The organism is Bacillus sp. YBsi01, from assembly GCF_038406745.1.
GTDB lineage: Bacteria > Bacillota > Bacilli > Bacillales > Bacillaceae > Bacillus > Bacillus siamensis.
Window position 1 is genome coordinate 5001 of the sequence record NZ_CP151679.1, and the last position, 56822, is coordinate 61822.

The 56822-nt window shown below is 47.2% G+C and carries 57 protein-coding genes, 17 tRNA genes, 1 rRNA gene, 1 pseudogene and 1 riboswitch (1 of these 77 only partly in view); of the genes and pseudogenes, 66 read left to right on the forward strand and 10 right to left on the reverse strand.

Annotated elements, in window-relative coordinates; genetic code table 11:
• The first annotated feature begins 45 nt into the window (after nucleotides 1-45).
• The 20 genes and pseudogenes from rrf to thiC all read left to right on the forward strand — a co-directional run bounded on the left by rrf (nucleotide 46) and on the right by thiC (nucleotide 4991).
• Nucleotides 46-161 (forward strand): 5S ribosomal RNA (gene rrf, locus AADZ70_RS00015).
• Between the two features lie 9 nt (nucleotides 162-170).
• Nucleotides 171-245: transfer RNA gene (locus AADZ70_RS00020), tRNA-Asn, on the forward strand.
• A gap of 5 nt (nucleotides 246-250) precedes the next feature.
• Nucleotides 251-341 (forward strand) — tRNA-Ser (locus AADZ70_RS00025).
• A gap of 36 nt (nucleotides 342-377) precedes the next feature.
• Nucleotides 378-449: transfer RNA gene (locus tag AADZ70_RS00030), tRNA-Glu, on the forward strand.
• A gap of 10 nt (nucleotides 450-459) precedes the next feature.
• A tRNA-Val gene (locus tag AADZ70_RS00035) sits at nucleotides 460-535 on the forward strand.
• A 7-nt stretch (nucleotides 536-542) separates the two neighbouring features.
• Nucleotides 543-619 (forward strand) — tRNA-Met (locus AADZ70_RS00040).
• 8 nt (nucleotides 620-627) lie between these two features.
• Nucleotides 628-704: transfer RNA gene (locus AADZ70_RS00045), tRNA-Asp, on the forward strand.
• A gap of 12 nt (nucleotides 705-716) precedes the next feature.
• A tRNA-Phe gene (locus AADZ70_RS00050) sits at nucleotides 717-792 on the forward strand.
• A gap of 3 nt (nucleotides 793-795) precedes the next feature.
• A tRNA-Thr gene (locus AADZ70_RS00055) sits at nucleotides 796-868 on the forward strand.
• Nucleotides 869-879: 11 nt separating this feature from the next.
• Nucleotides 880-964: transfer RNA gene (locus AADZ70_RS00060), tRNA-Tyr, on the forward strand.
• A gap of 10 nt (nucleotides 965-974) precedes the next feature.
• Nucleotides 975-1048, forward strand: a tRNA-Trp gene (locus tag AADZ70_RS00065).
• A gap of 29 nt (nucleotides 1049-1077) precedes the next feature.
• A tRNA-His gene (locus tag AADZ70_RS00070) sits at nucleotides 1078-1153 on the forward strand.
• A gap of 9 nt (nucleotides 1154-1162) precedes the next feature.
• Nucleotides 1163-1234: transfer RNA gene (locus tag AADZ70_RS00075), tRNA-Gln, on the forward strand.
• Nucleotides 1235-1285: 51 nt separating this feature from the next.
• Nucleotides 1286-1360: transfer RNA gene (locus AADZ70_RS00080), tRNA-Gly, on the forward strand.
• 6 nt (nucleotides 1361-1366) lie between these two features.
• Nucleotides 1367-1437: transfer RNA gene (locus tag AADZ70_RS00085), tRNA-Cys, on the forward strand.
• A 7-nt stretch (nucleotides 1438-1444) separates the two neighbouring features.
• Nucleotides 1445-1533, forward strand: a tRNA-Leu gene (locus tag AADZ70_RS00090).
• A 245-nt stretch (nucleotides 1534-1778) separates the two neighbouring features.
• Nucleotides 1779-1860, forward strand: a tRNA-Leu gene (locus AADZ70_RS00095).
• A 90-nt stretch (nucleotides 1861-1950) separates the two neighbouring features.
• A pseudogene (locus AADZ70_RS00100) lies at nucleotides 1951-2147 on the forward strand (sodium:proton antiporter); the annotation flags it as partial.
• Nucleotides 2148-2237: 90 nt separating this feature from the next.
• Complete coding sequence (locus tag AADZ70_RS00105) at nucleotides 2238-2936, forward strand: peptidase E (RefSeq protein WP_342007501.1); 699 nt, start codon at nucleotides 2238-2240, stop codon at nucleotides 2934-2936.
• A 49-nt stretch (nucleotides 2937-2985) separates the two neighbouring features.
• A riboswitch (TPP riboswitch) is annotated at nucleotides 2986-3096 on the forward strand.
• A gap of 122 nt (nucleotides 3097-3218) precedes the next feature.
• Complete coding sequence (gene thiC, locus AADZ70_RS00110; RefSeq protein WP_342007502.1) at nucleotides 3219-4991, forward strand: phosphomethylpyrimidine synthase ThiC; 1773 nt, start codon at nucleotides 3219-3221, stop codon at nucleotides 4989-4991.
• 42 nt (nucleotides 4992-5033) lie between these two features.
• On the opposite strand, the gene AADZ70_RS00115 is transcribed toward thiC, so the two are convergent.
• Nucleotides 5034-6389, reverse strand: a complete 1356-nt coding sequence (locus tag AADZ70_RS00115) for an FAD-binding oxidoreductase (RefSeq protein WP_049628147.1) — start codon at nucleotides 6387-6389, stop codon at nucleotides 5034-5036.
• Between the two features lie 253 nt (nucleotides 6390-6642).
• On the opposite strand from AADZ70_RS00115, the gene AADZ70_RS00120 reads away from it, so the two are divergent.
• The 6 genes from AADZ70_RS00120 (at nucleotide 6643) to AADZ70_RS00145 (ending at nucleotide 12434) form a co-directional block, all read left to right on the forward strand.
• On the forward strand, nucleotides 6643-6828 hold the full coding sequence (locus AADZ70_RS00120; protein WP_016938456.1) for an FbpB family small basic protein: 186 nt from the start codon (nucleotides 6643-6645) through the stop codon (nucleotides 6826-6828).
• Entirely contained in the window at nucleotides 6825-8552 is a 1728-nt protein-coding gene (locus AADZ70_RS00125) for an ABC transporter substrate-binding protein (RefSeq protein ID WP_327813755.1), read from the forward strand. Before AADZ70_RS00120 ends, AADZ70_RS00125 begins: the two co-directional genes overlap by 4 nt.
• Before the next feature lie 99 nt (nucleotides 8553-8651).
• Nucleotides 8652-9575, forward strand: coding sequence for an ABC transporter permease (locus AADZ70_RS00130; RefSeq protein ID WP_342008033.1), 924 nt, complete (start codon nucleotides 8652-8654; stop codon nucleotides 9573-9575).
• 12 nt (nucleotides 9576-9587) lie between these two features.
• Nucleotides 9588-10493, forward strand: coding sequence for an oligopeptide ABC transporter permease (gene opp4C / locus AADZ70_RS00135; protein WP_016938453.1), 906 nt, complete (start codon nucleotides 9588-9590; stop codon nucleotides 10491-10493).
• Entirely contained in the window at nucleotides 10490-11476 is a 987-nt protein-coding gene (locus AADZ70_RS00140) for an ABC transporter ATP-binding protein (RefSeq protein ID WP_342007503.1), read from the forward strand. Before opp4C ends, AADZ70_RS00140 begins: the two co-directional genes overlap by 4 nt.
• Nucleotides 11469-12434 carry an ABC transporter ATP-binding protein gene (locus AADZ70_RS00145; protein ID WP_342007504.1) on the forward strand — a complete coding sequence of 322 codons (966 nt, stop codon included), beginning with the start codon at nucleotides 11469-11471 and terminating at the stop codon, nucleotides 12432-12434. Before AADZ70_RS00140 ends, AADZ70_RS00145 begins: the two co-directional genes overlap by 8 nt.
• A gap of 71 nt (nucleotides 12435-12505) precedes the next feature.
• On the opposite strand, the gene katA is transcribed toward AADZ70_RS00145, so the two are convergent.
• On the reverse strand, nucleotides 12506-13951 hold the full coding sequence (katA, locus tag AADZ70_RS00150; RefSeq protein WP_342007505.1) for a catalase KatA: 1446 nt from the start codon (nucleotides 13949-13951) through the stop codon (nucleotides 12506-12508).
• Between the two features lie 255 nt (nucleotides 13952-14206).
• On the opposite strand from katA, the gene AADZ70_RS00155 reads away from it, so the two are divergent.
• From AADZ70_RS00155 to rpsN, 7 genes are all read left to right on the forward strand, one after another.
• Entirely contained in the window at nucleotides 14207-15136 is a 930-nt protein-coding gene (locus AADZ70_RS00155) for an amidohydrolase family protein (RefSeq protein ID WP_342007506.1), read from the forward strand.
• Nucleotides 15137-15360: 224 nt separating this feature from the next.
• Nucleotides 15361-16128 carry an ABC transporter ATP-binding protein gene (locus AADZ70_RS00160; RefSeq protein ID WP_049628154.1) on the forward strand — a complete coding sequence of 256 codons (768 nt, stop codon included), beginning with the start codon at nucleotides 15361-15363 and terminating at the stop codon, nucleotides 16126-16128.
• A gap of 15 nt (nucleotides 16129-16143) precedes the next feature.
• The gene (locus AADZ70_RS00165) at nucleotides 16144-17133 is read left to right on the forward strand and encodes an aliphatic sulfonate ABC transporter substrate-binding protein (RefSeq protein WP_045925642.1); all 990 of its coding nucleotides are present in this window, start codon (nucleotides 16144-16146) and stop codon (nucleotides 17131-17133) included.
• A complete protein-coding gene (locus AADZ70_RS00170; RefSeq protein ID WP_342008034.1) occupies nucleotides 17130-17966 on the forward strand; it encodes an ABC transporter permease in 837 nt (278 codons plus the stop codon). Before AADZ70_RS00165 ends, AADZ70_RS00170 begins: the two co-directional genes overlap by 4 nt.
• Nucleotides 17967-17991: 25 nt before the next feature.
• On the forward strand, nucleotides 17992-19128 hold the full coding sequence (gene ssuD, locus AADZ70_RS00175) for an FMNH2-dependent alkanesulfonate monooxygenase (protein WP_064778289.1): 1137 nt from the start codon (nucleotides 17992-17994) through the stop codon (nucleotides 19126-19128).
• 49 nt (nucleotides 19129-19177) lie between these two features.
• Complete coding sequence (locus AADZ70_RS00180) at nucleotides 19178-19777, forward strand: sulfur oxidation protein (protein WP_342007507.1); 600 nt, start codon at nucleotides 19178-19180, stop codon at nucleotides 19775-19777.
• A 96-nt stretch (nucleotides 19778-19873) separates the two neighbouring features.
• Nucleotides 19874-20143, forward strand: coding sequence for a 30S ribosomal protein S14 (gene rpsN / locus AADZ70_RS00185; protein ID WP_014417259.1), 270 nt, complete (start codon nucleotides 19874-19876; stop codon nucleotides 20141-20143).
• A 20-nt stretch (nucleotides 20144-20163) separates the two neighbouring features.
• On the opposite strand, the gene AADZ70_RS00190 is transcribed toward rpsN, so the two are convergent.
• The gene (locus tag AADZ70_RS00190; RefSeq protein ID WP_342007508.1) at nucleotides 20164-20631 is read right to left on the reverse strand and encodes a hypothetical protein; all 468 of its coding nucleotides are present in this window, start codon (nucleotides 20629-20631) and stop codon (nucleotides 20164-20166) included.
• On the reverse strand, nucleotides 20628-20831 hold the full coding sequence (locus AADZ70_RS00195; protein WP_003155407.1) for a helix-turn-helix transcriptional regulator: 204 nt from the start codon (nucleotides 20829-20831) through the stop codon (nucleotides 20628-20630). The genes AADZ70_RS00190 and AADZ70_RS00195 overlap by 4 nt, the downstream gene beginning before the upstream one ends.
• Before the next feature lie 190 nt (nucleotides 20832-21021).
• Between AADZ70_RS00195 and AADZ70_RS00200 the strand changes: the two genes are divergently transcribed.
• Nucleotides 21022-21095, forward strand: a tRNA-Gly gene (locus AADZ70_RS00200).
• Nucleotides 21096-21185: 90 nt separating this feature from the next.
• On the opposite strand, the gene AADZ70_RS00205 is transcribed toward AADZ70_RS00200, so the two are convergent.
• Nucleotides 21186-21809 carry a hypothetical protein gene (locus tag AADZ70_RS00205; protein ID WP_064778288.1) on the reverse strand — a complete coding sequence of 208 codons (624 nt, stop codon included), beginning with the start codon at nucleotides 21807-21809 and terminating at the stop codon, nucleotides 21186-21188.
• 84 nt (nucleotides 21810-21893) lie between these two features.
• Here AADZ70_RS00205 and queG point away from each other — a divergent pair, with 84 nt between their 5' ends.
• The 18 genes from queG to AADZ70_RS00295 all read left to right on the forward strand — a co-directional run bounded on the left by queG (nucleotide 21894) and on the right by AADZ70_RS00295 (nucleotide 38132).
• Nucleotides 21894-23054, forward strand: a complete 1161-nt coding sequence (queG, locus tag AADZ70_RS00210) for a tRNA epoxyqueuosine(34) reductase QueG (RefSeq protein ID WP_342007509.1) — start codon at nucleotides 21894-21896, stop codon at nucleotides 23052-23054.
• Between the two features lie 76 nt (nucleotides 23055-23130).
• Complete coding sequence (locus AADZ70_RS00215) at nucleotides 23131-24042, forward strand: amidase domain-containing protein (RefSeq protein ID WP_045925646.1); 912 nt, start codon at nucleotides 23131-23133, stop codon at nucleotides 24040-24042.
• A 36-nt stretch (nucleotides 24043-24078) separates the two neighbouring features.
• Complete coding sequence (gene trmL, locus AADZ70_RS00220) at nucleotides 24079-24561, forward strand: tRNA (uridine(34)/cytosine(34)/5-carboxymethylaminomethyluridine(34)-2'-O)-methyltransferase TrmL (RefSeq protein ID WP_342007510.1); 483 nt, start codon at nucleotides 24079-24081, stop codon at nucleotides 24559-24561.
• Between the two features lie 127 nt (nucleotides 24562-24688).
• Nucleotides 24689-25321: a YhbD family protein gene (locus AADZ70_RS00225; protein WP_342007511.1), complete on the forward strand. Its 633-nt coding sequence runs from the start codon at nucleotides 24689-24691 to the stop codon at nucleotides 25319-25321.
• Entirely contained in the window at nucleotides 25312-26025 is a 714-nt protein-coding gene (locus AADZ70_RS00230) for a polymer-forming cytoskeletal protein (RefSeq protein ID WP_262481948.1), read from the forward strand. The genes AADZ70_RS00225 and AADZ70_RS00230 overlap by 10 nt, the downstream gene beginning before the upstream one ends.
• Nucleotides 26026-26036: 11 nt before the next feature.
• The gene (locus tag AADZ70_RS00235) at nucleotides 26037-26747 is read left to right on the forward strand and encodes a hypothetical protein (RefSeq protein ID WP_342007512.1); all 711 of its coding nucleotides are present in this window, start codon (nucleotides 26037-26039) and stop codon (nucleotides 26745-26747) included.
• A 360-nt stretch (nucleotides 26748-27107) separates the two neighbouring features.
• Nucleotides 27108-29003: a serine/threonine protein kinase PrkA gene (gene prkA, locus AADZ70_RS00240; RefSeq protein WP_016938434.1), complete on the forward strand. Its 1896-nt coding sequence runs from the start codon at nucleotides 27108-27110 to the stop codon at nucleotides 29001-29003.
• A gap of 188 nt (nucleotides 29004-29191) precedes the next feature.
• Nucleotides 29192-30364: a sporulation protein YhbH gene (gene yhbH / locus AADZ70_RS00245; protein ID WP_060963222.1), complete on the forward strand. Its 1173-nt coding sequence runs from the start codon at nucleotides 29192-29194 to the stop codon at nucleotides 30362-30364.
• A 192-nt stretch (nucleotides 30365-30556) separates the two neighbouring features.
• Nucleotides 30557-31021, forward strand: a complete 465-nt coding sequence (locus AADZ70_RS00250) for a MarR family transcriptional regulator (protein ID WP_016938432.1) — start codon at nucleotides 30557-30559, stop codon at nucleotides 31019-31021.
• A 36-nt stretch (nucleotides 31022-31057) separates the two neighbouring features.
• Entirely contained in the window at nucleotides 31058-31723 is a 666-nt protein-coding gene (locus AADZ70_RS00255; protein WP_007610259.1) for an HlyD family secretion protein, read from the forward strand.
• Between the two features lie 94 nt (nucleotides 31724-31817).
• Nucleotides 31818-33359, forward strand: a complete 1542-nt coding sequence (locus tag AADZ70_RS00260; RefSeq protein ID WP_095241037.1) for a DHA2 family efflux MFS transporter permease subunit — start codon at nucleotides 31818-31820, stop codon at nucleotides 33357-33359.
• Nucleotides 33360-33383: 24 nt separating this feature from the next.
• Nucleotides 33384-33917 (forward strand): NAD(P)H-dependent oxidoreductase, encoded by a 534-nt coding sequence (locus AADZ70_RS00265; protein ID WP_016938430.1) that lies wholly within the window; start codon nucleotides 33384-33386, stop codon nucleotides 33915-33917.
• 12 nt (nucleotides 33918-33929) lie between these two features.
• Complete coding sequence (locus tag AADZ70_RS00270; RefSeq protein ID WP_016938429.1) at nucleotides 33930-34301, forward strand: hypothetical protein; 372 nt, start codon at nucleotides 33930-33932, stop codon at nucleotides 34299-34301.
• Between the two features lie 119 nt (nucleotides 34302-34420).
• Nucleotides 34421-35188, forward strand: a complete 768-nt coding sequence (locus tag AADZ70_RS00275) for a hypothetical protein (RefSeq protein ID WP_342007513.1) — start codon at nucleotides 34421-34423, stop codon at nucleotides 35186-35188.
• A 2-nt stretch (nucleotides 35189-35190) separates the two neighbouring features.
• The gene (locus AADZ70_RS00280) at nucleotides 35191-35568 is read left to right on the forward strand and encodes a GntR family transcriptional regulator (RefSeq protein WP_029575338.1); all 378 of its coding nucleotides are present in this window, start codon (nucleotides 35191-35193) and stop codon (nucleotides 35566-35568) included.
• Nucleotides 35558-36274, forward strand: a complete 717-nt coding sequence (locus AADZ70_RS00285) for an ABC transporter ATP-binding protein (RefSeq protein ID WP_016938426.1) — start codon at nucleotides 35558-35560, stop codon at nucleotides 36272-36274. Before AADZ70_RS00280 ends, AADZ70_RS00285 begins: the two co-directional genes overlap by 11 nt.
• The gene (locus tag AADZ70_RS00290; RefSeq protein WP_016938425.1) at nucleotides 36275-37192 is read left to right on the forward strand and encodes an ABC transporter ATP-binding protein; all 918 of its coding nucleotides are present in this window, start codon (nucleotides 36275-36277) and stop codon (nucleotides 37190-37192) included.
• Complete coding sequence (locus AADZ70_RS00295) at nucleotides 37185-38132, forward strand: ABC transporter permease (RefSeq protein WP_016938424.1); 948 nt, start codon at nucleotides 37185-37187, stop codon at nucleotides 38130-38132. The genes AADZ70_RS00290 and AADZ70_RS00295 overlap by 8 nt, the downstream gene beginning before the upstream one ends.
• Before the next feature lie 85 nt (nucleotides 38133-38217).
• On the opposite strand, the gene cspB is transcribed toward AADZ70_RS00295, so the two are convergent.
• The gene (gene cspB / locus AADZ70_RS00300; protein WP_003155376.1) at nucleotides 38218-38418 is read right to left on the reverse strand and encodes a cold shock-like protein CspB; all 201 of its coding nucleotides are present in this window, start codon (nucleotides 38416-38418) and stop codon (nucleotides 38218-38220) included.
• A 536-nt stretch (nucleotides 38419-38954) separates the two neighbouring features.
• Between cspB and AADZ70_RS00305 the strand changes: the two genes are divergently transcribed.
• The gene (locus tag AADZ70_RS00305) at nucleotides 38955-39104 is read left to right on the forward strand and encodes a hypothetical protein (RefSeq protein WP_235714295.1); all 150 of its coding nucleotides are present in this window, start codon (nucleotides 38955-38957) and stop codon (nucleotides 39102-39104) included.
• A gap of 224 nt (nucleotides 39105-39328) precedes the next feature.
• On the opposite strand, the gene AADZ70_RS00310 is transcribed toward AADZ70_RS00305, so the two are convergent.
• Nucleotides 39329-40408, reverse strand: a complete 1080-nt coding sequence (locus AADZ70_RS00310; protein WP_016938423.1) for a diguanylate cyclase — start codon at nucleotides 40406-40408, stop codon at nucleotides 39329-39331.
• A 151-nt stretch (nucleotides 40409-40559) separates the two neighbouring features.
• On the opposite strand from AADZ70_RS00310, the gene AADZ70_RS00315 reads away from it, so the two are divergent.
• The gene (locus AADZ70_RS00315; RefSeq protein WP_016938422.1) at nucleotides 40560-41951 is read left to right on the forward strand and encodes an L-cystine transporter; all 1392 of its coding nucleotides are present in this window, start codon (nucleotides 40560-40562) and stop codon (nucleotides 41949-41951) included.
• Between the two features lie 209 nt (nucleotides 41952-42160).
• Here AADZ70_RS00315 and AADZ70_RS00320 read toward each other — a convergent pair whose 3' ends face one another.
• Nucleotides 42161-42760 carry a hypothetical protein gene (locus tag AADZ70_RS00320; RefSeq protein ID WP_342007514.1) on the reverse strand — a complete coding sequence of 200 codons (600 nt, stop codon included), beginning with the start codon at nucleotides 42758-42760 and terminating at the stop codon, nucleotides 42161-42163.
• Between the two features lie 144 nt (nucleotides 42761-42904).
• On the opposite strand from AADZ70_RS00320, the gene AADZ70_RS00325 reads away from it, so the two are divergent.
• Nucleotides 42905-43447 (forward strand): YhcN/YlaJ family sporulation lipoprotein, encoded by a 543-nt coding sequence (locus AADZ70_RS00325; RefSeq protein ID WP_016938420.1) that lies wholly within the window; start codon nucleotides 42905-42907, stop codon nucleotides 43445-43447.
• A gap of 128 nt (nucleotides 43448-43575) precedes the next feature.
• Nucleotides 43576-44478, forward strand: coding sequence for a hypothetical protein (locus tag AADZ70_RS00330; protein WP_342007515.1), 903 nt, complete (start codon nucleotides 43576-43578; stop codon nucleotides 44476-44478).
• On the opposite strand, the gene AADZ70_RS00335 is transcribed toward AADZ70_RS00330, so the two are convergent.
• Nucleotides 44479-45141: a spore coat protein gene (locus tag AADZ70_RS00335; RefSeq protein WP_342007516.1), complete on the reverse strand. Its 663-nt coding sequence runs from the start codon at nucleotides 45139-45141 to the stop codon at nucleotides 44479-44481.
• A 192-nt stretch (nucleotides 45142-45333) separates the two neighbouring features.
• Here AADZ70_RS00335 and AADZ70_RS00340 point away from each other — a divergent pair, with 192 nt between their 5' ends.
• Nucleotides 45334-47367 (forward strand): 5'-nucleotidase C-terminal domain-containing protein, encoded by a 2034-nt coding sequence (locus AADZ70_RS00340; protein WP_342007517.1) that lies wholly within the window; start codon nucleotides 45334-45336, stop codon nucleotides 47365-47367.
• Nucleotides 47364-47960, forward strand: coding sequence for a class D sortase (locus tag AADZ70_RS00345; RefSeq protein WP_342007518.1), 597 nt, complete (start codon nucleotides 47364-47366; stop codon nucleotides 47958-47960). Before AADZ70_RS00340 ends, AADZ70_RS00345 begins: the two co-directional genes overlap by 4 nt.
• Here the strand turns inward: AADZ70_RS00345 and AADZ70_RS00350 are convergent.
• Nucleotides 47957-48865, reverse strand: coding sequence for an RluA family pseudouridine synthase (locus AADZ70_RS00350; RefSeq protein ID WP_188153847.1), 909 nt, complete (start codon nucleotides 48863-48865; stop codon nucleotides 47957-47959). The genes AADZ70_RS00345 and AADZ70_RS00350 overlap by 4 nt on opposite strands.
• 110 nt (nucleotides 48866-48975) lie before the next feature.
• On the opposite strand from AADZ70_RS00350, the gene AADZ70_RS00355 reads away from it, so the two are divergent.
• The 8 genes from AADZ70_RS00355 to glpK all read left to right on the forward strand — a co-directional run.
• Nucleotides 48976-49371 carry a DUF5365 family protein gene (locus tag AADZ70_RS00355; protein WP_016938415.1) on the forward strand — a complete coding sequence of 132 codons (396 nt, stop codon included), beginning with the start codon at nucleotides 48976-48978 and terminating at the stop codon, nucleotides 49369-49371.
• 130 nt (nucleotides 49372-49501) lie between these two features.
• A complete protein-coding gene (locus tag AADZ70_RS00360; protein ID WP_188153848.1) occupies nucleotides 49502-49924 on the forward strand; it encodes a CBS domain-containing protein in 423 nt (140 codons plus the stop codon).
• A gap of 128 nt (nucleotides 49925-50052) precedes the next feature.
• Nucleotides 50053-50742: an HAD family hydrolase gene (locus AADZ70_RS00365; RefSeq protein ID WP_045927065.1), complete on the forward strand. Its 690-nt coding sequence runs from the start codon at nucleotides 50053-50055 to the stop codon at nucleotides 50740-50742.
• Nucleotides 50735-52273 (forward strand): bifunctional GNAT family N-acetyltransferase/carbon-nitrogen hydrolase family protein, encoded by a 1539-nt coding sequence (locus tag AADZ70_RS00370; RefSeq protein WP_016938412.1) that lies wholly within the window; start codon nucleotides 50735-50737, stop codon nucleotides 52271-52273. Before AADZ70_RS00365 ends, AADZ70_RS00370 begins: the two co-directional genes overlap by 8 nt.
• Nucleotides 52274-52516: 243 nt before the next feature.
• Complete coding sequence (locus AADZ70_RS00375) at nucleotides 52517-53869, forward strand: aspartate aminotransferase family protein (RefSeq protein ID WP_342007519.1); 1353 nt, start codon at nucleotides 52517-52519, stop codon at nucleotides 53867-53869.
• A 16-nt stretch (nucleotides 53870-53885) separates the two neighbouring features.
• The gene (locus AADZ70_RS00380) at nucleotides 53886-54461 is read left to right on the forward strand and encodes a glycerol-3-phosphate responsive antiterminator (protein WP_016938410.1); all 576 of its coding nucleotides are present in this window, start codon (nucleotides 53886-53888) and stop codon (nucleotides 54459-54461) included.
• Between the two features lie 172 nt (nucleotides 54462-54633).
• Nucleotides 54634-55461, forward strand: coding sequence for an MIP/aquaporin family protein (locus AADZ70_RS00385; protein WP_064778273.1), 828 nt, complete (start codon nucleotides 54634-54636; stop codon nucleotides 55459-55461).
• A 16-nt stretch (nucleotides 55462-55477) separates the two neighbouring features.
• Nucleotides 55478-56822, forward strand: partial view of a glycerol kinase GlpK gene (gene glpK, locus AADZ70_RS00390; protein WP_099743975.1) — the 5' portion only. It continues 146 nt past the right edge of the window; 1345 of the gene's 1491 nt are visible here — the first part of the coding sequence; its start codon is at nucleotides 55478-55480; its stop codon lies beyond the right edge, outside the window.

Here is a 56822-nt window from a genome sequence, read left to right on the forward strand (position 1 = left end):
GCTTTTTCTGAAATACATAGTATAATAATACATGTCACTAAAATGTCTGGTGATGATGGCGAAGAGGTCACACCCGTTCCCATGCCGAACACGGAAGTTAAGCTCTTCAGCGCCGATGGTAGTCGGGGGTTTCCCCCTGTGAGAGTAGGACATCGCCAGGCAGACTTCATTCCGCAGTAGCTCAGTGGTAGAGCTATCGGCTGTTAACCGATCGGTCGTAGGTTCGAATCCTACCTGCGGAGCCATCTATGGAGAGCTGTCCGAGTGGCCGAAGGAGCACGATTGGAAATCGTGTAGGCGGTAACCCCGTCTCAAGGGTTCGAATCCCTTGCTCTCCGCCACTAATTATTAATACATAACAAACGAAAAAATACCAGGGCCCGTTGGTCAAGCGGTTAAGACACCGCCCTTTCACGGCGGTAACACGGGTTCGAATCCCGTACGGGTCACTTATATGATGGAGGATTAGCTCAGCTGGGAGAGCATCTGCCTTACAAGCAGAGGGTCGGCGGTTCGAGCCCGTCATCCTCCACCATTATCATCGCGGGGTGGAGCAGTTCGGTAGCTCGTCGGGCTCATAACCCGAAGGTCGCAGGTTCAAATCCTGCCCCCGCAACCAAAAAAAATGGTCCGGTAGTTCAGTTGGTTAGAATGCCTGCCTGTCACGCAGGAGGTCGCGGGTTCGAGTCCCGTCCGGACCGCCATTTATATAAAAAGGCTCGGTAGCTCAGTTGGTAGAGCAACGGACTGAAAATCCGTGTGTCGGCGGTTCGATTCCGTCCCGAGCCACCATTTGCCGGCCTAGCTCAATTGGTAGAGCAACTGACTTGTAATCAGTAGGTTGGGGGTTCAAGTCCTCTGGCCGGCACTCTAAATGATGGAGGGGTAGCGAAGTGGCTAAACGCGGCGGACTGTAAATCCGCTCCCTCAGGGTTCGGCAGTTCGAATCTGCCCCCCTCCACCATTTTATAAATAGGGGCATAGTTTAACGGTAGAACAGAGGTCTCCAAAACCTCCGGTGTGGGTTCGATTCCTACTGCCCCTGCCACTATATTATTTATTCATCTTTAGATTATGGCGGTTGTGGCGAAGTGGTTAACGCACCAGATTGTGGCTCTGGCACTCGTGGGTTCGATTCCCATCAATCGCCCCATATTATCATTGGGCTATAGCCAAGCGGTAAGGCAACGGACTTTGACTCCGTCATGCGTTGGTTCGAATCCAGCTAGCCCAGTTGCATTTTTTAAAAATAACTGCATAAGATGTATTAAGTTCTTTACATGCTGCGGAAGTAGTTCAGTGGTAGAACACCACCTTGCCAAGGTGGGGGTCGCGGGTTCGAATCCCGTCTTCCGCTCCAAATTACGGCGGCATAGCCAAGTGGTAAGGCAGAGGTCTGCAAAACCTTTATCCCCGGTTCGAATCCGGGTGTCGCCTTTCTTTTGCCGGGGTGGTGGAATTGGCAGACACACAGGACTTAAAATCCTGCGGTAGGTGACTACCGTGCCGGTTCAAGTCCGGCCCTCGGCACCAATTTAACTTTGGACGAAACATGTTAAATTGGTCATCAATTTTTACATTACAAAACATATATGAGAGTGATTTGCATATTGCAGATCACTTTTTTTATATAATAAGAGTGTGAAGACTATGAATATAAGTGTCTTGCTTGTATCGTGTATACTGCATTATCATTAAAAAAACTTCACTAAAACCGTTGACACTTTATAAAATGCATGTTATATTTATTTACGTCGGTTGAACACGACGTATTACATGCCGGTGTGGCGGAATTGGCAGACGCGCACGACTCAAAATCGTGTTCCTTCTGGAGTGCCGGTTCGACCCCGGCCACCGGTATAAGAAAGCTTCTACATATGTAGAAGCTTTCTTTGTTGTATGAAAATATCCTCCAAGGCTTGTGAAAAATGATAAGTCTGCGGGCGGTTCAGATCCCATACCAGTTTATTATTAGCGATCGGGGCAATGTTTGCCAGCGGAACATTTGGAGCGTTTGCTTTCCCTCTCAGTGTAATACGGTGTTGGGGATTGATGTTGTGAAATATGCCCGTTCGAAGCTTGTTCCGGTACTTATTGCTGCGGGGATCTCTGTTATTTTATGCGGTGTCTTTTCATTTTTCAGATAGCAATGCGAAAAATATTAAAAAGGTGGTACCCAAAATGGAATACCGTCTTTTTAATGAGCTGTTATACTTGAGAAAAAAGAGGTGATGACGTTGAAGCAGATTATTGCAATGGGCGGCGGGGGGTTTTCCATGGAGCCGGATCATCTTGTGCTGGATCAATATATTTTAGAGCAATCGATGCGGTCAAAGCCGAAAGTTTGTTTTTTGCCGACGGCAAGCGGAGATTCGGAGAATTATATCGGCAGGTTTTATCAGGCCTTTCAAAGGCTGGAATGTAAGCCAGATCACTTGTCGCTATTTAAACCGCCGTGTTCTGATCTCAGGTCCTTTCTCATGAAGAAAGATATCATATATGTCGGCGGCGGCAATACGCGCAATATGCTTGTCTTATGGAAAGAATGGGGGCTCGACCTTATTCTGCGTGAGGCTTGGGAGAACGGTGTAATCTTGGCGGGGCTCAGCGCCGGGGCGATTTGCTGGTTTGAAGAAGGAGTGACAGATTCGTCAGGAGATTTGAGAGAGTTGCAAGCTTTAGGGTTTTTGCCTGGAAGCTTTTGTCCTCACTATGACGGAGAAGCGGAGCGCCGGCCGGTGTATCACCGTCTGATTTCAGAAAACAAACTTCAGGAGGGCTATGCCGCTGATGACGGCGCTGCGCTTCATTATAAAAACGATCAGCTGTTCCGGTCTGTCTCTTCCCGGGAAATGGCAAAGAGTTACAGGGTTTTTGATATTGAAGAAGGCGTAAGGGAAACAGAGCTTCCAGTCACTCCGTTATCTGAATTTTGATAATATACTTTTTTTTGTATGCAAATTATGTTACGATAAAACCGAAATGAATAGTTACTAGGGGTGCCCGTCTGAGCGGGCTGAGAGAGAAGCGGCGGCTTCTTAACCCTTTGGACCTGATCTGGTTCGTACCAGCGTGGGGAAGTAAAGGTTTTATTATTGTTGTGGAAAACAATAATAGTTTCTTTCTGACTGCAAAACCGGGTTCTCCAATGAATCCGGTTTTTTTGTGCTGGTGCTGAGCTTGGTTCTGTTATTCAAATGGATAAGGGAGAGATTTGTATGCAAAATCAATCAGTACAGCAAGCGAACATTTCTATTATGTCGAGTTTTTCAGGCAGTAAAAAGGTTTATGTAAAGGGTTCTTCGTCTGACATACGAGTGCCGATGCGGGAAATCAGCCTTAGTCCGACAACGGGGGCGTTCGGGGAAGAGGAGAATCCGCCGGTCCGTGTTTATGATACGAGCGGACCGTATACAGACCCGGATGTACAAATTCAAATTCATGAAGGTCTGAAGCCGCTCCGCACAAAGTGGATTACAAAGCGCGGCGATGTAGAGGAATATAACGGACGGGCCGTGAAACCTGAGGACAACGGCTATAAAAAAGAAGGCCGTGCCGCCGAATATCCCGGTTTACAGCGGAAACCGCTACGGGCCAAGGCAGGGAAAAATGTTACACAATTGCATTATGCGAGAAAAGGCATCATTACACCGGAAATGGAGTTTATCGCAATTCGCGAGCATGTGTCTCCCGAATTTGTCAGAGACGAGGTAGCCAGCGGCCGGGCAATCATTCCTTCAAATATTAATCATCCTGAAAGTGAACCGATGATTATCGGCCGGAATTTTCATGTGAAGATCAATGCAAATATCGGCAACTCGGCTGTTACATCTTCTATTGAAGAAGAAGTCGAAAAAATGACGTGGGCGATTCGCTGGGGCGCCGATACGATGATGGACTTATCCACCGGGAAAGATATTCATACGACACGTGAATGGATCATTCGCAATTGCCCCGTACCTGTGGGGACGGTGCCGATTTATCAGGCGCTTGAAAAAGTAAACGGCATCGCTGAGGATTTAACGTGGGATATTTATCGAGACACATTGATTGAGCAGGCGGAGCAGGGCGTGGATTATTTCACCATCCATGCCGGCGTATTGCTTCGTTACGTCCCGTTAACGGCCAAACGCACGACGGGAATCGTATCCCGCGGCGGGGCGATTATGGCGCAATGGTGCCTGGCTCACCATCAGGAAAGCTTTCTGTACACGCACTTTGAAGAAATCTGTGAAATTATGAAGACGTATGATATTGCATTTTCTCTTGGAGATGGGCTGCGTCCGGGCTCGATTGCGGATGCTAATGATGAAGCGCAGTTTGCGGAATTGGAGACTCTCGGAGAATTGACGGAAATCGCATGGAAGCACGATGTGCAAGTGATGATTGAAGGACCGGGTCATGTGCCGATGCATAAAATTAAAGAGAACATGGACAAACAGCTGGAAATTTGTAAAGAGGCGCCTTTTTATACACTGGGCCCATTAACGACTGATATCGCTCCGGGCTATGACCATATTACTTCGGCGATCGGCGCGGCGATGATCGGCTGGTACGGGACGGCGATGCTTTGTTATGTCACGCCGAAGGAGCATTTGGGCCTGCCGAATCGTGATGATGTAAGAGAGGGAGTCATTACGTATAAAATCGCGGCCCATGCGGCAGACCTTGCCAAAGGGCATCCGGGTGCTCAGATCCGGGATGACGCTCTGTCTAAGGCGCGGTTTGAATTCCGGTGGCGCGATCAATTTCATTTGTCGCTTGATCCTGAAAGAGCAATGGAATATCATGATGAAACGCTGCCGGCTGAAGGCGCAAAAACGGCTCACTTCTGTTCGATGTGCGGCCCGAAGTTTTGCAGCATGAGAATTTCTCAGGATATTCGCGATTATGCGAAAGAAAACGGTCTGACTGAAGACGAGGCCCTCAATGAAGGATTAAAAGAAAAAGCAAAAGAGTTTGTCGAGAAGGGAAGCCATTTATATCAATAAAAAGAAAAGATGAGGATGGAGTGTGTCCATCTTCATCTTTTTTTAGAAAAACGGCGACCGGCGAAACGGCGGAATGCTCTGCTCAAAGCGGAATACGTTTTCCGGGTCATACTTCGTTTTGACTTGACGGAGGCGGTCAACATTTCCTCCGTAATATGTCCGCAGCCAGTTTCTGATGTCTATATCAGGCCAATTTACGTAATCCCCCATCGTTTCTCTTGAAAGAGACGTTCTCAGCTCTTCGATCCAGCGGACGTTTTGTCTTTCCTCTTCAGGAGATGTCCAGTTTGTTATATATTCCTGGGCAATGATTGCGTCGCGATAGTAGAATGCCGTTTGATCCGGAGCGATCCGTCCGGCCGCCCCGCCGAGAGATTGCTGCCAGACACTGGCGTTTTTATTCGGAGCGTGCTCCAAGTAGTATTTTAAAGCAGAAATTGCGCGTGTTGACAATGGTTTTTCAATAAAGGATCCTGACCGCTTCATCTTTTGCGGCTCATTGCCTCCCGGGCTGTTAAAAAAGGCTGCCGCTCTGATAAACGGAACTGTCTTGACCATGCCGCTTGTCGGGTTTCCCGCTTTCATTAACGGAGCCAGCAGTTCTTTCAGCTCATTTTTTGTTCCGATAAATTGGCCGAGCGCTTCTATGCGGTTGACTTCTTTAGGCCAAAACTGAATGGATGAAGTAAGCCGGTTATCTGTAAATGGAGCCCAGTTCTGCCACGTATTAAATACCTCCTCGAAATCATCCCAGCCCCAAGTGACAGAAAAAATAGTTACGTACGAGATCGGCACGGCTTTAAACACCATAGATGTGACAATGCCGAAGTTGCCGCCGCCTCCGCCCTGAGACGCCCAAAATAAATCAGGATGCTTTGAGCGGTTGACTGTTATCAATTCAGCACCCGCTTTTTCGTCTGCTGTGATCATTTCGAGTTGGAGGAGACGATCGCAAGTCAGGCCGGCAGCCCTTGTTAAATATCCGATTCCTCCTCCGAGCGCCAGCCCCGTGATTCCCACATTTGCAATGGTTCCCGCGGGAAGAGTCAAGCCGTACCGCCAGAGTGTCCGGTACACTTCTCCCAAATCGGCACCCGCTTCAATCGAGACCAGCCGCTTATCTTTATTCACTCTTATTTTCTTCATTTCACTGAGATCAATGACCAGCCCGTCATTTAACAGGGAAAAATTCTCGTAGCTGTGTCTTCCGCCTCTGATGCGGAAAGGCACGTTATTCTCACGCGCCCATCTCAGTGCATTGACGGCATCATGTTTGTTTTGGCAAAACACAATGATGTCCGGATATCTTTGCAGGCTTAAGTTGATATTGGTTCTTGCTTCATTATAGTCCGGGTCATCTTTTCTGACGATGCGCCCGGTCAATGTTGTCTTTTCCACACTATCACTCTCTTTCATCGGGATCTGTTATTTCTTCTAACATATGCGGAAAAATAAGAGAGTGTATGAGGAAAACCCCCGGAATGAAACGATATTTTAAATTATAGTTGACAGGTAGGGATTGTATGAATTAACATAGTCAGTACATATTTCCAAACGTTGGCTGATCGGATCACCGAAGGCTCTTATCTTGTAAACAGATAAGGGCCTTTTTTGCGTGAAAGCCATTGGATGAAAAGCGGAGGGATGAAAAGTGGCGTTAAAAAAGGCATCACATGTGCGCAAAAAAAGTAAAAAGCGAAAAAAGTACAGAAAACACACATTGAATTTCGAACTGCTTGTGGAGAAAAACAAATGGGAGATTATGAGAAGTGAGGAACAGATGGAGCAGATTTATATAAAGATAGATGAAAAGCATGCGGGGGTTCGATCAAAATGAAGGGGAACACTTTGAGGATGAAAACAACGGGCATCATACTCGCGCTGTCGGTATCATTCATGCTATCAGGGTGCGCGTTAGGGAGTGCCGGAGAAGAACCGTCTTCTGCGGCGGATAAAAAACAGGAAACACGTATCGCTCAAGTCAAAACAAAGAAATTTAAAGCTTCTCATCCGGAGGCGCTTCCCGTTAAATCGAAGGCCAGAACGGACACTTTTGTTGCGGGGATTTCCGCGCCGGGGGGAGTGTTTCTGCCGTACTTTTATGAAAACGGCTGGGATGGAAATGCGACAGATCCTATTTTTGAACCGTTAGTCAAGCTGGATAAAACGGGTAAGCCCGCACCGGCTCTTGCTGAAAGCTGGACTGTTTCCAAAGATCAGCTTACCTACACGTTCCGCTTAAGAAAAAATCTCGTTTTCAGTGACGGTTCGCCGCTCACCGCAAAGGATGCTGCATTCACTTTAAAACTGCTGCATGATCCCGCTTACGCAGGCTATGAAGATATCACCACGGCCTATATTAAAGGCGGCAAGGCTTATAAAGAAGGAAAAGCAAAGACGATAGAGGGCATTCGCGTCCTTGATGACAGAACCATTAAAATCACGACTGAGAAAGTCAGTGCGAAGTCGCTGCTTCTTTTAGGCGGGCAGGTGCTGTCGGAAGCTTACTACGGAAAGAATTATCGATTCGGCAAACTGGATTATTTAAAAGAGCTTTATGCCAAACCGCTCGGAGCAGGGCCTTATCAATTTACAGAATACCTCCCGGGACAGGAAATACGCTATCAGGCTAATAAACACTATTATTCCGGAAAACCGAAAACAGAAAAGCTGATTTATAAAATTATTGATCCGTCAACTTCTCTTCAGCTGTTTGAAACGGGTGATCTTGATTACGCTTCATTTTCTCCTGATGATGATACGGTTGAGCATTTAAAAAGCCTCGGTTTTGCGAATATAAGCGTCTCGGTTGTGAATGATTACGGGCTTGTGTACGTGAATCATAAGCGTCCGCCTTTTCAAGATAAGAAAGTGTCCCAAGCGCTTATTTACGGGCTGGACCGGCAGAAAATCGTCGATGTCCGCTTTAAACACTACGGAGAAGTCGCAAATGTGCCGGTGTCTCCGGTTTCGTGGGCTTATGATGACAAAGGAGTCAATCCGTACACGTTTAATCCGGAAAAAGCCAAGAAGCTTCTTGATGAAGCAGGCTGGAAAACGGGGAAAGACGGCGTGCGTGAAAAAAACGGCAAAAAGCTTGAAATCAGCTATTACACTTCTAAAGCGGACGATGATTTCATCCCGATCGCGAAAGAAAATTACGCGGACATCGGAATCTCATTAAAACCGGAAGTGATGGATTTTAATACAGAGGTAGCGAAAATAAATGAAAAACAGTACGATCTTGCCGCCGTTTCCACCTCGCAGATTCTTGATCCGAATGACACGGTGGAAAAGCTGGCTTCCGGCCATCCCAATAATGTGACGGGGTATTCCAATCCGAAAGCGGACCGGCTGATCGAGAAAGGAGCCGGCACGCTTGATATCAGTAAAAGAAAAGAGATTTATCACCAGCTGTACCGGGAGCTCGGGGAAAACCCGCCTTACATTCTGATTCATTACCGTCAGAGCGCAAGGGCGGTCAGCGGAAAAATAAAAGGGCTTGAGCCTGACAATTATTCGGGAATCAGTTCGAGTCTCTCAAACGTGTCAATTCAGTAGAACAATGGCGCAAAATACCCGCTGTCCGGGGTATTTTGCCCTTTCAGCGGAAGGGAGAGGCTTTTTGTGAAACGGTATGCCGCAGAACGGTTCATTCAAATGCTTGTGATCTTATTCGGTACGTCCTTTATTATTTTTTTCTTATTCGCGATACTGCCGGGCGATTATATTGATTCCAATGTCAATCTGACCCCGGAAAGGGCAAAGGAGCTAAAAGCGCTTTACGGCCTGGATCAGCCGATTTGGCAGCGTTATGTGACGTGGCTCGGCAATGTGCTCAACGGAGATTTGGGATTCTCTTTGAAGTATCAGGAAAACGTCCTGTCACTGCTTCAAAAATATGTCTGGAATTCCTTTTTTGTCGCGTTTTTGGCTTTGCTTGTCACATGGTCTGCCGCGATGATAACGGGTGTCATATCCGCTGTCAGGAAATACTCGTGGTTTGACGGGATCGTAACATTTTTTGTGTTTGCTTCCATGGCGTTCCCGTCTTTTTTTATCAGCCTTCTGTTTATTAAATGGTTTGGAGTGGATTTAAAAATATTGCCCGTCGGAGGGATGGTTGATACCGGAAGCACGAGTTCTGGTTTTTCGTACGTGCTGGAAGCCGCCAGACATATGATTCTTCCGGTTGTGATTTTATCTATGCTCGGCATCGGCTCACTGACAAGATATTTCCGCTCCGGGATGCTTGATGTGATCAGGCAGGATTATATCAGAACGGCGAGAGCGAAGGGGTTGAAAGAGCGCACCGTCATTTGGAAACATGCGCTGAAAAATGCGCTCCTTCCGGCGATCACCCTGCTTGCTTTTGAACTGCCGGGTCTGTTTTCCGGGGCTATTATTATTGAACAGATTTTCGGATGGCCGGGTGTCGGCCGTATTCAGCTGGAATCTGTGCATTATCGGGACTATCCGGTTTTGATGGCGTTTACCTTGTTTTTGTCTTGTTTAACGATTGTGGGGAATTTCTTGGCGGATATCGCTTATGCCGCGGTTGATCCGCGAGTCAGGCTGAAATAGGGAGTGTTTTGGGTGAAAAAACAAAAAGGAGCGCCGCCTTCTCTTTGGAAGCAGACGTACCGCCGCCTGCTGCATCATAAGCTGACGGTCATCAGTCTTCTATTCTTATGTTTTATGTTTGTATTGTGTTTTATCGGGCCGTCTTTTTCTCCGTACATAACGGATCGGACGGATATTTCAAATGCCAATCAGCATCCGGGGGTTCATCATTGGCTTGGCACCGACCAGTACGGGAGAGATGTGCTGACGAGGCTGATGCTGGCGGGGCAGATTTCTCTGACTGTGGGGCTTGCTTCGATGGTGCTGTCACTTGTCATCGGTTCATTGCTTGGGGCTGCGGCGGGATTTTATCGGGGCGCCGCTGATATGATCATTATGCGCATCGCTGATATGCTCATGTCTATCCCGGGTCTGCCGCTGCTTTTGATTTTGGCTGCGGTGATGTCGGAGTGGAAAGTGCCTTCTGAATACAGGATGTACCTGATTATGATGATGTTAAGCCTGATCGGATGGCCCGGTTTGGCGCGGCTTGTACGCGGACAGATTTTGTCGCTGAAGGAGCAGCCGTTTATGATGGCCGCGGAAGTTCTGGGGCTCAGTGATAAACGAAAAATCCTCTATCATTTGCTTCCCAATACATTGCCGTTACTCATGGTAGCGGCGACTTTGCATGTGGCGGGGGCGATGCTGAGTGAATCGGCGCTGAGTTTTCTCGGACTCGGCGTTGCTCCGCCGACTCCTTCTTGGGGAAACATGATGGAAGCGGCGAATCATTATATGGATTTTACACTCCGCCCGTGGCTGTGGATACCGCCGGGTACGGCCATTTTTCTGACCGTTGTGGCGATTCATCTGCTTGGAGACGGTTTAAGAGACGCTTTTGATCCTAAGGTAAAACGGCAGGTGAAAGTGAAATGAAAAAACCGCTTTTAGAAGTGAGGCACTTGGAAACGGTTTTTTATACGGAGGAAGGTGCGGTAAAGGCCGTGGACGATGTCAGCTTTACAATTCATGAGGAGGAAACGGTTTGCATTGTAGGGGAATCCGGCTGCGGGAAAAGCATGGCGTCATTGTCCATTATGCAGCTCATTCCCGAGGCGGGAAGAATCGAACAGGGAGCGGTGCATTTTTCAGGAAGGAACCTATTGAAACTGAAACAAAAAGAAATGCAGAAAATCCGCGGCTGCGAAATCGGGATGATTTTTCAGGAGCCGATGACCTCTTTGAATCCGGTGTTTACAATCGGTGAGCAGCTGACGGAACCGATTCGCGAGCATTTATTGCTGAGTAAGAAAGAGGCATGGAGGAAGGCGGTTGAACTTCTCACGTTAGTGGAGATCCCCCATGCCGGGCAGATGATGCACCGATATCCCCATGAGCTGAGCGGCGGCATGCTGCAGCGCGTTATGACGGCTGTCGCGCTCAGCTGCGATCCGAAACTGATCATTGCCGATGAGCCGACGACGGCACTTGACGTAACCATTCAGGCGCAGATATTGGATTTATTGCGGAATGTGAAAAAACAATTTCACACGTCTATTTTATTCATTACCCATGACCTTGGCGTGGTTGCCGAAATGGCTGATTATGTGATTGTCATGTATGCGGGAAAAATTGTGGAGGAAGGACCGGTTGCGGAGCTGTTTTCCGATCCGAAGCATCCGTATACGAAAGGGCTGCTCGCGGCAAAACCGGTTATCGGTCAAAGGAGAGAGACGCTGTATACCATCCCGGGGCAGGTTCCCGCGCTTGCAGATCTGTCCGGATCGTCTTGTTATTTTGCGGAGCGGTGTGAACACAGCACGGAGATATGCCGGAGATCGAGCCCGCATTTTACTGAATTCGGGAAAGGGCATCAGGCGGCGTGCTGGCTTTACGGAGAGGAGAAAGCAGATGAGTGATGTGTTGCTGGAGGTCAAAGGGCTGAAAAAATATTATGAGGGGCAGGGGGGGATGAGAAAGACCCGCAACAATCCCGTAAAAGCGGTGGACGGCGTCAGTTTTACGATAGGAAAGGGAGAAGTGTTCGGTTTAGCGGGTGAATCGGGCAGCGGCAAGTCATCAATCGGAAAAACCATTTTAAGACTTCATGAAAAAACAGAGGGAGAGGTATTTTTTCAGGGGCGAGATGTGTTCCGGATGAACCGGCGTGAGCTGAAAACATTCAGATCGGAAGCGCAGCTCATCTTTCAAGATCCGTTCAGCTCTTTAAATCCCAGACGACGGATCGGAGAAGCCATCGGTGAAGCGATGATCGAGCACCAATTGGCGGTGAAGCGGAATGCGCGTGATAAAGCGGCGGAGGTCCTTGAAGCCTGCGGTCTTTCCGCAAACTTTATCGACCGTTATCCGCATGAATTTTCCGGAGGGCAGCGGCAGCGGATCGTGATTGCAAGAGCGATGGCGCTTAAGCCGCAATTTATCATTATGGATGAACCCGTGGCGGCATTGGATGTCTCCATTCAGGCGCAGATGATCAATTTGTTCAGCAGCCTTCAGCAACGGCACGGGCTGTCATATTTGTTCATTTCTCATGATTTAAGCGTGGTGGAGCACTTATGTACAAAGGTCGCGATTATGTATTTAGGGACGATTGTGGAATACGCGTCAAAGGAGAAGCTTTTTTCACGGCCGCTTCACCCTTATACAAAAGCGCTGTTATCAGCCGTGCCCGTTCCTGATCCCCGAGCGAAAAGGGAGCGGGTGATGTTAAAGGGTGACATTCCAAGTCCCTCTGATCCGCCCTCAGGCTGTAAATTCCGAACGAGATGTCCGGCAGCCGAGAAGATATGTGCTGAGAAAAGTCCGCCGCTGTCGGAGAAGGGGTCTCAGCATTTTGCAGCATGCCATTTTGTATAATTGAGAAAAAGAAAGCTTTATTGATAATACACAGGAAAAACCTGCCGGACAGACCGGCAGGTTTTTTGATGTTATTTTGGTAACGGCAGTCCGAGTCCTTCGGCAACGCGTCTGCCGTATTCAGGGTCAGCTTTGTAGAAGTGGCCGATCTGGCGCAGCTTAATTTCTTCTTTTTCCACAGGTTTCATCGCACCGACGATATTGGCGACAAGGCGTTCGCGCTCTTCCTCGCTCATCAGGCGGTACAGATCGCCGGCTTGTGTGTAATGATCATGATGATTATAGCTTACACTGTCAGCGAAACCTGATACAGGATATGCCGCCTGTTTATCTTCAGGTGACTCTTTCGGGCCTCCGAAGCTGTTAGGCTCGTAATAGACGGAGCGGCCGCCGTTATCATCAAACCGCATTTGTCCGTCACGCTGATAGTTTTTCACTTCATTGCGGGATCGGTTGATCGGCAGCGCCTGATGGTTCGCGCCGACACGGTAGCGATGGGCGTCATGGTATGCGAACAACCGGCCTTGAAGCATTTTGTCAGGTGAGACGTCGACGCCAGGGACTAATGTTCCGGGAGAGAACGTCGCCTGTTCTACTTCCGCAAAGTAATTTTCCGGATTGCGATCCAGAACCATGCGGCCGACTTCAATAAGCGGATAGTCTTTTTGAGACCATACTTTTGTGACGTCAAACGGATCAAAGCGGTATGTGTTTGCGTCTTCTAACGGCATGATTTGAACATATAATTTCCATGCGGGGAAATCGCCGTTTTCAATCGCGTTGAATAAATCTTCCGTATGGTAATCGGGATTTTCGCCCGCGAGTTTTGCGGCTGTATTGACATCAAGGTTTTTCACGCCTTGTTCTGTTTTAAAGTGATATTTAATCCAGACACCTTCGCCTTTATCATTTGTCCATTTAAATGTATGGCTTCCGAATCCGTGCATATGGCGAAGGGTTGCCGGAATGCCCCGGTCTGACATCAGAATGGTTACCTGGTGCAGTGATTCCGGTGAAAGAGACCAGAAATCCCAAACGGCCGTCGGGTTTTTCAGATGTGTTCTCGGATCTCTTTTTTGTGTATGGATGAAGTCAGGGAACTTAATGGCATCGCGGATGAAAAACACGGGTGTATTGTTTCCGACGATGTCGTAGTTTCCGTCTTCTGTATAAAACTTAACGGCAAATCCGCGCGGGTCGCGCACTGTGTCACTAGAGCCCAGTTCGCCTGCAACGGTTGAGAAACGGACAAAGAGCGGTGTGCGTTTACCGACTTCTGACAGAAATGCGGCTTTCGTATATTTTGTAACGTCATTTGTGACTTCAAAATAACCGTGTGCGCCCGCGCCTTTTGCGTGAACGACACGCTCGGGAACGCGTTCTCTGTTAAAGTGCGCCAATTTCTCAAGCAGATGGACGTCTTGTATTAAAGCAGGGCCGCGATCTCCGGCCGTCATTGAGTTTTGGTTATCTCCGACAGGAGCGCCCCAGCTGGTTGTCAATTTATTTGAACTCATGTGATCACCTCTTTAGATTTATAAAAACATAATATCACCTATCAGTAAAAAGTCAATATTATTTTATAATGATTATAAAATAATTATTTTTATTATCGGAAAGAGAAGTCGGGTTTGAAAGCTTACTTGACTGACGGGAATAATGGGTTTAAGATGAGAAAAAATAGAAACCGCTGACTTGAACACAAGAGGCTCTTATTCTTCATGGGATAAGGGCCTTTTTTCATTGTCGGCGGTAAGGGAGGCGGCGATTGTATGCTTTTCCGGCAGCATTTTAAACCTGTTGATATTCACGGTCATCTGCCGTACAGCCTTTATTTCGGCAAACATGATAAGACATTTTCCGATTATAATCGGGAGCGGTCAGAAAGAATGAATCTGACTTGGGATTTTCCTGATCCGCATGAGGCTGATGACGGGGAAATCCCTTTGATGACAAAATGGGAGAATGAGTTAGATAAATACGGCATCGGCGTACTGAATTTTTTAACAGCGGAGAGCAATGACCGGATGGCGGCGTTTATTCAAGCCAATCCTGCGAAGTTTACCGGATTTGCATATCATCCTTTGGAGCGGGAGGATGCGTATGAAGAGCTGAAAAGAGCCGTAGAAGAGCTCGGTCTGAAAGGGTATAAACTATTCGGGCCGCTGACAGACATCGAGTTTCATGATCCGTCGCTGAAAAAGCTTTGGATGTATTTAGCTGACAAAAGGCTCCCTGTATTAATCCACTTCGGGCTTTTAGGGAGAGCGGGGGGCATTGTCAGCCACCGCAACATCAATCCGCTCTCCATCTATCGCGTCGCGAGAGAGTATGCTGATATACCATTCATCATTCCGCATTTCGGCGCCGGATATTATCAGGAACTGCTGCAGCTGTGCTGGAGCTGCCCGAATGTGTATATTGATACGTCCGGATCAAACCAGTGGATGAGGTGGATGCCGTACCCGCTTGATTTGGAAATTCTGTTTCGGAAGACATCCGAATTAATCGGTGCTGAACGAATCATCTTTGGGACGGATTCAAACGGATTTCCGAGAGGATACGTATACCGATATCTTCAGGAGCAGGTCCGGACCTGCCGGGAAATCAACATGCGGGAAGAAGACATAGAGAAGATTTTCGGAAACAATGCGCGGACATTGCTGAAAATCGACCAGCCGCAAAAGGAAATAAATACGTGATACAGCTGATGCGCTCTTTGGCAGGTTTATGCCGGAGGGCGCATTTTTAATTCTTACAAAAAACAGTTGACAAGTCGGAATAATTTGAATTAACATGATATTCAAATTTAAAAACAAACGGGCAGCTGATCGGACCGCCGAAGGCTCTCATCTCTACAAGCAACGGAGATGGGGGCCTTTTTGTTTTTCGATCGCATGCGGCAGGAAGAGAGGGGAAAAGACAGATGGCTGTAACCATCAGCATACAAGAAAAAGCGTTTGAGCATGAAGGACGGAAAACACCGGTGCTGAATGATATTGAACTGTCAATTGCATCAGGAGAATTTTTGACTGTCATCGGGCCGAGCGGCTGCGGAAAAAGCACGCTTTTAAAATTGATTGCCGGGCTTGATACCGATTATAAAGGCTCTGTCGCAATAAACGGCCGCCATGTGTCGGGACCGGGCATCCGGCAGGGATTTATCTTTCAGGAGCACCGGCTGTTTCCCTGGCTGACGGTGAAACAAAACATCGCTGCCGATCTCAATATAAACGACCCGGCCGTTCGTCAAAAAGTGGATGATCTGATTGAGGTTGTCAGGCTGCAGGGAGCGGAAGACGCTTATCCGCGCGAATTATCCGGCGGCATGTCGCAGCGGGTCGCCATCGCCAGAGCCCTGTTGCGTGAGCCCGAGGTGCTGCTTTTGGATGAACCGTTCGGAGCGCTTGACGCTTTTACGAGAAAACACTTGCAGGATGTGCTGCTTGATATATGGCGCGAGAAAAAAACGACGATGATTCTGGTTACGCATGATATTGACGAATCTGTCTATTTAGGCGATAAGCTGGCAATTCTCAGGGCAAAGCCCGGCCGGCTGCACAGTCTGGTGCCGATTCAGCTTCCGCATCCGCGCAATCGGACGTCAGCTGATTTTCAGGCCGTCCGGCAGAAGGTGCTTGCTGAATTTGAGAAAACGGAAGATCTCCGGTTTGCGGATGGATCAGGGATATAGAAAGGACGAAGCAAAGTGAAAAAAACCATCATTCTTTTAGCCGCAGCAGTTATGATGTTAGCCGGATGCAGTGCCGACGGAGCAGGAGGGAGCGGGAAAACGGTGAAAGAAATCCGGATCGGCATCCAGCAGAGTTTAAGCCCGCTTCTCATTGCCAAGGAAAAAGGCTGGTTTGAAGAAGCCTTCAAAAAAGACGGAATAAAGGTAAAATGGGTCGAATTCCAAAGCGGTCCCCCGCAATTCGAAGGTCTTGCCGCCGATAAGCTTGATTTTTCCCAGGTCGGCAATTCACCGGTCATTTCCGGCCAGGCGGCAGGAATTGATTTTAAAGAGATCGGGCTGTCCCAAGACGGGTTAAAAGCAAACGGCATTCTCGTAAACAAGGACAGCGGAATTAAGAGCCTGAAAGAGTTGAAAGGGAAAAAAATCGCTGTAGCCAAAGGCAGCAGCGGCTTTGATTTTCTTTATAAAGCTTTGGATAAAGCCGGACTTTCCGCCGATGACGTCACCATCATTCAGCTTCAGCCTGATGAGGCGGTTTCCGCTTTTGAAAACAAATCAGTTGATGCATGGTCGATTTGGGAGCCGTATTTGTCGATTGAAACGCTGCAGCACGGGGCGGAAATATTAGCGAACGGAGAGAGCACGGATTTATATTCTCCGGGTTTTACGTTAGTCAGGACCGGATTTTCCAAGGAGCACCCGGATGAGGTTGTCCGTTTTCTGAAAGTGTTCAATAAAGCAGTCACATGGCAAAAGGAACACAAAGAGGAAGCTGTCTCTTTATATGCGAAAATCAAAAATCTTGATCCCTCAGTCGTCAGAAACGTGCTTAACAATACAGAGCCTCTTAATCAACCGATTGATGATGATATTGTCAAAGCCCAGCAGAAAACCGCTGATTTTCAATATCAAACAAAAGCGATTCATAAGAAAATCAATGTAAAAGACGTTGTCGACAATTCATTTATCAAAAAGGCGCTTGAAACGGAGGGCGGCAAATAATGAAAGCAGAAGCATCAACGGCTCCCGGCACATTGAGCCAATCAGAAAAGAAAGCTGCGGCAAAGTCCCGGCGGTATTCATACCAATGGATGAAAGGGGTTGTACTCCCGGCTGCGGTTATCGCGGTATGGCAGTTTATCGCAAGTCTGGGCATCGTCTCGGCAACGGTGCTCCCGTCACCTGTCGTCATTTTACAGACTTTTCAGGAACTTCTTCTGTCAGGCGAGCTTTGGGGTCATTTAGAGATCAGCTTATATCGGGCGGCTGCCGGATTTCTGCTTGGCGCGGGCCTCGGGCTTGTTTTCGGGCTGCTGGTCGGGTTCTCAAAACGGACGGAAGCGTATATCGATCCGTCTCTGCAAATGCTCAGGACGGTTCCGCACTTGGCGGTGACCCCGCTGTTTATTTTGTGGTTCGGATTTGATGAGACATCAAAAATTCTGCTGATCGCATTGGGGGCTTTTTTCCCTGTATACATTAATACGTTTCTCGGAATCCGCAGCGTGGACGCAAAGCTGTTTGATGTCGCCCGGGTGCTGGAATTTAACTGGTATCAGCAGATGGCGAAATTGATTCTTCCGGCGTCTCTGCCGAATATCCTGCTCGGCATCCGGCTCTCTCTCGGTATTGCGTGGCTCGGCCTTGTGGTGGCGGAACTGATGGGATCGAGCGCGGGCGTCGGCTATATGATTATGGATGCGAGACAATTTTCACAGACAAATAAGGTGTTTGTCGGCATTATCATTTTTGCGGCTGTCGGCAAGCTGACAGATGCATTGGTCAGAATGCTCGAACGGAAACTATTAAAATGGCGGAACAGTTATGAAGGGTAGCCTATTAAAAAAAGGAGAGATTCATATGGAGATTCTTTGGTTTATTCCGACGCATGGAGACGGACGGTATTTAGGGACGCAAACGGGAGGAAGAACCGCCGATCATCTTTATTTTAAGCAAGTGGCACAGGCGGCAGACAGACTCGGGTATACGGGGGTTCTGCTGCCGACGGGGAGATCATGTGAAGACCCATGGCTGACGGCTGCGGCTTTAGCGGGTGAAACGAAAGATTTAAAATTTTTAGTGGCGGTCCGTCCGGGACTGATGCAGCCATCTGTCGCCGCGAGAATGGCATCGACAATGGATCGGCTGTCAGACGGCCGTCTGCTCGTAAATGTCGTAGCGGGCGGAGATCCTTATGAGCTGGCGGGAGACGGGATGTTTATCAGCCACGATGAGCGCTATAAGGCGACTGAAGAATTTTTGACCGTATGGCGCGGACTCATGCGGGGAGAAACGGTGACATATGAAGGGGACCATATCAAAGTGGAAAACAGCAATCTGCTGTTTCCGCCAAAACAGGCTCCGCATCCCCCATTATATTTCGGCGGTTCATCACAGGCGGGAATTGAGGCCGCGGCGAAACATACAGATGTGTATTTAACATGGGGGGAGCCGCCGGAACAGGTAAAAGAAAAGATTGAAACCGTCAAAAAACAGGCTGCCCAAGAAGGAAGGACAATGCGCTTTGGCATCAGGCTTCACGTGATTGTCCGGGAGACTGAGGAAGAGGCATGGAAAGCGGCAGAACAATTAATCAGCCATTTAGACGAAGAGACGATTGCGAAAGCGCAGGCTGCACTCCGGCGTGCTGATTCTTCAGGACAAAAACGGATGGCCGATCTTCATAACGGCGACCGGACGAAGCTTGAGATCAGCCCGAATCTCTGGGCCGGCATCGGGCTGGTCAGAGGCGGAGCGGGCACGGCGCTTGTCGGTGATCCCCAGACTGTCGCCGATCGAATTTTAGAGTACCGGGCACTCGGCATTGAGTCGTTTATCTTTTCAGGCTACCCGCATCTTGAAGAAGCTTATTATCTGGCTGAACTCGTGTTTCCGCTTCTGCCGTTTCAAAACGAGCGGACGAAAAAGCTTGAGCGCAGACTGGGCGAAGCAATGGGCAACGACCATTTTGCAAGAGGGAACAAAGCGACAGTCTGAATAAACAAATGCCTCTTTTTTCTGATAATGATACAATCATCAAAAAGAGGTGTTTTTTCTGAAGGTATTCAAATGGGCGACAGCGTGCTGTCTGCTGGCTGGATTAACGGCATGCGGACATTCAAACGGCATGCAGATAAAAGAAGCTGATTTATCAAAGACAGAGAAATACAGAATGGAAATTGCCTCGTCAGAAAGCGGAGCGGCAGCAGTGACCGGTGTCACAAAAGACTTGGCGGCCGCACAGATGTATATTGAGCATTATCAAAACGGAAAACTGACGGATAAAGCAGGGCCGCTTGAATCAGATTATAGCGGCGATGCAACTAAACCAAAAGAATTGCAATTCATCTTTTACACGGACCGAGAAGACAAAGGGAAGAAGGAAAAAGACCAAGTTCGTTTCGGTATCGTCGATGACGGCGGGAAAGTCTCTGCAGACGCTGTTTTTACCCGAAATCAGGGAGATGACAGAGCATCATCCGTGTTTATCTCCTCTGCCGAGTCAGTGACTTATGGAAAACCAGTTTTGATCGGCGCGAGTGTGAAAGATTCAGGAAAGCATGTCCATATGTCACGAGATAAAAAGATGCTGATCAGCCATTCTGACGTATTACTCTATTATGTAAAGCTGAATAAGCGGGCTTAGCGGGGGCCCGTTTTCTTTATGCCGGAAGCTTGCTTTATAAACATATGGATGATACGATATAAAACGTAATTATTACGATTTGAAAGGGGTGCTGGAGTGGCTAAAAAATCAAAAGTGATCAAAGAGCTCAAGCGGCAGAAGCTTGTTGAACAATATGCGGACATCAGAAGAGAATTAAAGGCAAAAGGAGACTGGGAAGCGCTGAGCAAACTGCCGCGTGATTCTGCTCCGGCCAGACTTCATAACCGCTGTACGGTGACGGGACGGCCCCGCGGATATATGAGAAAATTTAAACTGTCCAGAATCGCGTTCAGGGAGCTGGCCCATAAAGGCCGGGTTCCCGGAGTGAAAAAAGCGAGCTGGTAACATAAAAAACTCCGGATCTGTCATGAACCGGAGTTTTTGCCGTGCTTATGGAACGTGAAAACATAAGCCAAATGCTGAATCATCATCAGAATGAAAATCAAAAGAATCGGAAAAAAGGGAAGATGCGGCTGAATCAGCGGATAAAACAAAAGCAGAACGGCTGCGGCCGGCAATGAGAAGTAAACGGCAATATACGAGGAACGGCAGGCTTTAGCCGTCATCATCCGTTCTCTTTCATCCTGTTCCTCAAATTCATCGGGCACAAGCCTGTGCTTTTTGCCGTTCCGTTTTTTCTTTTCAGTATAGATATATAATACGGCACAAACGGTAAACAGCAGAAACGGCGTGATGTTCAGCCCAAATGAACCGTTCCCCTCCGTCTGGAAAAACTGAGCGATACGCGGCACTGCTTCCATAATGGAAATAAGCGTCCAGCAGGCCAATCCGTAGAGTGCAAGGTGAAAACACGCTTTTCTTTTTAAACTCATTTTTTCTCCTCCTCCAGCCAGAATACTTCCTCCATCGGCAGGGAGAAAGCCCGGCAGATATTAAGCGCCAATAAGAGTGATGGCACATAATCTCCTTTTTCAATCGCCGCAATCGTCTGTCTGGTGGCTCCGGCTTCTTTTCCGAGCGTTTCCTGAGAATAGCCGAATCTGGCTCTCAGCTCTTTTACTTTATTTTTCATCATCAGGCGTACCTCAAGTTTTCTTCTTTTTTATATTGTATGGTATTCTTAACAAAATGTAAACCTAACTTAACATGTGGACAAAAAAAGAATTTTTTTCGACAAATTTTTTAACATTCCCTTGACGAAAAAAAAATATGCATGTAATATTAGAAACATCAAATCGGTGCTGACAAAAAAGCATTTTGATGCGGGTGTAGTTTAGTGGTAAAACCTCAGCCTTCCAAGCTGATGTCGTGAGTTCGATTCTCATCACCCGCTCCATACATACGTTATTAACGCAGTGTTTCGTTTCTCTGATAAACGAAGTATTGCGTTTTTTTATGTGAAAAAAGACACGGAAGGCGTGTCTTTTTATGAAAGCCAAGAGACGGTATGTGTGCCTCCGTGAATTTGTTCAAACATTTTGGTTAAGGATGTTAACAGCTCATCTGCCGCGTCGGCATGAATTGAAGGCGGGAAAAAGATCAGCTGCAGCATGTTCTTTGTGCCGGTTGTTACAGGGCGGGTGTTGATTTGTCCGGTAAGACCGCCGAAAATGCCGCCAGAGTCGGAGAAAGCCAGTACGTGTTCTTTTTCTCCGATTGTGATTGAAATCGGTTCATCCATCTGTGCGGCGTCATACGCCATGATGGGCAATGAATATTTCAAGGAGAAAAAAAGTATGGTATCATGGGCTGAATTCACACTTTCGATGAATCGCTCCCGGGAAATATCGCCGAGCATAAGCTCCATCGGTGTTTTTTGTCCTGAAAAGGAAGGACTGAGCTGTTCCATCATACGCGCCCATTCTTTCACAAAAGGCTGTTCATCTATTCCGCCGTCAGCATAATCAAAGTAAAGCGATTCTTGAAATAAACGGAGGCGGCCTTTCAGCATTTGCGGGGCAGGCCCGACTTCAATCTGTTCATATAATACGGCTGCCGCTTTGATCCCCGGCACCCGTTCAGCAATAAGAGGATCTAAACTGATGTTCAATTGTGTTCACTCCATTTCGGGATGATAAAACTCTATTATACCCGTGCGGGAGCCTGATCACAAAGAAAGGAGGCTGTGCAAAAAATGAATATTCATAAACTGAAAGCGGAATTAATCGAATACGCCAAAAGCATCGGAGTCGACAAAATCGGGTTTACGACGGCTGATACGTTTGACAGTCTGCGTGACCGGCTGATTCTTCAGGAATCACTCGGCTATTTATCCGGGTTTGAAGAGCCGGATATTGAAAAACGGGTCACTCCGTCTTTGCTTCTGCCGAAAGCCAAATCGATCGTCGCCATCGCCCTTGCCTATCCTTCCAAAATGAAAGATGCGCCGAGGAGCACGAGGGACGGCCGTCGCGGCATTTTTTGCAGAGCTTCCTGGGGGAAGGATTATCATGACGTGCTGCGCGAAAAGCTTGATCTGCTGGAGAATTTTCTCCAAAGCAAACATGAGGATATCCGCACGAAGTCAATGGTGGATACGGGAGAATTGTCCGACAGGGCCGTGGCGGAACGGGCAGGAATCGGTTTCAGCGCCAAAAACTGCATGATCACCACACCTGAATACGGTTCTTACGTCTATCTGGCTGAGATGATCACCAATCTGCCCTTTGAACCGGATGTGCCGATTGAAGATATGTGCGGATCGTGCACAAAATGTTTAGACGCGTGCCCGACCGGCGCGCTCGTTAATCCCGGACAGCTTAATGCCCAGCGCTGTATTTCATTCCTGACCCAGACAAAGGGGTTTTTGCCGGATGAATTCCGCACGAAAATCGGAAACCGCCTGTACGGCTGCGATACGTGCCAGACGGTCTGCCCGATTAATAAGGGGAAAGATTTTCATCTTCATCCACAGATGGAGCCCGATCCGGAAATCGCCAAGCCGCTGTTAAAGCCGCTTCTGACCATAAGCAACCGGGAATTCAAAGAAAAATTCGGACATGTATCCGGTTCATGGCGCGGCAAGAAGCCGATTCAGCGAAATGCCATTTTAGCATTGGCTCATTTCAAAGATGCCTCTTCTCTTCCCGAATTGACCGCTTTGATGCACCAAGACCCGCGCCCCGTCATCAGGGGAACGGCCGCCTGGGCCATCGGAAAAATCGGTGATCCGGAATATGCGAAGGAATTAGAAAAAGCGCTTCACAAGGAGCAGGATGAGGAAGCCATACAGGAAATAGAAAAGGGGCTGGAGCTGCTTTCGGTTTCTGATAAGACTAAAACCGGCCGGTCCTGACATATGTATAGAGAAAAAGCACTTGGCGTGAGTTCAAGTGTTTTTTCTTTATAAAACAGTATGGTGGGTGGAGCGCTTGAAGCATATTATTGAAGACTTAGCGGAGGCCCGGCTTCATTATTTAGTCAACGGAACCGAGATGAGGCACAATGGGCAGGCCGGCGATCTTGAGGTCCTGACGAGAAAAAAAGAGCTGTTTGAAAAACGGAAAGTTGACATCGTTAAAGCGAAAGCGAAAGCCGTCATTGTCAAAAGCAGTCTTGAGGATGACGGCACGTTATGCGTCATGTACACCATTCATTTCGAATATTTGTGCAAGGAGCAGGACGGGCATCTTTATTTAGAAGAGCAGATTGAGGAACGGAATGCTTTTCTCTATGACCAGCTGCTGATTAAAGATCGGGAAATAAAGAAAAAACCGGCCGGATTTTCTGACGGAAACAGCGTAATCGAATATGAGCGGAGTGAACGGGAAGATTTCGGGCGGGCATTTCAATACGACCGTCTGGCTGCCGTTCAGTACGCGGAAAAGTTTTGGAATAAACGAAATCCTGCTTATAAAAATTTCGGCGACAACTGCACAAATTTTATTTCCCAATGTTTACATGCCGGAAAAGCGCCGATGCGGGGGCATCCGAACAGAGGCTCAGGCTGGTGGATGAAGGAAAGCTCATGGAGCTACAGCTGGACGGTCGCGCATTCCATGAAGATGTATCTGGCCCAATCCAAGGCCGGGCTTCGCGCGGTGCAGGTGTCAAGCGCCGAGGAGCTTATGCCCGGAGATGTGATTTGCTATGATTTTGAAGGTGACGGCCGTTTTAACCATACGACGATCGTGGTCGCAAAAGATAAAAGCAATATGCCGCTCGTCAATGCCCAAACATATGACAGCAGAATGAGATATTGGTCATATGAGGATTCAACGGCATATACTCCTTCCATCAGATATGCGTTTTTTCATATTACGGATGATACGACAAAAGAGTAATTAATGATATAATGGTGGGCGGAATAAAAAACAGAGGTGAACAACGTGGCATTACATGTCGTTTTATATCAACCCGAAATCCCGGCCAATACGGGAAATATCGCACGTACTTGTGCGGCAACAGACACAACGCTTCATTTGATCCGCCCGCTCGGATTCTCAACCGATGATAAAATGCTGAAGCGCGCCGGACTCGATTATTGGGAGTTCGTCAACGTCGTTTATCATGATTCATTGGATGAATTATTTGGGGCATATGAGAACGGAAAGTTTTTCTTCATTACAAAATTCGGGCAAAAGCCGCACACATCGTTTGACTACTCAAATACGGAGGAAGACTTTTTCTTCGTATTCGGCAGAGAAACGAGCGGACTTCCGAAAGAATTGATCGAAAACAATATGGACCGCTGCCTGCGTCTTCCGATGACCGAGCATGTGAGATCATTAAACCTGTCCAACACTGCCGCGATTCTTGTATATGAAGCGCTGCGCCAGCAAAATTACAGAGATTTGACATGAGAAAAACCGCCCGGATTCGGGCGGTTTTTTTATTGAATGCAGCCGGGGTTCATACAATGTTATATTTATAGGCTTAACAAACGTAACAGTGTTATGTTACAATGTGTTCATCGAAGGAGCTGGATTTATGGAGGAACAACTGATTTCTAAAAAAGAATTGCTTGAAGAAACATCAATCTCATACGGACAGCTGTACCGCTGGAAGCGGAAAAATTTAATTCCTGAGGAATGGTTTGTCCGAAAATCAACGTTTACAGGCCAGGAAACATTTTTTCCGAGAGCGGAAATCTTAAAACGCATCTCAAAAATACAGAAAATGAAAGAAAATCTGTCTCTGGATGAAATGAGGGAAATGCTGTCTCCGCAAATGGCAGATGTCGATATATCGTCTGCGGAGCTGCTTCAAAAAGGATTGATTTCAAAGGCCGCGCTGCAAGTTTACGGTGAAGACGGCGTGACATTCACGTCCCGGGCGCTGCTGTCTTTATATGTGCTTGAAAGGCTTTTGCAATCGGGAAATATCAGTCTTGAAGAAGGAAAAATGGCGGCAGAAGTGCTGAAAACGTATGAGGCTTCCGAGCTGAAGGCAAATACAGAGCTCGTCGTGCTCCGGAAACTCGGCGTAACGACGTGCTTCATCGCAGATGCGGAACATATTCTGTTTGAACCGTCTGTCAAAGTGGCTGAACGGGTGGCGCTTGCTGCGGCATCAGAAGAATTAAAAACAAAATGGATGCAGGAGGACCATCAATGGATGTAACAGATAAATTAGTCATTAACGGTTCAGGAAGTTCAAAAGGAGGCCGTTTTCATACGGTGGAGATCAACGGAAGCGGCACGGTGTCAGGTGACGTAGAGTGCACGAGCCTTTTGTTTAACGGCAGCGGTAAAACAGACGGAAATGTCAAAACGCAAACGCTGACGATCAGCGGTTCGGGGAAAATTTCCGGCAGTGCCGAAGCCGAATCCATCCGAATCAACGGAACAGGTGTCATTAAAGGTGATGTCAAAACAGAGCGGCTGAACGTCGCGGGATTTTCATCTTTCGGCGGCGGTGTGAAAGCTGATGATATTTTCATATCCGGGAAAGTTGGGATTGAAGGGGATTGCGAGACAGAAACGTTCCGTTCGGAAGGAAAATGCAAAATCGGCGGCCTGCTGAACGCCGATGACGTCAATATGAAGCTGGCGGCGGGCGAGAGCCATGTGAAAGAAATCGGCTGCCGTCATTTAAAGGTGATGAGCAGAAAAAGCGTGCTCGCGCGGTTTAAGCTGATGCCGGCTCCGGTGCTGACCGCAGAGCTGATCGAAGGTGACATCATTGAATTGGCGGACACGCACGCAAAGACAGTCCGCGGAAATTCTGTGCAGATCGGCGCAGGCTGTATCATTGAGACGGTGGAATACAGCGGAGATTTTACATGTGATCCGTCAGCTTTAGTAAACAAAGCCGTAAAAATATAGGAGGAGCTTCAGTGGAAACAACAAAAAAATTGAGTCATTTAAAAATGTACGGAGCCGGACACGCCGCCGGGGGCTCCTACCAGAATGTAAGCATTAAAGGAGAAGGCATTGTCGGCGAAGGGCTTCAAAGCGAGCGCTGCCGGATATTCGGTACGGGGCGTTTTCTCGGAGATGCCGAGATCAATCGGCTGAAAATTTTCGGGGAACATGAAACTGATGGAGATTTATCGGCACGTTCCGCAAATGTGCTCGGCACGCTGAAAATCGGGGGCTCCATGCGTTTCACCACGCTGAGGCTGAAAGGACTTGCCGACATTTCCGGCGGGGCCGCGGGAGAGCAGTGTCATATTAAAGGAAGTCTCACCGTGGACGGCGATTGCGAGACAGAGCAGCTTCATGTAACAGGCTGTCTCAATGTGGCGGGATTGTTAAACGCGGGAGACGTCAATATCCATTTGCGTTATGACCGAAGCAACGTGAAGGAAATCGGCGGTACATCGATCACAGTCAGGCGGAAACCCGGTTTTCTGAAACGGAAAGCCGGCATGCTTTCGGCTGAATTGATCGAGGGAGACACGATTTACCTCGAATACACGGAAGCGGACATCGTCAGAGGAAAGCGTGTGGAAATCGGCCCGGGCTGCAAAATCGGAAAAATCGAGTATCAAACAAGCTGCAAAGCCCATGAAAAATCAACTGTCCAAGAACACATTCAAATATGAAACATTGTTATGTTGTACAGGAAAGGGTGCTCTTCATAAGGAGCACCCTTTTTGCCGTTATTCGTTTTCAGGTTTGCTGTCGTAACCCGCCGTAAAAATGGATACTAAAAAAGTGAGAATGACCCCCAGTAAGATGATCGTTTTCATCATTTCTCCTCCTCTTTGCTTTTCCATTTGATGTCCGAGTCTGGATGAAACTGTATTTCTTTCATTATGAACGGTGCACCAGACCCTTGTCAATGACCGCCCTTGAGCCGCCTTTATTTTTAAGAAACGAAAAGCATGTATTATCACGTCAGCGCATAGATTGTAACAAAGTACCTTATTTCTAGTGCATTAACCATGATAGAGGAGGTTCTTATGGATATATTAAAGAAAATTGAAAAGTACAGAGAGGAAGAGCAGCGTCTCAAATGGGAAGGGACGTTCGCTGATTATTTGGAGATCATAAAAGAAAATCCATTGGTCGCGCAGTCTGCTCATTCTCGCGTTTTTAATATGATAAAAGACAGCGGAATCGAGGAAGATGACGGGAAAAAGACATACAGTTTTTTCTCGCGGGAACTGTTCGGCCTTGAAGAATCTCTGGAACGGCTCGTGGAGGAATACTTTCACCCGGCTGCCAAGCGGCTTGATGTAAGAAAACGGATCTTACTATTAATGGGGCCCGTCAGCGGCGGGAAATCGACCCTTGTCACCATGCTGAAAAAAGGGCTTGAAGCCTACTCGTTGACAGACAACGGGGCCGTTTACGCTATCAAAGGCTGCCCGATGCATGAAGATCCTCTCCATCTTATTCCCCATCATCTGCGCGAAGACTTCTACAGAGAATACGGGATCAGAATTGAGGGAAGCCTGTCTCCGCTTAATGTCATGCGGCTTGAAGAAGAATACGGCGGCAGAATTGAGGATGTAAAGGTTGAACGCATTTTCTTCTCGGAGGATAAGCGTACCGGAATCGGAACCTTCAGCCCGTCTGATCCGAAATCACAGGATATCGCCGATTTGACGGGGAGCATTGATTTTTCAACGATTGCCGAATACGGCTCGGAATCAGATCCGCGCGCTTATCGGTTTGACGGTGAATTAAATAAAGCGAACCGCGGAATGATGGAGTTTCAGGAAATGCTGAAATGCGATGAAAAATTTCTCTGGCACCTTCTGTCACTCACGCAGGAAGGGAATTTTAAAGCCGGACGGTTTGCGCTCATCTCAGCCGACGAATTGATTGTTGCGCATACGAACGAAACGGAGTACCGCTCGTTTATTGCCAATAAAAAAAATGAAGCCCTTCATTCCAGAATCATCGTGATGCCTGTTCCTTATAATTTAAAGGTGTCCGAAGAAGAACGGATTTATGAAAAAATGATTTCGGAAAGTGATGTTTCTGACGTACACATCGCCCCCCATACATTAAAAGTGGCCGCGATGTTTTCTATTTTGACCCGGCTGAAGGAACCGAACCGGTCTGATATTGATCTCGTTAAAAAAATGAGGCTCTATGACGGAGAAAGCGTTGAAGGTTACAATTCCGTTGATCTGGAGGATATGAAGAAGGAATTCCATGATGAAGGAATGAGCGGAATTGACCCGCGTTATGTCATCAACCGTATTTCCTCAACGATTATCAGAAAAAATATGGAATCCATCAATTCGCTTGACGTGCTGCGTTCCTTAAAGGAAGGACTCGATCAGCATCCGTCCATTTCCGCAGAGGACAAAGAGCGGTATATGAATTTTATTTCCGCCGCCAGGAAAGAGTACGATGACATCGCCAAAAAAGAGGTGCAGAAGGCGTTTGTTTATTCATATGAAGAATCCGCGAAAACACTCATGGATAATTATTTAGATAATGTGGAAGCGTACTGCAACAAAAATAAGCTCCGCGATCCGCTGACGGGAGAAGAAATGAACCCTGACGAAAAGCTGATGAGATCCATTGAAGAGCAGATCGGCATTTCGGAAAACGCCAAAAAAGCATTCCGCGAAGAAATTTTAATCCGCATATCCGCTTATGCAAGAAAAGGAAAACGCTTCGACTATAACTCACACGAAAGACTCCGCGAAGCGATTCAGAAAAAGCTTTTCGCAGACTTAAAAGATGTAGTGAAAATTACGACCTCAACCAAAACGCCGGATGAGCAGCAGCTTAAAAAGGTTAATGAGGTAGTGGCGCGGTTAATAGATGAACACGGCTATAATTCGACAAGCGCAAATGAACTGCTGAAGTATGTCGGAAGCCTGCTCAACCGCTGATGCTTGATTGATGAAAGGCCCGTCCGTAAAAGGACGGGTTCTTTTGTCTATATTTCAAAATTGTTTGTCAATTGAAAAGTCCGTCCGGCATAAGATAAGAATAAATCTTTTCGCCGGACTTGTTTCATAAACAGGACCAAGCCGGAATACACATGTAAAACGACCATAACGGTTAAGGAGGGGAATTCATGTCCCGTAATGACAGCGGAAATTTTTTGATTTCAGAGGAAGACTGGTCCCTCCATCGCAAAGGCTTTGACGACCAGCAGCGCCACCAAAAGAAAGTACAGGAAGCGATAAAAAACAACCTTCCGGACCTTGTCACTGAGGAAAGCATTATTATGTCCAACGGAAAAGATGTCGTGAAAATCCCGATTCGTTCGCTTGATGAATATAAAATCCGTTATAACTATGATAAAAACAAACATGTCGGCCAAGGTGACGGTGACAGCGAAATCGGCGATGTCGTCGCCAGAGACGGCGCAGATAAAAAGCAGGGGGCCGGAAAAGGCCAGGGAGCCGGCGATCAGGCAGGCGAGGATTATTATGAAGCCGAGGTCTCATTGATGGACCTGGAAGAAGCGCTGTTTCAGGAATTAGAGCTGCCGAATCTGCAGCAAAAGGAAAGGGACAATATCGTTCATACCGACATCGAATTTAATGATATCCGGAAAACCGGGCTGACAGGGAATATTGATAAGAAAAGAACGATGCTGTCTGCCTATAAACGAAACGCCATGTCAGGCAAGCCGTCGTTTTATCCGATTTATCCGGAAGATCTGAAATACAAAACATGGAATGATGTGACGAAGCCGGAATCGAAAGCTGTCGTTTTAGCCATGATGGATACAAGCGGTTCGATGGGCGTATGGGAAAAGTATATGGCGAGGAGCTTCTTTTTTTGGATGACACGATTTTTACGGACAAAGTATGAAACGGTAGATATCGAATTTATCGCCCACCACACGGAAGCGAAGGTGGTGTCGGAAGAAGATTTCTTCTCGAAAGGCGAGAGCGGGGGAACCATCTGCTCCTCCGTCTACCGGAAGTCTCTTGAATTAATTGATGAAAAATATGACCCCGCCCGCTACAACATCTATCCGTTCCATTTCTCAGACGGGGATAATTTAACATCGGATAACGCCCGATGCGTAAAGCTCGTCAATGACATCATGAAAAAATCGAATCTGTTCTGCTACGGTGAGGTTAATCAATATAACAGGCATTCAACACTCATGTCCGCCTATAAAAACGTCAAAGATGATAAATTTAAATATTACATCTTAAAGCAGAAATCAGACGTTTTTCAAGCGCTGAAAAGCTTCTTCAAAAAAGAGGAAGCGGGGGTAAGCAAAGCATAAGTATTAAACATAAAGCCGAGTGAAGAATCGTGCGGCGCGGTTCTTCACCCGGCTTTTTTAAATTAAAAATAAAGAGAAAAAAAGGCATAAAAAAAATCCTTAAAAAATAAAACTTTTCTCTTTACAAATCTTCTTTCATTTATTAATATTTTATCTTGTGAACTATTATTAAGGGAATGAGGTGAAAATACGGTGATTGAATCAGAGCTTGCTTTGCTCAGTTTTGAACAGCTGTTTGATACTTCCAGATCAATTTACAAAAAGCAGAAAATGATCTTGGAGACAGTTCTTGAACCTTTTGATATTACAGTCCTGCAGTATCTGCTGATGTTCAAAATACATAAGAGCAAAAGCACGCAGCTTTCAAGGCTGGCTTTGTCGCTTGATCTGAAACCGGCGTCTGTCACGAGAATGACCGATATTCTGTATAAGCGCCGATTAATGGTTCGGAGCGACTATCACGACGACCGGCGTGTTGTTATGATTCAGTTAACCGAAGAGGGGGAAGAACTTCTAAAGACAGCTGCTGTTCAATACGCCGAAAAAGCGGCGGTTCTATACCGGCAGCTCAATACCGCTGAACTGCAGTACCTGCGCAAGCTGGCGGAAAGTTTAACGAAGCTTGCAAACGGCTGTGCAGTGAAAAACGGAAAATAAAAAAATCCCCACATATTTTTATCATCATTCCACAAAATGATAGAGGAAGAAACGAAAGGAGAAAACAAAATGAACAGAGGACGTTTAATTCTGACCAACATTATCGGTTTGATTGTTGTTCTTGCAATTATAGGCGGAGGTGCTTACTACTATTATCAAAGCACGCACTATGTAAAAACCGATGAAGCAAAAGTTGCCGGCGACATGGCTGCTATCACAGCTCCTGCTGCGGGTAAAGTAACTGACTGGAACCTTGATGAGGGGAAAGAAGTAAGTAAAAACGACGTTGTTGCAAAAATCAAAGGACAGCAAAATGCTGACGTTAAAGCCATCATGGATGGAACAATCGTGAAAAACGAAGTGAAAAACGGCCAAATGGTGCAAGCCGGTACGACAATTGCCCAAGAAATTGACATGAAACACCTTTACATCACTGCAAACATTAAAGAAACTGACATCAGAGACATTGAAGTAGGAAACAAAGTAGACGTCATTGTTGACGGTGACCCTAATACAACATTTGACGGAACTGTAGAAGAAATCGGCTATGCGACAAATTCAACTTTTGATATGCTGCCTTCTTCAAACTCAAGCGGCAACTACACAAAAGTAACGCAAAAAGTTCCTGTTAAAATTTCACTCAGCAACCCATCTGACAAGGTGCTTCCTGGTATGAACGCATCTGTAAAAATCTCTGAATAATACAGATCAGTCATCAAACCATGAAGGGAGGTTGTCTTAGGTGGCTAAATCAGATAATCAAGTAAAAAGTCCTAAAACATTGCTTATTGTGCTTATGGCCGGGTTATTCCTGGCGATCTTGAACCAAACGCTTCTTAACGTGGCGATGCCGCACTTAATGACCGAGTTCGGTGTGAGTGCGACGACGATTCAGTGGCTGACGACCGGATACATGCTGGTCAACGGTGTTTTGATTCCGTTATCGGCCTTCTTAATTACCCGGTTCGGGCAAAGAAGCCTCTTTCTCGTAGCCATGTTCTGTTTTACAGCGGGAACGTTAGTCTGCGGAATCGCGCCTAACTTCTCAACCATGCTGATCGGCCGGTTAATTCAGGCGGTCGGCGGCGGTATCTTGCAGCCGCTGGTCATGACAACCATTCTGCTTATCTTCCCGCCTGAAAGCAGGGGGAAAGGAATGGGGATTTTCGGTCTTGCGATGATGTTTGCTCCGGCGGTCGGACCGACTCTTTCCGGCTGGATCATCGAGCATTACACATGGCGCATTATGTTCTACGGCCTTGTTCCGATCGGGGCGATCGTTATTGTCATAGCGTTTTTCCTCTTTAAGAACTTGGTGGAACCGCAAAAAATCAAACTCGACAGCTTGGGTGCGATTCTGTCCATTGTCGGATTTGCCTCATTGCTTTACGGAGTCAGTGAAGCGGGAAGCGACGGCTGGGGAGACCCGATCGTTCTGTCTACCGTTATTGTCGGTATCATCGCGATTGCCGCGTTTGTCATTCAGCAATTGCGATCTGAAAAACCGATGCTTGACTTCCGGGTATTTAAATATGATATTTTCTCACTTTCCAGTGTGATTAACATCATTATTACCGTTGCGCTTTACACAGGAATGTTCCTGCTTCCGATTTATCTGCAGAACTTAGTCGGCTTTACGGCGCTGCAATCAGGCCTCTTGCTATTGCCGGGCGCGATTGTCATGCTGATCATGTCGCCGATTTCCGGTATTCTGTTTGACAAAATCGGTCCGAGACCGCTTGCGATCGTCGGGCTGGTCATTACGGTCGCAACGACATTCCAGTATACAAAATTGACAATTGACACACCTTATACGCATATCATGCTTGTCTATGCCATCCGCGCATTCGGTATGTCACTGTTAATGATGCCTGTAATGACAGCCGGAATGAACCAGCTTCCGGCACGGTTGAACAGCCACGGCACGGCGATGAGCAACACGCTCCGCCAGATCAGCGGTTCAATCGGAACAAGTTTGATCACAACGATCTATACGAACCGCACGACGATGCATTATTCGCAGATTGCGGATAAAACAAGCACGGCAGATCCAAGCTTCATGCAGTCGTTCCAAAGCGCGGTTTCGAATTTAATGGTCAACATGAACATGTCGCTTGATGCGGCGAAACAAACCGTTTATGCCTATCTATACAAAACGGCTTCACTTAATTCCAACGTTATGGGAATTAATGACGCGTTTATGTGGGCGACGATCTTTGCGGTTATCGGTGTAGTCTTGAGCCTGTTCTTGCGTGACGTACGGAAAGACAAACAGCGGGCGAAGAAAAAAGAGGAGCTGTCATTGCTTCCGGCCCCTAAAGAAGTGAAGGAATCTTAATCATCTGAATGGGAGGTTTCCTGAATGAAAATTTACGTAGTGTACGATAGTGAAGGCGAACACACAAAATACCTTGCCGAAGCCATTGCGGAAGGAGCAAGTGAAAACGCTGATGCTGAAGTCTTGATTGACCATGTCGATCAAGCTGACATCCGCAAGCTGAAAGACATGGATGCGATTATCTGGGGATGCCCTGGACACTTTGGCACCATCAGTTCAGGCTTAAAAGCGTGGATCGACAGACTCGGCTATTTGTGGGCTGAGGGCGAGCTGATTGATAAAGTCGGCGCCGTATTCTGTACGACTGCGACAACCCATGGCGGATTAGAAATGACAATGCACAATCTGATCACTCCTATGTTTCACCAAGGCATGATTGTTGTCGGTCTTCCCGGCAACGTTCCTGAAAATGCGCTGTACGGTTCTTACTACGGCGCGGGCGTCACATGCCCGGTTGACAGCGATGTGCTGATGACGGAAGAAGGCCTTCAATTAGGCCGTGCGCTTGGCAGACGTGTCAGCCAGGTCACAGGTAATTTAACTGCCGGACGACAGTAAGGAGAGGGTTATATGGCCATTATTATAGCGGTTATTGCTGCTGTCATTGTGATTGCACTTCTTATCACATTCAATGTCCGCAGCACTTCTGCAGGACAGGATGTCAAAGAAGAAAAGAGAGAAGCGATCGGCACTACAGCCGAACAGCCGGAAAAGCATGATCCGGCCGAGGAACGCTCAGCCGAGCATGTTCCCGTCGTTGTAAAATCTGAATCTCCCCGCGAGAAAAAGAATACAATGGGCGATGATGTGTACCGTCAGGCGCTTCAGAAGTTCAAGACTTCTGAGACGGATCAGGAAACAACAGATCCCGAAAGCGGCGGCAAAATGCAGGATAGCAGCTATCGTGATGCGCTGCTCTCCTTAAAAAACAAAAAGAAGTAACGGAAAAGGCAAATCTGCATAAGAGCGGATTTGTCTTTTTTTTATTGAAGATATTGTAATTTGTGATGATCTAGTGTACTATGTGACTCATACACTGGTCCCGAATGGAGAGAGAAAGAATGACATCGTTTTTAGGTCTGCTGAAAAAAGATGCGAAGGTTTCATGGGTCTGGCTGGCGGTTTGGGTTTGCGGCATGATCTTCTGGGCGGCGGCAGCCCACGTTATTGCTGTCCGTCAGAAAGAACCGCTCGTCATTTTCGGCTTTTTTGCGGCAATGGGGTTTTTTCAATTTCTTGCGGCGCCGCTTTTTATGTACTATCACCTTCACAAAGAAGGGAAAAATCAGCTGTGGCTTTACAATCCGAATGGCGGGTTTTATCTGCTGGCTTCCAAGCTGACGGCCTCACTGCTGTATCAGTTTATCGGGCAGCTGGCGCTGACCGGCTACGGTATTTGGATGTTCCGGATGCTTGCTGCAAAAGGAGCGCTGGAACACACCATTCCCCTGGCCGGCACATTAACAGGACTGAATGCTTACCTGCTGATCAGCTCAGCGTACTTATCTGTGATCGTGGCCGTATTTTGGACTGTTTTTCACTCGTTAAAACATTTCCCCGTTCTCCGCTGGGTGATCTGCATCGTGCTTGCGTTTGTCTGGGCCTATATTGACGATAAACTCATTACGCCTTTCACTTCATCTCAACATGATTTATGGCCGGTAAAAGTGTATGCGAATTTTGAATTTCATTATACAAAATTGGCCGGCTGGACGATGGAGCTGAAGGCCGTCCACATCTCGCTTTTCAGCTTCCTGGCCGTGATTGTGCTTGCGGCGCTCTGTCTCGCGCTGGCCTCAATAATGCTGAATCGCAAGGTTGAGGTGTAATGATGAAGCATGAATTTCAATCATCAAAGCCGATTTATCTGCAAATTGCCGACCGTGTATATTACCGGCTGATTCGAAACGAGCTTTCGCCGGGTGACAAACTGCCGTCCGTAAGAGAGATGGCCGTGCAGATGAAAGTGAATCCGAATACGATACAAAGAACGTACAGTGAAATGGAAAGGCTGGGGATCGTGGAAACGAGAAGAGGACAGGGAACCTTTATAGCTGAAAGACCCGATCTGAAAGAGGAGCTGAAAGACAGGCTGACAAAAGACGTATTCAAACGCTTTATTCAGGAAATGGCGGAGCTTGGGTTATCTCCTGAAGAAATGCTCGACGGGATCAAACAATATGCGGAGGAAGCAGACGATGAATCTTGATTTTGAACACGTTACAAAAAAATACGGCCGCAGGCTCGCAGTCAGCGATGTATCATTTTCATTGTCTCCGGGTAAGATCTACGGAATATTAGGACCGAACGGAAGCGGTAAATCAACAACGCTGAAAATGCTTGCCGGGCTTGCATTTCCCACCTCGGGCGCTGTTCGGATCGACGGACGTGCCGTAAGCCGGAAAATGCTTTTTCGTACGGCTTATTTAACCGAACATGATACGTTTTTCGCCCGGACGACTGTCGGTGATATGCTCACATTTTATCATTCACAATTCCCGGATTTTCAGCTGGAGAAAGCACGGAATCTATTATCGGAAATGAATCTCTCAGCGGAGCAGAAAATAAAAGAGCTGTCTAAAGGCAGCCGGGGCAGGCTGAAAATCGTCCTGGCCCTGTCGAGAAAAGCATCCGTCATTCTGCTGGATGAGCCGTTTTCCGGTCTGGATCCGGCGGTCCGGGAGTCAATCGTCAACAGTCTCGTATCGTATATTGATTTTGACAGTCAGATCGTAGTCATCGCCACACATGAGATCGATGAGATTGAGACGCTTTTGGACGAAGTGATGGTGTTCAGAAAAGGGAAAATCGCTGAACGGCGTGAAGTCGAAGAGCTCAGGGAGCAGGAAGGAATGTCCGTACTGCAATGGTATAAAAGCATTCTGCAGGCGTACGAAAAAGAAGGGGGATTCTAATTGGAAACGGTATTGGAATTGCAACAGGTAAAGAAAACGATTAAAGGACGAACGATTATTCATGATCTGAGCTTCTCCGTCCGGGCAGGCGAAGTGTTTGGATTTTTAGGGCCGAACGGAGCGGGGAAAACGACAACGATCAGAATGATGGTCGGATTAATGAAACTGTCTCAGGGAGACATCGTAATCTGCGGGGAATCCATTACGAAAAACTATGCAAAAGCGGTCAGGCACGTCGGAGCCATCGTGGAAAACCCGGAGCTGTACAAATTCCTGAGCGGCTATAAAAATTTACAGCAGTACGCAAGAATGGTAAAAGGCGTTACGAAAGAAAAAATAGATGAGGTCATCGAGCTCGTCGGATTACAGGACAGAATTCATGACAAAGTAAAGACCTATTCTCTCGGGATGAGACAGCGCCTCGGCCTTGCTCAGAGTCTGCTGCATAACCCGAAGGTGCTGATTCTGGATGAACCGACAAACGGCCTTGATCCCGCCGGTATCAGGGAAATCAGAGACCATCTGAAAAAGCTGACACGGGAAAAAGGAATGGCGGTTATCGTCTCGAGCCATCTGCTGTCCGAAATGGAATTGATGTGCGATCGAATCGGCATTTTGCAAAAAGGAGAGCTTGTTGATATTCAAAAGGTAAGAGATGAAGGAACAGAAGAAAAAGATACATACTTTTTCCATATTGAACAAAGGGAAGAGGCGCTTGCCGTCCTGAGTCAGTTTGACTGTGTGAAGCAAACAAACGGCTTTGAGATCAAGCTGTCAAAACAGGAAGTGCCTGATGTGATTTCACTTCTCGTCCGTGAAAATATCCGCTTATATGAAGTGAAAATCATAACAAAATCTTTAGAAGACCGTTTCCTGGAAATTACCGGCGGGACGAAAGAGGAGGCTCAATATGCTTAAACTGATCTATAATGAATGGATTAAAATCTTCAGCCGTGTCGGCACGTGGGCTATGATTGTGATTTTAGGCCTTGCGATGACCGGATTTGCACTTCTGTCAAACCATTTCACCTCGAGCGACGCCAATCCAAATTGGAAGCAGGAGCTCCAGGGTGCAAACAAAGAAATGAAACAGCAGATAAAGGAAACCGGAAATCAGACTGTCATTGATAGTCTGAAACAGAATATCGCGATAAATGAATACCGTATGGATCATAACCTCCCCGAGGATACAGGGTACACAGTGTGGTCATACGTAGCTGATTCTTCGATGATGACGGTTTTGACCGGCCTGTTCACGATTATCATCGCAGCAGGCATCGTGGCAAATGAGTTCAACTGGGGGACGATCAAGCTGCTGGCCATCCGTCCGCTCAGCCGTTTTCAGATTTTGCTATCTAAATATATGACGGTGCTGCTGTTCGGACTGCTGATGCTTGTGATTTTATTTGCCGGCTCCGCTCTGTTGGGATTGGTCTTTTTCGGTACAGGCGGAGATACTGCGGCTGATGTTCATCTCGTATACAAAGACGGCCATGTTTTTGAGCAAAATATCATCGCTTTCCTCGCTAAAACATATATCTATGAATCTGTCTCCGCTTTTATGCTTGCGACGATGGCGTTTATGCTGTCTGCAGTATTCCGAAACAGCTCATTAGCGGTCGGATTTTCTATTTTTCTATTGGTTATGGGCAACACGGCGACTGTATTTCTTGCCACGAAATTTGAATGGACGAAATATATTTTATTTGCGAACACGGATTTGTCGCAATATATGAACGGTACTCCTTTAGTAGAGGGGATGACGATGACATTTTCGGTTGTGATGCTTGTGATTTACTTCATTATTTTTATGGCGCTCGCATTCGGCGTCTTCTTAAAACGGGATATTGCGACCTGATGTAAAAAAGCTGTTTTGCATAGGCAAAACAGCTTTTAGATATAAAAAAACCGCCGGCTTGCACCGGCAGGTTTTTTTAAGACATTTATGCTTTTGTTACGTTAGCAGCTTGTGGTCCGCGGTTTCCTTCAACGATTTCGAAAGAAACAGATTGGCCTTCTTCTAAAGTTTTGAAGCCTTCGCCTTGAATAGCAGAGAAGTGAACGAATACATCGTCTTGACCTTCTACTTCGATGAATCCGAATCCTTTTTCAGAGTTGAACCATTTTACTTTACCTTCTAACATGAAATTTCCTCCTAAAGCGACATAACGCTTAAATTCACTATTCTTGCTCTAAAACAAACTTCCAAGACGAAAACTCTTGCAAAACTTTCTTCTTAAAGATAGTTCGAACAAAAATAATTACCTTTACTCTACCAGTAATCCGGAGAAAAAACAACTGCTAAATGTAACTTTTTTTGAAATAACATTTTTTAAGTCGAAATCGCGCGGATACGGAAGGCTGATCTGAGATTGAACAGCACATTTTGCAGCTCATAAAAGCCGCTCTCTACAACCTTAACTTAATCATGAGCCCGAATGCATGGTGCAGTGCTGCACTGCAAATAAAAATAGGGAGGGAGTAGGTCATCTTGAAGCTGCGGATTATAAAGAGTCTGTTTCTCTTCATTTTGATCATGCTGCTTACTTCATGCCATGATCCCGCTTGAAATCGAGCCATTACTATCAGAATCAATGTATGTCATCCATTTATCTGGGGATTTGTCGCAAAAAAGTCGGAGAGGAAGGATTGAAACTTTCATTGGCAATGTTTTCGGATTATGCCCAGGCTGATTTGGCACATTGTCGGCGGGGATTTTGATGCAGATACATTTCAAACCGTTGCTTATTTTAAAATGTTTGCCGACTATTGGAAAAAAGAAGCTGCGGATTTCGGCAGAGCGCTCTTTCTTATGCAGGAGGCGGGCTGATTACGTAGAAAAGACGTGAGGCAGCAGTTTTCAGTCAAAGTGACGCGAAAAAGCAGGATTTCATGCGGAAAAGGACGCGCTGATCTGGTCGGCGCAGATGATAAAGTTGATAAGCGGATGCAACAACTCCTGTCTTTGTATCGAATATCAGGGCAGCCTGATTCCCGTTTTCCAGGCGGGCGCCGTTGTCACTGAAAAGAAAGAATGATTCCCCCCTGCGGCGATCATTCTTTTTTTTCAGTGCTGCACACTTGATTGCGTCCTGAGGTTTTCGCTTTGTACAGCATCCGGTCTGCGATCAGAGGCAGGGTCTGCGGATCCCCCGTATTGGTCGGATAGTGCGCGATGCCGATAGAAACGGTCACGAAAATTGTATCTCCGCTCGTCAGCAGAATCGGGTTCCCGTCCATCGTCTGCCTGATTTCTTCTGCGAGGTGAAGCCCTTTTGTATACGTGCAATTCGGTATAAGCACCGCAAATTCTTCGCCCCCGATACGGGCTGACGGATCAGAACTGCTGATTAAGAACCTCAGCCGCGTCCCCAGTTCTTTCAGCACTTGATCACCTTCATAATGGCCGTATTGATCATTGATCTGTTTAAAGTGATCAATATCTAAATAAATAAGCGCAAGCTGAGATGAGGCTGATCGAGATGCCCGGTCGTACAGGAGGCGCGAGATCTCCTCGAACTTTCTCTTATTAAAAATCCCAGTCAGAAAATCATAATTCGCTTGAAACTTGTATTTCTTGAATAAAAGGCGGGCATCGGCTTCGTGTTTGATGATATACAGTGACAGCATTCCGCCCAAAGTGGAAATGAGCCAATAATAAACGAGGGTCCCGGCAGGCTGTTCAGGCACAAGCAACAGCAGCGTCAGGGTGAAAATAACGTTTGAGAAAAGCAGCATAACGAACGCCTTTTTGCGATCCGGCTTTTTTCCTCTGAGGACGGCCACAGAAAGTATGGCAATAATCCCGACTGCTGCAATGGAAAAAATGGCGCTGGCATTGAAATTGATCAGGATACGGCCTGCCACGATAATCGCAAAGGCAACTGCCGTAGACACCCAGCCTCCATAAAGAGCGGCGATGATAATCGGGATATTTCTGAGGTCAATGATAGAATCAGAGTAAGAAAAGCCGAAAGCAATCAGAAAAACCCCTAAAAGCCCGCAAGCCGCCCCCTTCAGTAATTGAAACATCGGACGGTCTTCTTTATACGACAGCGACTCTTTAAAAAGAAGGGTGAAGAGATAATTAAATGTGATTAAAATCGTCAAATTAAGAAACAGTTCCTTCAGCATAACAATCACCCTTATATAAGTTACTAAAGAAAGGGTGGAAAGAAAAGAGAAAAGTCTATAAAAATACATATATTGTAAAATCATACTTGACCGATCGGAATTCATATAATATAGTGTTTAAGGATAATGAGCAAGGGAGTGTTTACCTGTTTTGGAGAATTTATTTGTAGTCTTACATGTTTTCATTATGCTTTTGCTTATAGCAGGTCTGTTTGTGATGCAAAAAAAACACGTTTCCTTTTCTAAACGTGTCTTTACCGCGCTCGGATTAGGCATTGTATTCGGTTTTGCACTGCAATTGATTTACGGGCCGGCTTCACATATCGTGACACAAACAGCTGATTGGTTTAATATCGCCGGCGGCGGTTATGTCAAGTTGCTTCAGATGATCGTCATGCCGCTTGTCTTTATTTCCATTCTGGGCGCATTTACGAAGCTGAAACTGACCCATAACATCGGAAAAATCAGCGGCCTGATCATCGGAATTTTGATCGCCACAACAGCAATTGCCGCGGCAGTCGGAATTGTTTCGGCGCTTTCTTTTGATCTGAAGGCCGTTCATATCGACCAGGGAAGCACTGAGCTATCAAGAGGCCAGGAGCTTCAGCAAAAATCGGAGGATATGACGGCTAAAACGCTTCCTCAGCAAATCGTTGAGCTTCTGCCGGGAAATCCGTTTCTTGATTTCACCGGGGCCAGACCGACTTCCACCATCGGAGTCGTTATTTTCGCCGCTTTTCTCGGCATCGCTTTCCTTGGCGTGAAACGGAAGCAGCCGGAGCACGCCGCGACATTCAGCGGAATTGTCGATGCGGTTTACGCGATTATTATGCGCGTCGTGACATTAATTTTAAGACTGACGCCTTACGGGGTGTTGGCGATTATGACGAAAACGATCGCGACAAGCGACATCGACAGCATTGTGAAACTGGGGATGTTTGTGATCGCATCATACGCCGCGCTCATCGTCATGTTTATCATTCACTTGCTGCTGATTACGTTCAGCGGTTTAAATCCGATCACATACGTGAAAAAAGCATTTCCGGTCATGGTGTTTGCGTTTACGTCCCGTTCAAGCGCAGGGGCTTTGCCGCTCAATATTAAAACACAAAAAAGCATGGGCGTACCGGAAGGAATTGCGAACTTCGCCGGTTCATTCGGCTTATCTATCGGTCAAAACGGCTGTGCCGGCATTTATCCTGCAATGCTCGCGATGATGATTGCGCCGACAGTGGGGCAAAATCCGTTTGAACCCGGATTTATTATTTCGGTCATCGCGATAGTGGCAATCAGTTCGTTCGGTGTAGCAGGCGTAGGAGGCGGCGCGACATTTGCGGCTCTTCTCGTCTTATCCGCTTTAAACATGCCTGTCGCGCTTGCCGGGCTGCTCATCTCAATTGAGCCGTTAATTGACATGGGGCGCACTGCCTTAAATGTCAGCGGCAGCATGACCGCGGGACTGTTAACAAGTAAAATGACGAAGGAAACCGATACCTCGGTTTACAATGATTCCTCAATCGTCATTGAAGCTGAAGAAGCTTAATAAAAAGAGGATCATCAGCAAAAACCAGCCATGGCGCATCACTTTGCTGTGAAGCCGCACTGTATGGTTAGCAAGATCTTTCCTCAATCTGAAAAGCCTTAACTTCACCTGAAGTTAAGGCTTTTTTAGCGGGAAGCAACATTATCCGCTCCCCGGCATTGTGATTAAGGGAACTTCTTCAAATCGTTAAAAAACGAGTTCGCGTATTTTTAATGATTTCCGGGTTCCAGATCTTCCAGCATATTCATTACGGTGCTGTCATTTAAAACATTTACCGCGCTTTCTTCAAAGTGAATCGGCTCCGTATAGTGAGGCTTTGCCGAAGTCTCTTTTCTGCGGTCTGCCTGTCCGTCCGTATGGCTCCGGCTGTGTTCATGAGACGATGAAGTTGAGCCGGAGTGTTGGCGGGAAGTCTGCTCATGCCGCTGTCCGCCGGAATCTCCGCCGAAAGCCTGCTTAATCATCTCGGCGGGCTGCATGGAGCCGCCTTGTGAGTGCCGGGCTTTGTCCGTGTGCCGCTGTCCGCCGGATTCCCCGCCGAAAGCCTGCTTAATCATCTCGGCGGGCTGCATGGAGCCGCTTTGTGAATGCCGGGCTTTGTCCGTGTGCTGCTGTCCGCCGGATTCTCCGCCAAAAGCCTGCTTAATCATTTCGGCGGGCTGCATGGAGTGTGCGTCATCTTTATGCTGCGTTCGGCCTGAAACCATTCCGGTGATTTTGCGGCGGATTTCCGGTGATAAAGCTGCAATCAAAATTGATGAGCCGATCAGCAGCGCTGTCGGGCTGATGCCTCTTTTTTGTCTGAACAAGTTAAATCCCTCCTCATTCTATTGATTACATTTATCTTTTCCTTTCCTTCTGATATTTATCCAAATCGCTCAGAATGCAAACGGCGTGCATAAATCCAGCCGAATAGAAAAACCTATACGTAAAGTGAGAAAGGAGGCATTCACATGATAAAAAAACAAGCAGTTATCTCTGCCCTTCTTCTGCCGATGCTGATTACTGCAGGGTGCAGCATGGGAAACCAGGGAGAAGGAAAACGAAATGACAACCGCACCCAAAATGTAAATTACCGCAACACGCCTAACGACGGTGCGACAAATATGAATACAGGGAACCGTCATAACCAAAACACCGCAGATCACAATAACAACCGTAACCTGAGGGTTGCTGATAAAGCCGCAGACAAGGTGACTGATCTGAAAGAAGTTAAAAATGCAACTGTAATCGTTGCCGGAAACAGCGCTTATGTTGCCGTTGTTTTGACAAACGGGCAAAAAGGCGCCATTGCCAACCATTTGAAAAATAAGATAACCGATAAGGTGAAATCAGCCGATAAACATGTCCGGACAGTATATGTATCAGCGAATCCGGATTTCGTGGAACGTATGCAAGGCTACGGAAAACGAATCAAAAACGGTCACCCGGTATCCGGTCTGTTTGATGAATTCGGCCAAATGGTGCAGCGTGTATTCCCAAACCCCAATAAATAAATGAATGAATGAATAGAAAAGCCGCATTTGCTGCGGCTTTTTTATTTTATCTGCCGTCACGGCCAAACCTTCCGGCGCATAAAGTAAAGAATGAGATGAAAAATTGAAGGATCGGGGAGGGAGCTTGTTTGCGTGACGGCATGGGGAAACGGGCGGCATTCACTCTGATCCTGTGCGGAGTCCTTGTCATATTGGCTGTCAGTTCAGCCGTTTCAGTAAGTTTGATGTACGTCCTGTCAGGCCAAAACAGCCGCTCTGTTCCGACGAAGGAACAAGTGACTGAACACATGAATAAAGAAATTTACAAACATACAGCGATTTACTATACGGCGGATGAAAAACCGCTCTTGGATCTGACCAAGCTTACGTTAGACTACGCAAAGCGTATCAATCAAATCATTGTCGGCTATAAAGGAACAGCGCCTCTTGAACTTATTTTCTTTGCGGATGAAGCTGAAATTGAGCAATATTCCGGCTTGAAAAGCGTAGTCGGTTTTTATTCAGAGCAGGAGCAGATGATGGGGCTTTTGCCTGAAGAGAAAAAACAGCTTCTGAAAAAAGATGAGCTGGCCGTTTTTATGTATAAACAATTGATTATACATGAATATACGCACTATGCGTTTCATCAAAAAACGCGGCAAATGGGGACGTCTACGTCTGAATTTCCGCTTTGGTTTCATGAGGGGCTGAGCGAATGGGTTGCGCATTATGATGTAGTCATTGATCCGATTGCATTTTCCGTCGTGCCGTTTGATCAATTAACGACCGACCGAAAATGGCAGAAATCGCGGATGGAATATGAGACGGATGTATATTTGCAAAGCTTCTATATGATAAAGGATTTAACCGATACATTCGGAGAAGGCATTATCTTAACCATTATCAACAAAACCGCCGAAACACAGGATTTTGAAAAAGGCTTTGAAGCGGCCACCAAAGAAACCCTGAGACAGTTTGAACGTGATTTCACAAGAACATATGAAAAAAAGAAAACGGCATTGGAGAGTCGGGTATCCAACGCCGTTTCTTAATCAATGCAGGTTTTGCTGCTGTCCCATTTGTCCTTTAATCGGAGGCATTTGCGGCTGTCCCTGAGCCGGCCCGAATGAATTCAGCATCGTCTGCATATCTTGTGCATTAAGCTGAGGAACCTGATAATAACCGTGTTTGTTTTGGTACAAGAAGATTTCAAATGCCATTTCAACATATTGCTGAATTTGGGCGGAGAGCACTCTTCTTGTCACGGGATTGGTCATTTCAAGCGAGCTCATCGTCAAAAGAGAAGCTTGAGCTTTAATCAGACCGAGCATATGGCCGCTTATCCCGAGATCTTTGACATCATTTAATGATTGATTCGGTTTTTTCGGCTGTGTCGGTTTTATGCCGTACACGGCTTGGTTCTGTTCCTTCATCATATATGTCGAAGTTTCCTGAGAAGGCTTTTGGCCGGTCTTAAAGCATTCTGCCGTCAGATTATAAAGTCCGAGAATGAATTGGTATTGGCGGTCAAGAATATCCGCCAGCTGCTGATCCTGTATAAATTGTCTGAGCATCATAAATTGATCCAGGACGCCGACTGTTCCGGCCAGGACTTCATGCATATCGAAAAGCTCATGTCCTCCATGATTCACTTGCGGTGAACCCGGCATCCCCTGATTTACTGGCTGCTGCTGCTGATTCTGCTGCTGTTCCACTGATTGTTTTCCTCCTTCATGTCAAATCATCATTAAGATGTGAAAAAAGCTGATCCGTTATACATGAGACCGATTTCGTTACATGGGGACTATTTACTATTTTGCGCCAATGAAGACAATCTTTACAAAAAAGTGGTGTGATTTTTAAGAAAATAAGCTAACGTATTTCTTAGAAGACAAGGGGGGAAATGAATGAAGAAAAAAAGGGGGATGCGTCTTTCGTGCTGTGTGCTGATGGTTTGTTTTATGGTCTCCGGCCTGAAAGATGCGGCAGCAATCGGAGAAGCCGGACCGCTGAATGAGAGTAGAACGGATAAGGCGTATCAAGAGCAGCAGACTGAAGACACCGGCCGTGTCCCGCTCAGAATCATCAGTATGAATGATCTGCACGGAAAAATTGATCAGCAATATGAGCTTGATCTTAACGGAGATGGTAAACCGGATGGCACGTTTGGCCGAATGGACTACGCTGCGGCGTACATTAAAAAAGCAAAAGCCGAAAAAGAACACGCCTTCGTGGTGCATGCGGGCGATATGATCGGGGGCAGTTCTCCCGTGTCAGCCCTTTTTCAAGATGAACCGACAGTAGAACTGATGGAAGACATCGGGTTTGACGTGGGGACTGTCGGCAATCATGAATTCGATGAAGGAACAAATGAGCTTAAACGGATCATCAATGGAGGAGATCATCCGGACGGGAAGGGGACAAGCGGTTATGACGGCCAAAATTTCCCGCTCGTCTGCGCCAACTGTAAACTGAAATCAGGTGAGTCCTTTCTTCCGCCGTATGAAATCAAATACGTTTCCGGAATTCCGGTTGCATTTATCGGAGTTGTAACCAGATCGGCAGCAGGAATGGTCATTCCGGACGGAATTAAAAACATCACGTTTACGGATGAGGTAAAAGCCGTCAATGACGCCGCCGCTGACCTGAAGAAAAAAGGAATTAAAGCCATCGCCGTGCTCGCCCATATGTCTGCTGAACAAAACGGCAGTGCGATCACGGGAGAAGCCGCAAAGCTTGCCGGCGGGACAGACTCAGAGATTGACGTGATTTTCGCCGCGCACAATCATAAAGTCGTAAACGGAGAAGTCAACGGCAAGCTGATCGTGCAGGCATTTGAATACGGAAAAGCAATCGGAATCGCCGATCTTGAACTTGATAAAGAGTCGAAGGATATCGTGAAAAAATCAGCGGAAATCCAATATATCGACCAAAGTAAAATCAAGCCGGACCCGAATGCGGCAGGCATATTAAGCAAATATGAAGAGAAAGTGAAACCGATTATCAGCGAAACGGTTGGGGAAGCGGCCCATGATATAACGGGCGGCTATTCAAATGACGGCGACACGGCGCTTGGAAATCTGATTGCCGACGGTATGAAAGCGAAGATGAAATCTGATTTTGCGCTAATGAATGGCGGCGGCATCCGGGACGGCATAAAAAAAGGGCCGATTACATGGGGAGACCTTTATAATGTTCAGCCGTTCGGCAATGTGCTGACGAAGCTTGAAATCAAAGGAAAGGATTTGCGGGAGATCATCAACGCGCAAATTTCTCCGGTTTACGGACCGGATTACAGCATCAGCGGATTTTCCTATACATGGAACCCGGAAACCGGACAAGCGGTGGATATGAAGATGGCGGACGGCACAGACATACAGCCCGAAAAAGGATATACAGTAACAGTCAATCAATTTATGGCGACGGCGGCGGGGGCAAAATACGGTCCGATCGGGAAACTCGGCAAGAATCCGGTGACGGGGCCTGAGGATTTGGAAGCGACAGTAGATTATGTCAAAAGCTTTTCCGCTCCGATTTCTTATCAAACCGACGGCCGCATCCGCACGGCATCAGCAGCCGAGACACCTGATGACACCGGCAGTCAGCCGGGAAAAGGGGAAACACCGGGCGGCACCAGACCTGATAAAACAGAAAAACCCCAAGCGGAAAAACCCGCTAAAAACCCGGATGCTGCAAAACAGCCTGACCAAGCCAAAAAACCAGAGCGTCCCGTTATAAAAGAAACAGCTTCTGAAATCCGTCCGTCGCCGGCTGCAAATCCGGAAAAAAGCACAAAACAGACTGAAAGCGGCACACAAAATGGCCGCCCGTTGCCTGATACTTCAGCGGGCAGCCATCAGACGGCACTGGCTGGACTGGTGATCACAGGCGCCGGCGTATACTGGCTTTTCAGAAAGAAAAGGAGCAACCGCACACCATGAATAAACTGAAACACATTCCGCTTCTTGTCATCATTATCGGTGTCATCGTCACATGCTATGGAAGCTTGAAGATCGCCGATTCACATATGAAGACAAACCGATCGCTTGAAGAAGCAAAAAAAGCGGCTGAACCCGTTCTGGCAAAGAAAGAAACGAATAAAGCCGCTTTGGCGCAGCGCAAAAAAGAATTTCATCCTAAAACAGGTGAAGCAAGCGGTATTTTAGAAATCCCTAAAATCGATGCTGAGCTCCCGATCGTGGAAGGGACTGACGCAGACGATTTAGCAAAAGGCGTCGGCCATTACAAAGACAGCTATTATCCGGATGAACACGGCCAAATCGTATTATCCGGCCACAGGGACACGGTGTTCCGACGGACCGGCGAACTGAAAAAAGGAGACAGGCTGAACGTGATGCTGTCTTACGGCGCGTTTTCTTATAAAATCAGCCATACAAAAATCGTCAGCCGGGATGATACGTCCGTCATCACCCTTCAGCATGAGCGGGAGGAACTGATCCTGACCACTTGCTATCCGTTTTCTTACATCGGAAATGCACCGAAACGATATATTATATATGCTTACCCGGATTAAGAAAAATACGTGTCGGCAAAGTGTGCCAGATCAGAGGGCATCGGCGCTTCGGCAATGATTTCTTCTCCGGAGATCGGATGAATGACACTTACCTTTTTGGCGTGAAGCGCCTGTCTGTGAAACAGCGCCCGGCTTCCGCCGTACAGATCATCTCCCGCTAACGGATGGCCGATGCTTGCCATATGCACTCTGATTTGATGTGTTCTTCCGGTTTCCAATTCAAGCTCGATCAGAGAAAGCCGCGCGCCGGAATGATAGCCTTGTACCTTGTAATGGGTGACGGCGGCTTGTCCGCCGGGTGAGACGCGCCGTCTGACGGAATGTGACCTGTCGCGGCCGATCGGCGAATCAACCGTGCCTTTTTTCGGCGTCACTTTTCCTTCCGCTGCGGCGATATAGGTGCGTTTTAATGTTTTGGTTTCAAGCTGCCGGTCGAGGATGGCATGAGCCAGGCGGTGCTTGGCAAAAACGACCGCACCTGACGTGTCCCGGTCAAGCCGGTGAACGTGGCGGACTTTCGCTTGTTCGCCGTTGATTTGAAAATGGTAAGCGATCAGATTGCTGAGGGTTCCGGTCTGACCCTCTTCATTCGGATGAGTCGGCATTCCCGCCGGCTTATTTGCAATCAGCATATGATTGTCCTCAAATAAGATTTCCGCTTCCCCGTATTCCGGGATCACCGATGACTCCGTTTTTTCCTGAAGATCAATGAAAAGGCGGTCTCCGGTTTTCAGGATGATGTTGTTTTTGGGAGATGTGCGATTGACCTGAATGCTTTCTTGGTTCATCCATTCGGTTATCACGGGTTTAGATGCCTGAAATTCTGATTTCAGGACTGAAAACAGCCATTGTCCGGCGTGCTTTTCCGTTATCAGAAGTTCCAGCCCGCGGTCATTTTGTTTCATATCATAAAGCTCCTTTTTCAAGCGGAAAGCGGCTGTTTCAATAGGAAACACTTACCTTAGCTTTCGCGTTTTTTTCTGTGCTATTCTTGATAAAGATTAAGGATATTCACATGGCAAGAAAGGTGATTGATGTGAGAATTGTCAACGCAGCGACTGACGGGCAAGAAAGCGCGATACAAGAGCTTTCCTCTGAATTGTTCCAAAATGTCTTTCCTCTTTATTTCTCCGAACTGGAAATTCAGCGCTTTAAAAAAAGGGGCGTATTGTCTTTACAAAACCAACTTTACCAAGGAACGTTAAAAGAAGCATTTCAAATTATGGCTTGTCTGCAAACGGTACATATCATGCTGTCAAAGCCGCACGCGGTATATGATGCCAAAGAGCGTGCGCTGTTTGATAAAAATTGCGCTTTGCTGAATGATTGCGGAATGAATTTTCCGTTTACCTATGATGATTTCGAGACAGGAGCCGAATCAGAAGCCTGCGGTCACAGAAGGCTGATCTGATGGATGTAAAGAGCCTTTTTACAGGCTCTTTTTTGCTTCTTTGACATGATACCACAATTTCTTTCCTCTAACTCCCTTTATAATGAGACAAATCCCCGAGCATAATAAATGGCGAAAGGGGTGCTTTACAATGAGTTCAATCAAACAATCAATGACTACCCACGTGGCTACCGTTTCTCCCAATCAAACGATTCAGGAAGCGGCCGCGCTGATGCATCAGCATAATGTCGGAGCGATTCCCGTCGTTGACGGAGGGGAATTAAAAGGAATGCTGACAGACCGTGATATCGCATTGAGAACAACGGCTCAAGGCCGCGACGGCCAAACACCTGTTTCGCACGTGATGTCTTCTAAAGTGGTATCCGGAAACCCGGAGATGAGTCTTGAAGAGGCGTCACACCTGATGGCCCAATACCAAATCCGCCGCCTTCCCATTGTTGATCAAAATCATTTGGTCGGGATCGTTGCGCTTGGAGACTTAGCGGTCGATCAGCGTTCAAACGAGTCTGCGGGAGCAGCTCTTTCTAATATTTCCAGCCAAAACTCACAGTAACGGATCAAGAGAGCTTGCATTCATGCAGGCTCTTCTTTCCGTCCGAATGTTACATTTTGAACGCGGAAGAAATTCACGGTATAGTGTATACATAGGTCACAGTACGTTAACTAAAGGAGCTGTAAGCAGTGATAAAAGCATTAATCTTTGATTTTGACGGGTTAATTTTAGATACAGAAACCCATGAATATGAAGTGCTGCAAGAAATGTTTGAAGAACACGGATCGACATTGCCTTTATCTGTCTGGGGAAAGGTGATCGGAACAGCCGCGGGGTTTAAGCCGTTCGCGTATTTAGAAGAGCAGCTGGGAAGAAAGCTCGATCATGACGAACTGACGGCGATCAGGCGCGCGCGCTTCGAGCAGCGGATGAAAACGGAAACGGCGCGTCCCGGGGTGGAGGCTTATTTAGCCGCGGCGAAAGAATTAGGATTGAAGGTGGGGCTTGCTTCAAGCTCAGATTTCAAATGGGTGTCGGGCCATCTGAAGGAGTTAGGCCTGTTTGATGAATTTGAAGTGATTCAGACGGCTGATGACGTAGAAGAAGTGAAGCCGAATCCGGAACTCTATTTGAAAGCGGCGGAACATTTAGGCGTCGAACCTTCCGAATGTCTTGCCTTTGAGGATTCCGTCAATGGCTCAATCGCAGCCAAACGCGCCGGCATGAAATGTGTGATTGTACCGAATAAGGTAACAAGCACCCTGTTGTTTGAAGAATACGATCACAGATTGGAATCGATGGCGGAAATGGAACTTGAATTACTTTTACAGCGCTTGAACAATCAAAACGAATCGGCAGGGGGAAGCGGCATTGTCTGAGAAACTTGATCTGACCCGTTTTGAAAAGAAAATGGTTATACGGAACATGGAAGAGAAAGATATCAACAAAATTATTGAGCTGCAAAAGGATTGTTTCCCGGGGATGGAGCCTTGGGAGCCTGAGCATTTAATCAGCCATCTCGCGCATTTTCCGGAAGGTCAGTTTTGCGCCGAGTATGAAGGGGAAATTATCGGATCATGCTCCAGCCTGATCATCAATTTCGATGAATACGATGACCGCCACACATGGCAGGACATTACAGACGACGGTTACATCACGAACCACAATCCGGACGGAATGAACCTGTACGGAATTGAAGTGATGGTGCATCCGGCATACAGACGGATGAAGATCGGACACCGGCTGTATGAAGCGAGAAAAGACCTGGCGAGACGATTAAACCTGAAAAGCATCATTATCGGCGGACGGATTCCGAATTACCATAAATATGCGGAAGAAATGACGGCGAGAGCCTATGTCGAACAGGTGACGCGCCATCAGATTTATGATCCGGTCCTTTCCTTCCAGCTGATGAACGGATTTACGCTCATGCGGATCAATCCGAATTATCTCCCGGATGATACCGCGTCCATTAAATATGCGACATTAATGGAGTGGAACAATGTCGATTACCTGCCGCAGTCGAAGCGCTATTACAAATCGGCATTTCCGGTGCGTATTTGCGTCATTCAGTATGAAATGAAAAAGATTTATTCCTTCGAGGAATTTGCCAATCAGGTTGAATATTATGTGGATGTGGCTTCCGATGCAAGATCTGATTTCGCGGTATTTCCTGAAATTTTCACGACGCAGCTCATGTCATTCCTTGAGGAGCGTTCTCCGAGTCTTGCCATTCAGAGGATTACCGAATATACAGAGGACTATATCAGCCTCTTTACAGATCTCGCGGTGAAATATAATGTCAACATCATCGGCGGCTCCCACTTCGTTGAAGAAGAAGGGAAAATTTACAACATCGCTTACTTATTCAGACGTGACGGCACGATTGAAAAACAATATAAGCTTCACATTACGCCGAATGAGCGGAAATGGTGGGGCATCAGCGCCGGAGACAGAGTGCGCGTATTTGATACGGACTGCGGAAAGATCGCCATTCAGATCTGCTACGATATCGAATTTCCGGAGCTTGCGAGAATTGCCGCGGATCAAGGGGCGAAAATTATCTTTACGCCGTTCTGCACTGAAGACCGCCAAGGCTACTTGCGCGTAAGATACTGCTCTCAGGCGAGAGCGGTTGAAAACCAAATTTACACTGTCATCTCAGGTACGGTCGGGAACCTGCCGCAAACAGAAAATATGGACATTCAATACGCACAGTCAGCCATTTTTGCTCCGTCTGATTTTGAATTTGCCAGAGACGGAATCGTCGGTGAAACGAACCCGAATATCGAAATGGTTGTGATCGGGGACGTTGACCTTGAAATTTTAAGAAGACAGCGTGAAAACGGAACCGTGCGCCAGCTGAAAGACCGGCGCAAAGACATCTACCGGATTACGCATCTTAAATGAAGAAAGCCCGCTCCGGTTTAAGGAGCGGGTTTTTTTATAAAAATACTTGCACCGTCCCCGGTTTCGGGATATGCTCTTGTAGCCCTTTCGCTTTCTGGGAGAAAGCGTTTTTTTAATTGCTGCCGCTTTATTGACTCGCCCATGCCGCGCCTTTATATTCTTATTAAGAGGAAAACTTCACCAAGAGAATCGGCGTCAGAAGCCGGGCAGCTTTCGATACAGTGCAATGATATTGAAAGGGAGATGAGCGGTGTGGAACATGTACAAAAAAATCAGTCACTCAAACAAAAGGATAAAGAGCTGATTTGGCACGCGATGAAAGGGGCGGAGCCGGATGACAGCATAATCGTCCAAAAAGGGGAAGGCGCCTGGGTTACGGACATTGACGGCAGGCGGTATTTGGACGGCATGTCAGGACTATGGTGCGTCAATATCGGATACGGGAGAATGGAGCTTGCCGATGCGGCTTACAGCCAATTGAAGGAGCTTCCTTATTATCCGCTGACCCAAAGCCATCAACCTGCGATTGAGCTTGCGGAAAAACTGAATGAATGGCTCGGCGGCGATTATGTAATCTTCTTTTCCAACAGCGGATCGGAAGCAAATGAAACCGCGTTCAAAATTGCCCGCCAATACCACATTGAAAACGGCGATCACAGCCGCTTCAAATTCATCTCCCGGTACAGGGGCTATCACGGCAATACGATGGGGGCGCTCGCCGCTACCGGCCAGGCGCAGAGAAAATACAAATACGAGCCGCTCTCCCAAGGATTTTTGCATGCGGCGCCGCCTGATCTCTATCGGAATCCCGCCGATGCTGACACATTGGAAAGCGCACATGAAATCGACCGGATCATGACGTGGGAATTAAGCGAAACGATTGCCGGCGTTATTATGGAACCGATTATTACAGGCGGAGGTATACTGATGCCCCCAGACGGGTATATGGCAAAGGTAGAGGACATTTGCCGACGCCACGGCGCGCTGCTTATCAGTGATGAAGTCATCTGCGGTTTCGGCCGCACGGGAGAGCCGTTCGGATTTCAGCATTACGGCGTTTCACCGGACATCGTCACAATGGCAAAAGGCATCACGAGCGCTTACCTGCCGCTGTCGGCGACGGCAGTGAAACGGGAGATTTTTGAAGCGTATTCGGACGGTGAGCCGTACGGCCGTTTCCGGCACGTGAATACATTCGGAGGCAATCCGGCAGCCTGCGCCCTTGCTTTGAAGAACCTGCAATTGATGGAGGATGAAAATCTGATCGCCCGTTCCCGTGAGCTTGGCGAAAGGCTGCTCCGGGAGCTTCAGCCGCTCAGAGAACATCCCGCGGTCGGAGATGTACGGGGAAAGGGCCTTCTTACCGGCATCGAGCTCGTAAAGGACAAAATCACGAAAGAACCCGCTGATGCCGCCGCTGTCCAGCACGTCATCACCGCCTGTAAGAAAAAAGGCCTGCTCGTCGGGAAAAATGGCGATACCGCAGCGGGATATAATAATGTCATTCAGCTTTCACCGCCTTTCTGCCTTTCTGACGAGGAGCTTTCTTTCATCATTTCGACGGTCAAAGAAAGCGTGTTGAGCATTGATTTTTAATGTAAAGGAGTAAAACATGAGTTTTCACAACCAGCAGATTTTACCGGCTATCCGTAACATGAAGCAATTCGATGCATTTTTAGAAAGTCCGTTCTTATACGGCGTTATTTTAGATATTCACCTCGGTCAATTAAAAGGTGTCGTGAATGAAGCGAAAAAACACGGAAAACACCTGATGGTTCACGTCGATTTAATTCACGGCATTAAGCATGATGAATACGGTGCGGAATTCATTTGTCAGGACATCCGGCCCGCCGGCATCATTTCAACGAGATCGGCCGTCATCGTCAAAGCGAAACAAAAGAAAATATATGCGATCCAGCGTCTGTTTCTCTTGGATACGAGCGCGATGGAAAAGAGCATGGAATTCGTCGGGAAGCATAAGCCTGACTTTATCGAGGTCCTCCCGGGCATCGTTCCGACTTTAATCCGGGAAATTAAAGAGATGACGGGCATTCCGATTTTTGCCGGCGGCTTTATCCGCACGGAGCAGGATGTTGAAAACGCTTTGCAGGCGGGGGCCACGGCGGTGACGACTTCAGACACCGAGCTATGGGCTAAATATGAACATTCTATGACAAAAAAAGATTGACACCGCTTACACCCGTTGTTACAATAGACCTAGGTTAATACTATGTGATGGAGACCCGGAGACCCACAACAGCTCTTTACGGAAGCAATAAAGCGTAAAGCGGTCTGTTGTGGGTTTTTTATTCTCTATAACTCTGTCAAACCTGCTATTATGTCATTTGGGAGGAATGATGATGACAGCATTTTGGGGAGAAGTAATCGGTACAATGCTGCTTATTATTTTCGGGGGCGGCGTTTGTGCGGGAGTCAATTTAAAGAAATCGCTTTCATACCAATCCGGATGGATTGTTGTTGTATTCGGCTGGGGGCTTGGAGTAGCCATGGCGGCATATGCTGTCGGCGGAATCAGCGGCGCTCACTTGAATCCGGCTTTAACGATAGGCCTTGCGCTTGAAGGCAGTTTTCCTTGGAAAGAAGTCCCTGTCTATATTGCTGGACAGATGATCGGAGCAATGATCGGTGCGGTTATTGTGTATCTTCATTATCTGCCGCATTGGAAGGCGACGGATGATTCGGCGGCTAAGCTGGGCGTTTTCTCGACCGGCCCGAGTATTCCTCATACATTTGGGAATATGATAAGTGAAGTCATTGGGACGTTTGTGCTTGTGCTCGGCATTTTGGCGATCGGAGCGAATGAATTTACAAAAGGGCTGAACCCGCTGATTGTCGGATTCCTCATCGTGGCTATCGGAATTTCTCTCGGAGGAACAACCGGGTATGCGATCAACCCTGCGCGGGATTTGGGGCCGAGAATCGCACACGCCTTTCTGCCGATTCCGAAAAAAGGGCCGTCAAATTGGAAATATGCCTGGATTCCCGTTATCGGTCCGATCATGGGCGGTGCGTTCGGCGGCGTATTTTACAATGCCGCGTTTAAAGGAAATGTGACATCTAGCTTTTGGTTTGTAAGCGTTATAATGGTTGTTTTGCTTTTCATACTCTATGTTTATACCAAGAAATCTCAATCACGAAAAACATTATCAAATTCTGAATATATTTAAAAAGGAGAGCGGCATCATGGAGACCTATATTTTATCAATTGACCAAGGCACAACAAGTTCAAGAGCGATTCTTTTTAATAAAGAAGGAAAAATCGTGCATTCCGCTCAAAAGGAATTCACACAGCACTTCCCTCAGCCGGGCTGGGTGGAGCATAATGCGAACGAAATCTGGGGATCGGTGCTCGCCGTTATCGCGACTGTGATCTCAGAGTCCGGAATCAGCGCGGAGCAAATTTCCGGCATCGGCATCACGAACCAAAGGGAAACGACGGTCGTATGGGATAAAGATACCGGAAAGCCGGTATACAATGCGATTGTGTGGCAATCGAGACAAACATCCGGCATTTGCGAAGAGCTTCGTGAAAAAGGATATAATGATACATTCAGAGAAAAAACGGGACTTCTGATCGACCCGTATTTCTCAGGAACGAAAGTCAAATGGATTCTTGACAATGTAGAAGGCGCGCGGGAAAAAGCGGAAAACGGAAATCTGCTTTTCGGAACGATTGATTCATGGCTCATCTGGAAAATGTCCGGAGGCGCGGCGCACGTAACGGATTATTCCAACGCTTCAAGAACGCTGATGTTTAATATCCATGAATTAAAATGGGATGACGAGCTGCTTGACATTTTAGGCGTGCCGAAATCAATGCTGCCGGAAGTGAAACCGTCTTCTCATGTGTACGCGAAAACGGTTGATTATCATTTCTTCGGCAAAAATATTCCGATTGCGGGTGCGGCCGGAGACCAGCAGTCAGCGCTGTTCGGTCAGGCGTGCTTTGAAGAAGGCATGGGGAAAAACACATACGGCACAGGCTGCTTTATGCTCATGAATACCGGAGAAAAAGCCATTACTTCAGAGCACGGCCTTCTGACGACGATCGCCTGGGGATTAGACGGAAAAGTCGAGTATGCGCTGGAAGGAAGCATCTTTGTCGCAGGTTCTGCCATCCAATGGCTGAGAGACGGCATGCGGATGTTCCATGATTCGAAAGAAAGCGAGACATACGCAGAGCGTGTGGATTCCGCTGACGGTGTTTATGTCGTGCCCGCTTTCGTCGGATTGGGCACACCGTACTGGGACAGTGACGTGCGCGGCTCAGTTTTCGGCCTGACACGCGGAACGACGAAGGAGCATTTTATCCGGGCCACGCTTGAATCTCTCGCTTATCAGGCGAAAGATGTACTTGATGCCATGGAAGCTGATTCAGGCATCTCTTTAAAAACTTTGCGTGTAGACGGCGGAGCGGTTAAAAATAATTTCCTTATGCAGTTCCAAAGCGACTTGCTTGATGTGCCGGTCGAACGTCCGGAAATTAATGAAACGACGGCGCTCGGTGCCGCGTATTTGGCCGGAATCG

Bases quoted from the DNA above. Each gene is read 5' to 3' on its own strand.
- thiC (WP_342007502.1), top strand. From the start codon at position 3,219: ATGCAAAATCAATCAGTACAGCAAGCGAACATTTCTATTATGTCGAGT.
- AADZ70_RS00125 (WP_327813755.1), top strand. From the start codon at position 6,825: ATGAAGGGGAACACTTTGAGGATGAAAACAACGGGCATCATACTCGCG.
- AADZ70_RS00130 (WP_342008033.1), top strand. From the start codon at position 8,652: ATGCTTGTGATCTTATTCGGTACGTCCTTTATTATTTTTTTCTTATTC.
- AADZ70_RS00140 (WP_342007503.1), top strand. From the start codon at position 10,490: ATGAAAAAACCGCTTTTAGAAGTGAGGCACTTGGAAACGGTTTTTTAT.
- AADZ70_RS00145 (WP_342007504.1), top strand. From the start codon at position 11,469: ATGAGTGATGTGTTGCTGGAGGTCAAAGGGCTGAAAAAATATTATGAG.
- katA (WP_342007505.1), bottom strand. From the start codon at position 13,951: ATGAGTTCAAATAAATTGACAACCAGCTGGGGCGCTCCTGTCGGAGAT.
- AADZ70_RS00155 (WP_342007506.1), top strand. From the start codon at position 14,207: ATGCTTTTCCGGCAGCATTTTAAACCTGTTGATATTCACGGTCATCTG.
- AADZ70_RS00160 (WP_049628154.1), top strand. From the start codon at position 15,361: ATGGCTGTAACCATCAGCATACAAGAAAAAGCGTTTGAGCATGAAGGA.
- ssuD (WP_064778289.1), top strand. From the start codon at position 17,992: ATGGAGATTCTTTGGTTTATTCCGACGCATGGAGACGGACGGTATTTA.
- AADZ70_RS00190 (WP_342007508.1), bottom strand. From the start codon at position 20,631: ATGAGTTTAAAAAGAAAAGCGTGTTTTCACCTTGCACTCTACGGATTG.
- AADZ70_RS00195 (WP_003155407.1), bottom strand. From the start codon at position 20,831: ATGAAAAATAAAGTAAAAGAGCTGAGAGCCAGATTCGGCTATTCTCAG.
- queG (WP_342007509.1), top strand. From the start codon at position 21,894: ATGAATATTCATAAACTGAAAGCGGAATTAATCGAATACGCCAAAAGC.
- AADZ70_RS00225 (WP_342007511.1), top strand. From the start codon at position 24,689: ATGGAGGAACAACTGATTTCTAAAAAAGAATTGCTTGAAGAAACATCA.
- AADZ70_RS00230 (WP_262481948.1), top strand. From the start codon at position 25,312: ATGGATGTAACAGATAAATTAGTCATTAACGGTTCAGGAAGTTCAAAA.
- prkA (WP_016938434.1), top strand. From the start codon at position 27,108: ATGGATATATTAAAGAAAATTGAAAAGTACAGAGAGGAAGAGCAGCGT.
- yhbH (WP_060963222.1), top strand. From the start codon at position 29,192: ATGTCCCGTAATGACAGCGGAAATTTTTTGATTTCAGAGGAAGACTGG.
- AADZ70_RS00255 (WP_007610259.1), top strand. From the start codon at position 31,058: ATGATAGAGGAAGAAACGAAAGGAGAAAACAAAATGAACAGAGGACGT.
- AADZ70_RS00260 (WP_095241037.1), top strand. From the start codon at position 31,818: ATGGCCGGGTTATTCCTGGCGATCTTGAACCAAACGCTTCTTAACGTG.
- AADZ70_RS00265 (WP_016938430.1), top strand. From the start codon at position 33,384: ATGAAAATTTACGTAGTGTACGATAGTGAAGGCGAACACACAAAATAC.
- AADZ70_RS00270 (WP_016938429.1), top strand. From the start codon at position 33,930: ATGGCCATTATTATAGCGGTTATTGCTGCTGTCATTGTGATTGCACTT.
- AADZ70_RS00275 (WP_342007513.1), top strand. From the start codon at position 34,421: ATGACATCGTTTTTAGGTCTGCTGAAAAAAGATGCGAAGGTTTCATGG.
- AADZ70_RS00280 (WP_029575338.1), top strand. From the start codon at position 35,191: ATGAAGCATGAATTTCAATCATCAAAGCCGATTTATCTGCAAATTGCC.
- AADZ70_RS00285 (WP_016938426.1), top strand. From the start codon at position 35,558: ATGAATCTTGATTTTGAACACGTTACAAAAAAATACGGCCGCAGGCTC.
- AADZ70_RS00295 (WP_016938424.1), top strand. From the start codon at position 37,185: ATGCTTAAACTGATCTATAATGAATGGATTAAAATCTTCAGCCGTGTC.
- cspB (WP_003155376.1), bottom strand. From the start codon at position 38,418: ATGTTAGAAGGTAAAGTAAAATGGTTCAACTCTGAAAAAGGATTCGGA.
- AADZ70_RS00305 (WP_235714295.1), top strand. From the start codon at position 38,955: ATGCCCAGGCTGATTTGGCACATTGTCGGCGGGGATTTTGATGCAGAT.
- AADZ70_RS00310 (WP_016938423.1), bottom strand. From the start codon at position 40,408: ATGCTGAAGGAACTGTTTCTTAATTTGACGATTTTAATCACATTTAAT.
- AADZ70_RS00325 (WP_016938420.1), top strand. From the start codon at position 42,905: ATGATAAAAAAACAAGCAGTTATCTCTGCCCTTCTTCTGCCGATGCTG.
- AADZ70_RS00340 (WP_342007517.1), top strand. From the start codon at position 45,334: ATGAAGAAAAAAAGGGGGATGCGTCTTTCGTGCTGTGTGCTGATGGTT.
- AADZ70_RS00345 (WP_342007518.1), top strand. From the start codon at position 47,364: ATGAATAAACTGAAACACATTCCGCTTCTTGTCATCATTATCGGTGTC.
- AADZ70_RS00350 (WP_188153847.1), bottom strand. From the start codon at position 48,865: ATGAAACAAAATGACCGCGGGCTGGAACTTCTGATAACGGAAAAGCAC.
- AADZ70_RS00355 (WP_016938415.1), top strand. From the start codon at position 48,976: ATGGCAAGAAAGGTGATTGATGTGAGAATTGTCAACGCAGCGACTGAC.
- AADZ70_RS00360 (WP_188153848.1), top strand. From the start codon at position 49,502: ATGAGTTCAATCAAACAATCAATGACTACCCACGTGGCTACCGTTTCT.
- AADZ70_RS00375 (WP_342007519.1), top strand. From the start codon at position 52,517: ATGAGCGGTGTGGAACATGTACAAAAAAATCAGTCACTCAAACAAAAG.
- AADZ70_RS00380 (WP_016938410.1), top strand. From the start codon at position 53,886: ATGAGTTTTCACAACCAGCAGATTTTACCGGCTATCCGTAACATGAAG.
- AADZ70_RS00385 (WP_064778273.1), top strand. From the start codon at position 54,634: ATGACAGCATTTTGGGGAGAAGTAATCGGTACAATGCTGCTTATTATT.